34 protein-coding genes and 1 tRNA gene are annotated in these 44,729 nt (G+C 37.5%); 19 read left to right on the top strand and 16 right to left on the bottom strand.

Translation table 11 applies throughout. The features are described from left to right. Window positions 1–159: 159 nt before the first annotated feature. Genes MT390_RS10065 through MT390_RS10055 form a run of 3 tightly spaced genes read right to left on the bottom strand, consistent with a single transcriptional unit; the run spans window position 160 to window position 3,348 of the window. Window positions 160–1,206 (bottom strand): glycosyltransferase family protein, encoded by a 1,047-nt coding sequence (locus tag MT390_RS10065; protein ID WP_499440939.1) that lies wholly within the window; start codon window positions 1,204–1,206, stop codon window positions 160–162. Between the two features lie 5 nt (window positions 1,207–1,211). After that, window positions 1,212–2,081, bottom strand: coding sequence for a phosphotransferase (locus MT390_RS10060; protein ID WP_499440937.1), 870 nt, complete (start codon window positions 2,079–2,081; stop codon window positions 1,212–1,214). A gap of 37 nt (window positions 2,082–2,118) precedes the next feature. Continuing rightward, complete coding sequence (locus MT390_RS10055) at window positions 2,119–3,348, bottom strand: O-antigen ligase family protein (protein WP_499440936.1); 1,230 nt, start codon at window positions 3,346–3,348, stop codon at window positions 2,119–2,121. A 378-nt stretch (window positions 3,349–3,726) separates the two neighbouring features. Between MT390_RS10055 and glpE the strand changes: the two genes are divergently transcribed. From glpE to MT390_RS10035, 4 genes are all read left to right on the top strand, one after another. Continuing rightward, window positions 3,727–4,038, top strand: a complete 312-nt coding sequence (glpE, locus tag MT390_RS10050; protein WP_499440935.1) for a thiosulfate sulfurtransferase GlpE — start codon at window positions 3,727–3,729, stop codon at window positions 4,036–4,038. 133 nt (window positions 4,039–4,171) lie between these two features. Next, a complete protein-coding gene (locus MT390_RS10045) occupies window positions 4,172–4,522 on the top strand; it encodes a DUF6572 domain-containing protein (protein ID WP_166372307.1) in 351 nt (116 codons plus the stop codon). A gap of 208 nt (window positions 4,523–4,730) precedes the next feature. Further along, window positions 4,731–6,719: a transketolase gene (gene tkt, locus MT390_RS10040; protein ID WP_499440933.1), complete on the top strand. Its 1,989-nt coding sequence runs from the start codon at window positions 4,731–4,733 to the stop codon at window positions 6,717–6,719. Between the two features lie 760 nt (window positions 6,720–7,479). After that, window positions 7,480–8,133, top strand: coding sequence for a BUD32 family EKC/KEOPS complex subunit (locus MT390_RS10035; RefSeq protein ID WP_499440932.1), 654 nt, complete (start codon window positions 7,480–7,482; stop codon window positions 8,131–8,133). Window positions 8,134–8,721: 588 nt separating this feature from the next. On the opposite strand, the gene tal is transcribed toward MT390_RS10035, so the two are convergent. After that, on the bottom strand, window positions 8,722–9,681 hold the full coding sequence (gene tal, locus MT390_RS10030) for a transaldolase (RefSeq protein ID WP_499440931.1): 960 nt from the start codon (window positions 9,679–9,681) through the stop codon (window positions 8,722–8,724). A 267-nt stretch (window positions 9,682–9,948) separates the two neighbouring features. Between tal and rbsD the strand changes: the two genes are divergently transcribed. From rbsD to MT390_RS10000, 6 genes are all read left to right on the top strand, one after another. Further along, complete coding sequence (gene rbsD, locus MT390_RS10025) at window positions 9,949–10,365, top strand: D-ribose pyranase (protein ID WP_499440930.1); 417 nt, start codon at window positions 9,949–9,951, stop codon at window positions 10,363–10,365. 14 nt (window positions 10,366–10,379) lie between these two features. After that, window positions 10,380–11,885, top strand: coding sequence for a ribose ABC transporter ATP-binding protein RbsA (rbsA, locus tag MT390_RS10020; protein ID WP_499440928.1), 1,506 nt, complete (start codon window positions 10,380–10,382; stop codon window positions 11,883–11,885). Beyond that, the gene (rbsC, locus tag MT390_RS10015) at window positions 11,882–12,865 is read left to right on the top strand and encodes a ribose ABC transporter permease (RefSeq protein ID WP_499440927.1); all 984 of its coding nucleotides are present in this window, start codon (window positions 11,882–11,884) and stop codon (window positions 12,863–12,865) included. The genes rbsA and rbsC overlap by 4 nt, the downstream gene beginning before the upstream one ends. A gap of 130 nt (window positions 12,866–12,995) precedes the next feature. Further along, window positions 12,996–13,874, top strand: coding sequence for a ribose ABC transporter substrate-binding protein RbsB (gene rbsB / locus MT390_RS10010; protein WP_499440926.1), 879 nt, complete (start codon window positions 12,996–12,998; stop codon window positions 13,872–13,874). Between the two features lie 140 nt (window positions 13,875–14,014). Continuing rightward, complete coding sequence (gene rbsK, locus MT390_RS10005) at window positions 14,015–14,935, top strand: ribokinase (protein ID WP_499440925.1); 921 nt, start codon at window positions 14,015–14,017, stop codon at window positions 14,933–14,935. A 36-nt stretch (window positions 14,936–14,971) separates the two neighbouring features. Beyond that, window positions 14,972–15,985 carry a substrate-binding domain-containing protein gene (locus MT390_RS10000; protein WP_499440923.1) on the top strand — a complete coding sequence of 338 codons (1,014 nt, stop codon included), beginning with the start codon at window positions 14,972–14,974 and terminating at the stop codon, window positions 15,983–15,985. 159 nt (window positions 15,986–16,144) lie between these two features. Here the strand turns inward: MT390_RS10000 and ilvD are convergent, their stop codons facing one another. The 3 genes from ilvD to ilvG all read right to left on the bottom strand — a co-directional run bounded on the left by ilvD (window position 16,145) and on the right by ilvG (window position 19,986). Then, complete coding sequence (gene ilvD / locus MT390_RS09995; RefSeq protein ID WP_499440922.1) at window positions 16,145–17,983, bottom strand: dihydroxy-acid dehydratase; 1,839 nt, start codon at window positions 17,981–17,983, stop codon at window positions 16,145–16,147. Between the two features lie 102 nt (window positions 17,984–18,085). Beyond that, window positions 18,086–18,343: an acetolactate synthase 2 small subunit gene (gene ilvM / locus MT390_RS09990; protein ID WP_166372703.1), complete on the bottom strand. Its 258-nt coding sequence runs from the start codon at window positions 18,341–18,343 to the stop codon at window positions 18,086–18,088. Continuing rightward, entirely contained in the window at window positions 18,340–19,986 is a 1,647-nt protein-coding gene (gene ilvG, locus MT390_RS09985; protein ID WP_499440921.1) for an acetolactate synthase 2 catalytic subunit, read from the bottom strand. The genes ilvM and ilvG overlap by 4 nt, the downstream gene beginning before the upstream one ends. A 359-nt stretch (window positions 19,987–20,345) precedes the next feature. Here ilvG and MT390_RS09980 point away from each other — a divergent pair, with 359 nt between their 5' ends. The 3 genes from MT390_RS09980 to MT390_RS09970 all read left to right on the top strand — a co-directional run bounded on the left by MT390_RS09980 (window position 20,346) and on the right by MT390_RS09970 (window position 23,481). Beyond that, window positions 20,346–21,866, top strand: a complete 1,521-nt coding sequence (locus MT390_RS09980; protein ID WP_499440919.1) for a YifB family Mg chelatase-like AAA ATPase — start codon at window positions 20,346–20,348, stop codon at window positions 21,864–21,866. A 153-nt stretch (window positions 21,867–22,019) separates the two neighbouring features. Then, entirely contained in the window at window positions 22,020–22,457 is a 438-nt protein-coding gene (locus MT390_RS09975; protein ID WP_028869018.1) for a universal stress protein, read from the top strand. A gap of 121 nt (window positions 22,458–22,578) precedes the next feature. Beyond that, complete coding sequence (locus tag MT390_RS09970; protein WP_499440917.1) at window positions 22,579–23,481, top strand: LysR substrate-binding domain-containing protein; 903 nt, start codon at window positions 22,579–22,581, stop codon at window positions 23,479–23,481. A gap of 211 nt (window positions 23,482–23,692) precedes the next feature. Here MT390_RS09970 and MT390_RS09965 read toward each other — a convergent pair whose 3' ends face one another. From MT390_RS09965 to pepA, 8 genes are all read right to left on the bottom strand, one after another. Next, on the bottom strand, window positions 23,693–24,550 hold the full coding sequence (locus MT390_RS09965) for a beta-keto acid cleavage family enzyme (RefSeq protein WP_499440916.1): 858 nt from the start codon (window positions 24,548–24,550) through the stop codon (window positions 23,693–23,695). Continuing rightward, window positions 24,541–25,872, bottom strand: coding sequence for an aspartate aminotransferase family protein (locus MT390_RS09960; RefSeq protein ID WP_499440915.1), 1,332 nt, complete (start codon window positions 25,870–25,872; stop codon window positions 24,541–24,543). Before MT390_RS09960 ends, MT390_RS09965 begins: the two co-directional genes overlap by 10 nt. Window positions 25,873–26,540: 668 nt before the next feature. After that, window positions 26,541–29,381, bottom strand: a complete 2,841-nt coding sequence (locus MT390_RS09955) for a TRAP transporter permease (protein WP_499440913.1) — start codon at window positions 29,379–29,381, stop codon at window positions 26,541–26,543. A 205-nt stretch (window positions 29,382–29,586) separates the two neighbouring features. Further along, window positions 29,587–30,552 (bottom strand): TAXI family TRAP transporter solute-binding subunit, encoded by a 966-nt coding sequence (locus MT390_RS09950; RefSeq protein WP_299661982.1) that lies wholly within the window; start codon window positions 30,550–30,552, stop codon window positions 29,587–29,589. A gap of 681 nt (window positions 30,553–31,233) precedes the next feature. After that, window positions 31,234–32,121 (bottom strand): transporter substrate-binding domain-containing protein, encoded by an 888-nt coding sequence (locus tag MT390_RS09945; protein WP_499440911.1) that lies wholly within the window; start codon window positions 32,119–32,121, stop codon window positions 31,234–31,236. 355 nt (window positions 32,122–32,476) lie between these two features. After that, on the bottom strand, window positions 32,477–35,335 hold the full coding sequence (locus MT390_RS09940) for a valine--tRNA ligase (RefSeq protein ID WP_499440947.1): 2,859 nt from the start codon (window positions 35,333–35,335) through the stop codon (window positions 32,477–32,479). After that, window positions 35,335–35,823, bottom strand: a complete 489-nt coding sequence (locus MT390_RS09935; protein ID WP_166372712.1) for a DNA polymerase III subunit chi — start codon at window positions 35,821–35,823, stop codon at window positions 35,335–35,337. Before MT390_RS09935 ends, MT390_RS09940 begins: the two co-directional genes overlap by 1 nt. Window positions 35,824–35,855: 32 nt before the next feature. Then, window positions 35,856–37,370: a leucyl aminopeptidase gene (gene pepA / locus MT390_RS09930; RefSeq protein WP_166372713.1), complete on the bottom strand. Its 1,515-nt coding sequence runs from the start codon at window positions 37,368–37,370 to the stop codon at window positions 35,856–35,858. A gap of 186 nt (window positions 37,371–37,556) precedes the next feature. Between pepA and lptF the strand changes: the two genes are divergently transcribed. Together lptF and lptG are read left to right on the top strand one after the other, a co-directional pair. Continuing rightward, a complete protein-coding gene (gene lptF / locus MT390_RS09925) occupies window positions 37,557–38,669 on the top strand; it encodes an LPS export ABC transporter permease LptF (RefSeq protein WP_499440909.1) in 1,113 nt (370 codons plus the stop codon). Next, entirely contained in the window at window positions 38,670–39,734 is a 1,065-nt protein-coding gene (gene lptG / locus MT390_RS09920) for an LPS export ABC transporter permease LptG (protein WP_499440908.1), read from the top strand. It begins immediately after the preceding gene. 430 nt (window positions 39,735–40,164) lie between these two features. Here lptG and MT390_RS09915 read toward each other — a convergent pair whose 3' ends face one another. Then, a complete protein-coding gene (locus MT390_RS09915) occupies window positions 40,165–40,725 on the bottom strand; it encodes an RDD family protein (RefSeq protein WP_166372716.1) in 561 nt (186 codons plus the stop codon). Window positions 40,726–41,083: 358 nt separating this feature from the next. Between MT390_RS09915 and MT390_RS09910 the strand changes: the two genes are divergently transcribed. The 4 genes from MT390_RS09910 to MT390_RS09895 all read left to right on the top strand — a co-directional run bounded on the left by MT390_RS09910 (window position 41,084) and on the right by MT390_RS09895 (window position 44,152). Continuing rightward, window positions 41,084–41,168: transfer RNA gene (locus MT390_RS09910), tRNA-Leu, on the top strand. Between the two features lie 111 nt (window positions 41,169–41,279). Next, window positions 41,280–41,981 (top strand): tyrosine-type recombinase/integrase, encoded by a 702-nt coding sequence (locus MT390_RS09905; RefSeq protein WP_499440907.1) that lies wholly within the window; start codon window positions 41,280–41,282, stop codon window positions 41,979–41,981. A gap of 245 nt (window positions 41,982–42,226) precedes the next feature. Further along, entirely contained in the window at window positions 42,227–42,784 is a 558-nt protein-coding gene (locus MT390_RS09900) for a hypothetical protein (RefSeq protein WP_499440906.1), read from the top strand. A 771-nt stretch (window positions 42,785–43,555) separates the two neighbouring features. Continuing rightward, on the top strand, window positions 43,556–44,152 hold the full coding sequence (locus MT390_RS09895; protein WP_499440905.1) for a PEP-CTERM sorting domain-containing protein: 597 nt from the start codon (window positions 43,556–43,558) through the stop codon (window positions 44,150–44,152). The last annotated feature ends 577 nt before the right edge of the window (window positions 44,153–44,729 follow it).

Genomic DNA, 44,729 nt, shown 5'->3' with positions numbered 1-44,729 from the left:
CCTCTTGCCGGAGAAAAAGCGATAAGCATATATTCAGCTGGCCGCTTTTTCTACCAATTCAAGTTATGCACTTATAATCTGAATCCAAGAGGTTTTTAAAAATAGGAAAACCAAGTCTGTCATTATCAATAAACTTGGTTTTTTGTAATTCATGATCTGTTAATCATCAAACATTGCATCTAGCACCTCACTATCTCTTTCAATATTTATTGAAACAGCAGATGGATAAGGATTTGTTGGTGAGTAGTCATTAATTAAATAGCGACGTGTATGGGGCAAGCCAAATAAACAGCGATCGGTTCTAACACCATGTTTTTTTAATTCATTTATCGTATATTCTTGTTCATTTTCTGGACGTGAAGAAGTTAATATAAGGTACAAATAGCCTTCGCTTTGTAGTTTTGAAATTTTAGTTAAATTTTTCGCGATACCTTCAGTTTTCCACCCATTTTTGGCAAACTTACTACCATTCTTTAATAGCACCCCATCAACGTCACAAAATAATGTAAAGTGCTGTTTACAATAATGTCTGTATTCCCGTAATGTTCCCCAATCAATATAAGAATGTGCGCTTATTAATTTAAATTCTGCTTCATTTAACAGCATTTTATATATGATATGAGAAATATAAACTTCCTCGTCAGAATTTATGCTTTCATAGGTTGAGCAAAATTCTGTCGCACTTTCAAAGCTATAGCCACCACAACAAAAGAAGTTACTAATAATATCTTTTTCAACTATATTTGAAATAATACCAAGTGAATCTACTTCGACATAACTTTTATTTTTTGCATCAATTAACTCTACATTATTAAGATCAATTGTACTTACCGCATTAATTGGCTTAGCATTACAAGCAAACACGTTGTCACAGTCTTTAATAAAAATAGCTCCTTCAACTGATGCTTTATTAATTGCATTGTAAATTGTTTCTGACTGAGATGACGTTGGCTCATCTAAAATCGCTAGATCTGGTTTAACTCCCGTGCTTGAGATAAAACTGTTGATAACATTTTCTTCGCTAGTATATTTATCTAAATGTTCTTTCAAACAAACAATTACAATTCGATCAAACAATGTTAAATCTAACCCTTGGATCGATTTTTCAATCATCAGCTGACCATCAGGCATGGTTAATAACCATTTAGGCCTCATTCCAGGAAATCTAGATGAGCGCCCTGCTACAGGTAGTAATAGAGTAAACATAATTTTTAACCTTTTAGTCTTTTTAAACTTTTGCAGAGTGAAGTATTGAACCATTTAATTGTAACATCATCAGAACCATCAATATATGGAGCGATTCTTAATAGCATCATTATCTCCAATATTTTCATCTCTCGAGGATATAATTTCTCTAATGTATTGATAAAATTAGGATAAGCAGACTCACAAAATAATTTTCCTTTAAGCCTTAAGCTGCCTTTTTCTTTTCTAAAGCTCCAACCATAAACCATATCTTGAATAATTTTTACTGCATCTTGTAGAGGGCTTTCTATAAAACAATCTAAAAAATCAAAAATATAAAGTTGATTTTCTTGTGTAATCTTCATATTTGACAACGTAAAATCACCATGGCAAGGTCCAATTGGCAGAGTTAAATCTGTGGCGCTATTTTTTCTCACTATAGAAATAGCTTCAGAGAAAGATGGAAAATGATGGATATTGGTAAGAGTTTTTTCTTCTATTTCTTCTAGCTTTTTTAATATGACTTTATTGCTAATTATTTTAACTTCAGAGTTTGCTAGAGTATTTATAAGGTATGTATTTAAAGCTATTTTTATATTGTTTGCAGTGACTTTGTTACCCTTATTAGAGATCGCATCACCACCAATACCTTCAATATAAGGCATTTTAATTACTAAGTTATCGACCTCTTCAGATATTGAATCTACTGGAATTGCTAGGATATCATAGCTACTGGTCATCAGTTTTATAAAGTTTTGTTGTTTTTTTATCGCAAGTTTATTGCGATTTATAGTGGTATGAATTGTTTTTTTTACAATAAAGCGCTCATTAATCTTCAACACTTCTAGAGTGGCCCCTGAATGTGAGGCTGTTTGAATTTTATTATTTATGTCCATTCTATTTTTCTCATAAAGTCTTGGTGATAAGTGTTTTTCATTTTATAGTTTGTGCTTTAGTAGATGAGTTTTCTTTGTTGGTTAGAGCAAAAAGTAATAAAACAAAAACAAATAAGCTTTGCCCATGATTAAATGGGGCATCAGTCATTGCAGCTAAAGAAAATAATAATACGATACCAATAATGGTATGACGATTCGCCATGGAAACATGTTTGGATTCTAGTATTGGTATGAGTAAAAGTAACAAAAATAAAATTAAACCTATCAACCCGTTTTTAATTAATTTGTCAGCGTACTGGTTATGGTAGTGAGGGGGGTGGGAACGATAAAGGCTTTCTCTGACTTTTCCTTGCTTATATAACATCGCTAATTTATCTGATTGCCCGTTCCCTGTACCGATCCATAAATCACCTTTTACCATATCAGGAGTGACGGCTAACATTTGCAAGCGAAGGCCAATGGAGCTCCCTAAGTTTCCAGCACTAATTTTTTTAACTTCCGATTGCGTTTGCATTAAACGCTTCTCTATTTTGGGGTAAGAAGCGACAGCGATTATTGAAAATAATATGAAACTTGTTAACAATATTTTATAGTTAAAGTTTATTTTGTTTTCTTTTACAGTTAGAAATATAAGTATTATCGCGGTAATAGTAAATGCAACCCAGACTCCCCTTGTCTGACTGATCAATACCGATACAATTGTTAAGAGTAATGCGAGTATTAAGAGTGTTTTCTGAAAGTTAGATTTTTTGGCTGTTAAAAGTCCTATTGCTAATAAGGAAAATGTTGCTGCAATTGTAGAGAAAGGAATTGCATTAATAGGCCAATGTGCTCTGTTTACTTCTTCTATAATCGAATAATAAATCGCGGAACTAAAGCAAGAAACTGATCCAACAATTGTTAATATAATCAATAAGTCTTTAGTAAATAATGCTCTAGGAAAAAATGGTAAAAAAATGGATAATGCAACAAAGGCTCTAATTTCTCTTGAGCTTAAACCGTGATAATAATAAGAAAACAATGCATAAGCTGTAATAATAAATATTATCCACAGCATTTTACTATTCGTTATATTTTCTTTAACCACCTTCAAACCTTTGTGGCTAATCGATGCGATGACTGAAATCATCATCATGATAACCATCCCCTTATCACTGTCCTTATAAAGGAATAACCCAGTTACAAGCCACAAATACGGTAGTAAGATTATAAGCTTATGAAGCTGTTCTTTTTTTATGATGCTAATTTTTTTATTGAATGTTGCCATGTGGTTTGCTATGCCTTTAAAACACGAGATTAATTTTTCTATTCATTTATCATTTTTATAAATGGCTCTCTAAATTAGTATAACTAAATTACTTTCATTCAGCTTCGATGTATTGCTTTATTAATATATAAAATAACTTTATTACATTTGATATTGCTGGCCAAAATACCAAGCCGCTAAGGGGGATAGGTTTATTTTATTTGAAATAATGAAGCCTGTATCAGCTGCGGGTAGATGCATGATAGAATTCTATATTTATTACAGTTACTAGATTAGGCTATTTTAGAGCATGATACCCATAGTTAAAAGAGATATCATTATTTTATCTGTAATCTAATAAAAATAAAGTATTTTGCGTTCAAATTATAAGGAAAAAGTATGCCTACATTCAAGTTAATAGAAATAGCTGAAACGAAGCAGCGGTTACAAAATGAAGAAGCTATTCTTGTGGATACTCGTGACCTTCAATCTTATGCTGCAGATCATGTTGAAGGTGCGTTCAATTTAAACAATGACACACTGAAAGCATTTTTCGATAAAGTTGAGTTTGATACGCCGGTTTTTGTGGTTTGTTACCATGGTAATAGTAGTAAAGGCGTGGCTCAATATTTAGCTGAACAAGGTTATGAAGATACTTACAGTGTCGAAGGGGGGATGGCTATGTGGCGTCAACTATTCCCAATAAACTAAAGGCTTAATAGCATGGTATAATGACATAAGTTGATGGAATAGAACAATCGTGTAGATATATAAAATAGATTATTCGTATTCCTAATGATCCAGTTAAATAGAAAATATAAAAATATAAAAATATAGGTTATTTATGAGTGTAGTAGATACAGATAGCATTGATGCAATTGGTATGGAGAAAGAAGCCAAAAGAGTCTTTTTAAGTATTATTGATTCATTAGTGTGGGACCATGACGACGTTCATCTGTTTACGTTACAAGAAAAAATTAATACGTATCTGTATTTCATTGAATCAGGTGAATTAGTTAATGCTTTTCCAGATGCTGAAGGATTTGATATAGCTATTGAATTAATTCTCAAGCATATGCCTACAGATCAAGCGATTACTTTTTTTGATAAAACCACTCAAATTCTTTTAGACAAAGGCATTATCTTTGTTTTTGGTCCGAATAAAAATGCAGGCTACGCGGAACAACATAGTTAAGCTTGCTCTATACCAGATAAGATGCCTTAGTTTATCCTTATCTGGAATTCATTCCCTTCAGGTTCTCCTCCTTAGATTGATCTTTATTTTGTTTAAATATGTGATCAAATTTTAACTTTACCATTGCCCCTGCGCTGGGTATTTGGGATAATCCGCGCCTCATATGTCCGCACTTTTCATTAATTCAAAATGTAATCAGGAGAAACAGATGCCTTCTCGTCAAGAGTTAGCTAACGCAATACGCGCCCTTAGTATGGATGCTGTCCAAAAAGCCAATTCAGGTCACCCAGGCGCACCAATGGGTATGGCTGATATTGCGCAAGTTTTATGGACTGACTTTTTAAAGCATAACCCGACTAACCCAAACTGGGCTGATCGCGACCGCTTTATTTTGTCTAACGGCCATGGTTCAATGCTTATCTATTCTCTATTGCATTTAACAGGTTACGACCTTTCAATTGAAGATCTTAAAAACTTCCGTCAATTACATTCAAAAACACCGGGTCATCCAGAATATGGTTACGCACCAGGTGTCGAAACAACAACCGGTCCATTAGGCCAAGGTATTACTAATGCCGTTGGTATGGCGATTGCTGAACGCTCTTTAGCGGCTTCTTTTAACAAAGAAGGCCACGATATTGTTGACCACCATACTTACACTTTCTTAGGCGATGGTTGTTTAATGGAAGGTATTTCGCACGAAGCTTGTTCTTTAGCGGGTACGTTAGGTCTAGGTAAACTGATAGCATTCTGGGATGACAACGGCATTTCAATCGATGGTGATGTTGAAGGTTGGTTTACTGACGATACACCTAAGCGTTTTGAGTCTTACGGATGGCAAGTGATTTCTGTTGATGGGCATAACCCTGAAGAAATCAAAGCCGCTATCATCTCTGCAAAAGCAGAAACGACTAAACCAACCATGATTTGTTGTAAAACTATTATTGGTTTTGGTTCTCCTGCTAAGCAAGGTACACACGATTGTCACGGTGCGCCATTAGGCCATGATGAAATCGCTGCAACACGTAAAGCACTTGGCTGGTCACATGCACCTTTTGAAATTCCTGCTGACGTTTATGCGGGTTGGGATAACAAAACACAAGGTCAAGCAGCAGAGCAATCTTGGGATGAGAAATTCGCAGCCTACGCCGCGGCTTACCCTGAGCTAGCAGCTGAATACAAACGTCGTGTTAACAACAAATTACCTGCTGAATGGGAAGCTAAATCTTCTGCTTACATTGCTGATTTACAAGCTAACCAAGGTAATATTGCAACACGTAAAGCCTCACAAAACTGTATCGAAGCATTTGGCGCAATGTTACCAGAGCTATTAGGTGGTTCTGCTGATTTAGCGCCATCTAACTTAACCATGTGGTCCGGTACAAAAGCGATTACGGCTGATGACGCTACGGGTAACTACTTACATTACGGTGTACGTGAGTTTGCAATGGCTGCCATTATCAACGGTATCGCATTACATAAAGGTTTTGTCCCTTACGGCGCAACATTCTTAATGTTCATGGAATACGCACGTAACGCATTACGTATGTCTGCAATAATGAAGCAACGTTCTATTCAAGTGTTTACGCATGACTCAATTGGTTTAGGTGAAGATGGTCCAACACACCAACCTGTGGAGCAAATTGCAAGTTTACGTTTAACACCAAACATGAACACATGGCGTCCATGTGACAGCGTTGAATCTGCTGTTGCCTGGAAATTTGCGATTGAATCTGTTGATGCACCGTCATCACTTATCTTTAGCCGTCAAAACCTGAAACCACAGGCACGTGATGCACAGCAATTAGCTGATGTGGCAAAAGGTGGTTACGTATTGCTTGACTCTGAAACACCTGCTGAAATCATCTTAATTGCGACAGGCTCTGAGGTTGAGTTAGCAATGCAAGGTGCTGCAGAATTAACTGCTCAAGGTAAAGCGGTACGTGTTGTATCAATTCCTTGTACTGAGCAGTTTGAATTACAATCTGCAGAATACAAAGAATCTGTATTACCGGCAGCTGTAACTAAACGTGTAGCAATTGAAGCAGGTATTGCTGATTACTGGTACAAATACGTTGGCTTAAACGGTGCGGTGATTGGTATGACCACGTTTGGTGAGTCAGCGCCAGCAGATCAACTATTTGAAATGTTTGGTTTTACTGTTAAAAACGTAGTAGATACAGCTAATTCATTATAATTAGTTAATTTATTTAGTTTTTAAAGTTTAAAAAGCCGCGCTTAACTAGATGATAGTTAGCCGCGGCTTTTTTGTGTCTGAAATTCGAGCTTACCAGATATTTTGCTAGAGAATGCCAAAGTTGATTAAAACGAAGGCAGAACTCAAAGGAAAATTAACCATGAAGGCACGAAGATAAAAGAAGGGTAGGTCAAAAGCTGAAACTAAGGCCTAGTTTACTGCTAAGGCAAAAAGCATAATAAGAATATCTTTAAATATCTTAATGGTTCCCTTCATACTATTCGTGCAGCGTTTCTTGGTTGATGCTATTTTTTGTTTTAAAAAATCAAAAGCGATTTATCTATGAAGACACAAAAGCTGGAGAAGTGTTAGGTCATAATGTGTACGGCTAATACATTTTAACTACAGACTTTAAGTGGGATATTCATGGACTATCCCTGTTATTTTTCTTCCTATGCTCGCTTTCTTCGTTTTATCTTGTTTAAATAGCGCGATTGTTATTTTTCTCACTTTTAAAGCGCTAATTCAAAATAATAGTAAGCAAAAGCCCGAAAGGCTATCGAGTAAATTATGCATTTTACAATTTTTAATGCGAGAAGCTGAGATAGAATTAAAGTGTTCTAGAAAAGTAACATCTATATTAAATTATTCAATAGATGATTATTATTGCTCAGTTGACTACATACTCAAAATGTTCAACTTATAATGATTTTGCCGTGGGCTGTGGAATAATTTTTCTTTATTAATAGGCTCTCAATTTATGCATTTACAAGAAATAGAAAATAAAATGGCTAGTATGGATGTAAAATCAGAATTTACATCAAAACAAGGTGCTCGTATAACAACTATATTTGAGAATTCATATGTTTTTAAAAAATTCTCTCCAAATAAAAGTCATAAAAATGAGTGGGTTATAGAGTACGATGTTATAAGTCATTTAAAACATAATAGTATTTTTGCACCTAGTTGTTACGGGTATAGAGTCGATAATACTGGTGCTTATTTATTTAAGGAATATGTTCCTGGGAAACCGTTAAAAAATTACACTAAAGAGACGGCACTTCAATTAGCGCTTATGTTTTCTAAATTCCACGCCGCAGGGGTTGTAACATGTGATGCTCATAATGATAATGTCATCCAGACTCTTGATGGTGAGCTTCTTTTTATTGATTTCGGTAAAGCAACCATTTTCAAAAATAAAAATTTATTATTCTATTTTACAGCGGCTAGAGAAATTTTCTTTATAAAAACAAAGATAATAAAAGATAACGTAGTATATAAAGATTTTTTTGAATCTTATATGGCGTTGCAACCTCATAAGCAAAGAAGGATATTAAGGACTTTCTTTTCTGGATGTAATCGTATCTTACATTTACGCGAAAATTTTCGACAAAAATATAAAAAAAGTAAATAAATCAAGCCCAATTACTATTGATAACCCCTTTTTTGATTACCTTTAACTATTTCCTTATTTTCATTAACACTTTTTGTGAGGTGCTTAGTGCTGTTTTTAAAATCAAAAGCAAATTAACTACGAAGGCACTAAGGTAAAAGAAGGTTAAGTAAAAGCTAAAACCTGATTTTCTGCTAGTGAGGAAAAGTAAAAGGTAAAAGGCAAAAGATAAATGAAGAATAATTTTAACTGTTTTATAGGTTTTCTTTGTGTTCTTCGTGAAGCGTAGCGCTTCGTGGTTAATGCTATTTTTAAAATTAAAAGCAAATTAACTACGAAGGCACTAAGGTAAAAGAAGGGAAGCGTAGCGATTCGTGGTTAGTGCTGTTTTTAAAATCAAAAGCAAATTAACCACGAAGGCACGAAGATAAAAGAAGAATAGCTTTAACTGTTTTATTGGTTTCCTTCGTATTCTCCGTTACGGTTAAGCGAAGCTCTCCTCTCTTGATGGTTGGTGTGTCATTTTTTCATAAAAAAAGAGAGCCTCAGTGATACTAAGGCTCTCTTTTAATTATTATTTGAATCTAAGTTTAAATAACTTTTATGCTATTAAGCTTGTAGCAAATCAGCTAACTGTTTATCTAGTTTTATTTGGTCTAGTGTGAAATTACGAATACCTTCTGATAACTTTTCTGTCGCCATTGCATCTTCATTCAGTGACCATCTAAACTGACTTTCCGTTAAAGGAGTAACATCTTCTTTAGTCGATTTGTTATCACTTAGCATTTGTTGTATTGGCTCGTTTCTACTTTGCAATACTGCCATTAGATCTGGACTAATGGTTAAACGATCACAGCCTGCTAGTGCTAATACTTCTTCAACACTTCTAAAGCTTGCGCCCATTACCACTGTGTCGTAACCCTGTTGTTTATAATAATTATAAATTTCAGTAACGGAAATAACACCAGGATCTTCATCTGCTGGATAAGACTCTTTACCTGTTTGCTTTTTATACCAGTCCAGAATACGGCCTACAAAAGGAGAGATTAGGTATACGCCAGCTTCCGCACAGGCTTGCGCTTGAGCAAAACTAAATAATAAAGTTAGGTTACAATTAATTCCCTCTTTTTCAAGTATTTCAGCGGCTTTTATACCTTCCCAAGTGGCTGCTAATTTAATTAGAATACGATCGTTTTGAATACCTGCTTGGTTATATAAAGCAATTAATTTACGGGCTTTTAAAATCGATGCTTCTGTATCAAATGAAAGGCGAGAATCCACTTCTGTAGAGATTCTTCCTGGAATAATTTTAAGCACTTCTAAACCGATTAAAACCGATAATTTATCGCTAGCATCAATCGTCTGTTGTTGGATATCTTGTGATTGTTGTTTAGCCCATTCTGTTGCTTGTTGTAATAAACCTTGATATTGGCTTAGTGAAGCTGCTTTTAATAATAAAGATGGGTTAGTGGTTGCATCTTGTGGCTGATATTCTTTAATCGCTTGAACATCACCTGTATCAGCGACTACAGTCGACATTTCTTTGAGTTGTAATAATTGGTTAGTCATAAATTTTCCCGTTAATGTTGGTGACCGTTTTATTAATATCAATCTTCCTATTGTTAAGCAAGCATCATTTCTGTTTATTTTTGTGATGTTCATTCTCAAAAAAAATATCGTGAAGCGGCTCTCTTTTTTTGCCATCAATACGTGCAATTTATTTAATAACGTTTAAATTTCACTCATCGAAACGATTGCGCAAACGTTTCGTTGGTAAATTAAGTTATATTCATTGCGTGTTTTTAAAACAAATATTAATTGTCTTGAGGTTCTAAAATGAAAAAATCAGCACTGTTAAATGCAAAATTATCTTATTGCATTGCCTCATTAGGGCATTTTGATGAAATAACAATATGCGATGCAGGTTTACCTATTCCAAACCAACCAGAGCGTATTGATCTTGCTTTAACGCATGGCGTCCCTGCATTTATCGATACCGTTGCTGTTGTGCTCAGCGAGATGCAAATAACAGGTGCTATATTGGCTGAAGAATTAAAACAAGTGAGTCCAGAATTGCATCTGCAATTGTTAGATTTAATTAAAAAAGAGCAAGTATCTGGACATCACATCGATATTACCTATATCAGTCACCAAGCATTTAAAGATCGCACTATTGAAAGCAAAGCAGTGGTACGTACTGGAGAATGTACGCCTTATGCCAATGTTATTTTTCAATCCGGTGTAGTTTTTTAGTCGTGAGGATAAAAATGAAACAGCCAATATTACAACTTAATAATATCAATAAGTCCTTCCCGGGTGTGAAAGCGTTGGATGGGGCTTGCCTAAATGTTTATCCCGGACAAGTAATGGCTTTGTTGGGCGAAAATGGGGCGGGAAAATCGACCTTGATGAAAGTGATCACTGGGATTTATTCATTGGATGAAGGTGAAATTCGCTATCAAGATAAAGTGGTTAGTTTTAATGGGCCTAGAGAGTCACAAAAGGCTGGTATTAGTATCATTCATCAAGAGTTAAATCTGTTACCTGAATTGACAATTGCAGAAAATATATTTTTAGGGCGTGAAGTAACTAATCGCTTTGGGGCAATTAACTGGTCACTTATGTTTGAGCAAGCAGATCTACTACTGAAGCGCTTAAAGGTAAAACACAAATCATCTACTCCTCTTAATGAGTTAAGTTTAGGTGAGCAGCAAATGGTCGAAATTGCTAAGGCTTTATCCTTTGAATCTAAAGTAATCATTATGGATGAGCCTACTGATGCGTTGACGGACAGTGAAGTTGATTCATTATTTGTGGTGATCAATGAACTGCGTGATGAAGGTTATGGCATTGTTTATATCTCTCACCGTTTGAAAGAAATTTTTGAAGTTTGTGATGACATTACCGTGTTACGCGATGGAAAGTTTATTGCGGAAAAAACAGTTTCGTCGATGGATGAAGATACCTTAATTGAATTAATGGTAGGGCGCCGATTAGATGAGCAATATCCTCGTATTGCAAGTACTCACGGTACTGTTTGTTTAGAAGTGAAAGAGTTATATGCGAAAGCCACACATGGCGTCAGTTTTACTTTAAACCATGGTGAAATTTTAGGTGTATCTGGATTGATGGGGGCAGGTCGTACTGAATTAATGAAAGTAATTTATGGCGCACTCACTCGCGAATCAGGGGATATCATTCTGAATGGCCAAGTGATTAATCCTAGTTCTTCATTGCAAGCATTGAATCATGGCATTGCTTATATTTCAGAAGATCGCAAAGGTGATGGATTGGTTTTAGGGTTGTCCGTTAAAGATAATATGTCTTTATGTGCACTCAAAGATTTATCTAAAGGCTGGCAATTAGATCATCAAGCGGAAGCAACATCGGTTAATGATTTTATTCGTTTATTCAACATTAAAACGCCTTCAATGAATCAAATTATTGGTAATTTGTCCGGTGGTAATCAGCAAAAAGTTGCGATTGCTAAAGGATTGATGACTAAGCCTAAAGTATTGATTTTAGATGAACCGACACGTGGTGTTGATGTGGGTGCCAAAAAAGAGATTTACCAACTGATTAATAAATTTAAAGCGGAAGGCATGAGCATCATTCTCGTGTCATCTGAAATGCCTGAAGTACTAGGGATGAGTGACCGCATTTTAGTGATGCATCAAGGTCAAATAAGTGGTGAATTTAGCGCCAAAGAAGCCGATCAAGAAAAACTAATGGCTTGTGCCGTTGGTAAAAATAACAACGAGGTAGCAGCATGAGTTCAAATATTACAAGTTCTGAAACAGGAACATCGAAAAGGCACTTTCTGAGTAAAGAGTGGTTGATCGAGCAAAAGTCACTGATTGCATTAATCGTATTAATAGCCGTTGTTTCAGTGCTCAATGAATACTTTTTTACGATTGATAATATTCTTAATATTTTACGTCAAACTTCAGTTATTGCTATTTTAGCGGCAGGAATGACCTTGGTTATTTTAACCGCAGGCATTGACCTAAGTGTAGGCTCTATCCTAGCGCTATGTGGCGCCTTTGCGGCTAGTATGATCAGCTTAGAGATTCCTGTGCTGATTGCAGTACCTGTCTCTTTATTAGGTGGCGCAGTATTAGGCTCTATGGCTGGTCTTATTATTTCTAAGGGTAAAGTTCAAGCTTTTATTGCTACGTTGGTAATGATGACATTATTACGTGGTGTCACCATGGTTTATACCGATGGTCGTCCAATTTCAACGGGATTCACCGATGTTGCAGATAGCTTTGCATGGTTTGGTACTGGCTACATGTTTGGCATTCCTGTACCAGTTTGGTTAATGATTTTTGTTTTTGCAGGGATTTGGTATCTATTAAATCACACGCGTTTTGGACGTTATGTTTATGCTTTGGGTGGTAATGAGTCAGCGACAAAATTATCGGGCATTAACGTTGACCGCATCAAGATCGGTGTGTACTCCATCTGCGGTTTATTATCGGCACTTGCAGGCATTATTATCACTTCTCGTTTGTCATCGGCACAGCCAACCGCGGGCATGGGCTATGAATTAGATGCGATTGCTGCCGTTGTGGTAGGTGGAACAAGTCTAGCCGGCGGTAGAGGTTACATCATGGGCACTTTGATCGGTGCATTGATTATTGGTGTTTTAAATAATGCCTTAAATCTATTAGATGTGTCTTCATACTTCCAAATGATAGTAAAAGCAGCCGTTATTTTGTTAGCCGTATTAGTCGATAACAAAAATAAATAAACACTCAACAGTGACAGGTAATAAATAACAAACAATCAATAAATAACAATTGATAAACAATCACTAATAGATAACAAGTTATGTAAATTTACATTAATTTATTTTTTAAAACCAAGAAAAGGAATGTTCAATGAAAAAGTTAACTACATTAATTTCAGCCGCTGTTATTTCAGCTACTTTTAATGCTAGCGCAGCAGCACAAGATACGATTGCGATGGTGGTTTCAACACTTAATAATCCATTCTTTGTGACCATGAAAGAAGGTGCAGAGAAAAAAGCAAAAGAGCTAGATTACAAATTGATTGTGCTTGATTCACAAAATGATCCAAGTAAAGAGCTAGCAAATGTTGAAGATTTATTAGTACGTGGTGTAAAAGCGATTCTAATCAATCCAACGGATTCTGATGCTGTATCTAATGCAGTACGTATGGCGAATAAAGCCAATACACCTGTGTTTACCTTAGATAGAGCGGCAAATAACGGTGAAGTCGTTAGCCATATCGCTTCTGATAATGTTGCCGGTGGTGAGATGGCGGGTAAATATATCAGTGAAAAAATTGGTAAAGATGCAAAAATTGTTCAACTTGAAGGTATTGCCGGTACCTCTGCTGCACGTGAACGTGGTGAAGGCTTTATGAAAGCAGTTAAGAGTGAAAATATGCAATTATTGGCGAGTCAACCAGCTGATTTTGACCGTACTAAAGGGTTAAATGTAATGGAAAACTTACTTTCGTCACAACCACAAACTCAAGCCGTATTTGCGCAAAATGATGAAATGGCATTAGGTGCATTCCGCGCTGTACAAGCTTCAGGTAAAGACATCTTAATCGTTGGTTTTGATGGCACTGAAGATGGTATCGCAGCCGTTAAGCGTGGTCTTTTAGGTGCAACAATTGCACAACAACCATCGCTAATTGGTGAAATCGGTGTTGAATCAGCTGTTGCAGTTTTAACGGGCAAAACCGTTGCTAAAAGCATTCCTGTACCATTAATGATGATTGTAAAATAATTTATAGAGAGGTTACGTAAAGTGACCTCTCTTGTTTACACTTATTTAGAATTTAAATTTATTAGTCTCTATTTATTAATATGTTATGTATATTGGCTTAGTAGGCTAATTTTATGTAACCCATCTCAAAAGGTATTCTTATGCGTCAACTAACAGTACTAGGCAGTGTTAATGCAGATCATGTTCTGAGGGTTGGTAGCTTTCCCCGTCCAGGCGAAACATTACATGGGCAAGGTTATTCTGTTATTGCCGGTGGTAAAGGAGCAAACCAAGCGGTTGCTGCTGCTCGTCTAGGGGCAAATGTTAGCTTTATTGCCTGTGTAGGAGATGATAGTTTTGGTCTTAATATCCGACAAGAGTTCGAAAAAGACGGTATTAATATTGATGCAGTCATGATTGAAAAGGATACGCCAACTGGAATCGCTATGATTCAGGTTGCAGCTACGGGAGAAAACAGTATTTGTATTTCTGCTGAAGCAAATGCATGTTTAACACCACAGCGTATTGCTGCGCATACTCGCATTATCGAACAGGCTGATATGTTGTTATTACAACTAGAAGTACCAATGGAAAGCATCGAATATGCCGCTGAAATTGCAAATAAATCCGGTACTACTGTTATTCTTAATCCTGCGCCAGCTCAACACCTCAGTGATAAACTATTAAAACTGATTGATATTATTACACCGAATGAAACAGAAGCTGAAATACTGACAGGTATTAAGGTGTTTGATGCACAATCCGCGCAACTAGCTGCAGATGCGCTGCACAAAAAACAGATTAAAACCGTATTGATTACTTTAGGTAGTCAAGGGGTGTGGTTAAGTAAAGAAGGTGAAGGTTCACAGATTATGGGTTATAAAGTTGATGCGGTTGATACAACAGCGGCAGGAGACACCTTTAATGGTGCTTTTTTAACGGCATTATTAGAAGATAAGTCTTTAAACGAAGCGGTACAATTTGCCCATGCAGCCGCTGCCATTACTGTGACCGGTCAAGGTGCTCAATCCTCTATTCCATATCGTCAAGATGTAACTGAGTTCTTAACTAAAAGAGCATAGCTGCAAGAGCATAACAGCAAGGAAATAAATAAAACAATGGCCACTATTAAAGATGTAGCAAAGCATGCCCAAGTTTCTACTTCCACTGTGAGTCATGTATTAAATAAGACTCGTTATGTTAGTGAAGCTGTTACCGAAAAAGTGTTAACCGCCGTTGAGGCATTAAATTACGCTCCCTCTGCGCTCGCTCGTAGCCTAAAGTTAAAAAACACGCATACTTTTGGTATGTTAGTGACGACTTCAATCAACCCTTTTTTTGCTGAAGTAGTAAAGGGGGTGGAACGTCGTTGTTATGAGCAGGGGTACAATTTATTGTTATGTAATACCGAAGGAGATTTTGACCGGCTGCGATTTAATATTGATATGTTACTGCAAAAAAGAGTAGATGGATTATTGCTAATGAGTGATGAATTAGTGAACCAAAATATAGATATTTTTGCGCGACATAAGCCCGTACCCACAGTCGTTATGGACTCAGGTGAAACACACTTCCCCGCCGATAAAATTCAAGACAACTCCTACCGTGGTGGTTATATTGCAACTCAATACCTGATTAAGCAAGGCCATACTGATATTGGCTGTATCCATGGTCCGCTAGATAAACCTACGGCAAAGAAACGTTACGCTGGTTTTAAACAGGCAATGCTGGATGCAAACCTAATTATTAATGATCACTGGATTGTACCGGCAAACTTTGAGTGTGAAGGTGGTGCGGTTGCTTTTAAAGCTTTATATGCGCAAGGAACTCTGCCAACGGCATTATTTGTATGTAACGATATGATGGCAATGGGGGTGATTAATATGGCTAACGAGTTAGGATTATCAATTCCTGATGATTTGTCTATTATTGGATACGATGATATTAAAATAGCGCGCTATATGAGCCCCTCGCTCACCACCATCCATCAGTCTAAGTTTCATCTTGGCCAGCAAGCATTTGATACTTTATTAGATAAAATACAAACTCAACGAGATACTGATTTAGAGATCCAGCTTGAACCCACTTTAGTTGAAAGATCCAGCGTGATACCTAATAGAAAAAATAGCTGATATTATTTTTTACCAAAGTAATCTAGCGTTATCACATATAAATGATAAACAATAAAAAAGCCCATTATGATTTATAATCAGAATGGGCTTTTTCTTTATCTATTTTATTTAAATAGTTATTTTAGTTTATTCAATACCTAGATTTAAGGCTGTTAAAGGCTATTTAAGTTTAGATAAATCGCGTACAGCGCCTTTATCTGCTGATGTTGCCATCATCGCATACACTTTTAATGCTGCAGAAATAGGGCGAATACGATCAACAGGTTTCCAGCCAATAACATCTTGTTTCGCACGACGTTCAGCAAGTACTTCTTCAGAGACTTTTAAGTCCATTGCACGAGTTGGAATGTTGATATCGATGATGTCACCGTTTTCAATTAAACCAATCACACCACCTGCTGCTGCTTCTGGTGAAACGTGGCCAATTGACAGGCCAGAAGTGCCACCAGAGAACCGACCGTCGGTAATCAATGCACACTGCTTGCCTAGTCCCATTGATTTAAGGTAAGACGTTGGGTAAAGCATTTCTTGCATACCCGGGCCACCTTGTGGACCTTCGTAACGAATAACAACTACATCACCCGCAACCACTTTGCCACCTAGAATTGCTTCAACAGCATCATCTTGGCTTTCGTATATCTTCGCTGGGCCAGTAAATGTTAGGTTATCGTCATCAACACCCGCAGTTTTAACTACCGCGCCATCAACTGCCATATTACCGAATAATACTGCTAAACCACCTTCGGTACTGAAGGCATTCTCAAGTGAGCGAACACAACCGTTTTTACGGTCATTATCTACGGTATCCCAACGACAAGATTGACTAAATGCTTTTACGGTACGGATACCAGCAGGGCCAGCACGATAGAAGTCGATAATCGCTTGGTCTTTAGTTTGCATGATATCGTAATGAGCAAGCTGCTCTTTCATGGTCGGGCTTAGAATAGTAGGAATGTCACTATTTAATAAACCTGCTCTATCTAACTCGCCTAAGATTGCCATTACACCACCGGCGCGATGTACATCTTCCATATGGTATTCAGGTGTAGAAGGTGCAACTTTACAAAGCTGTGGAATACGACGAGACATCTTATCCATATCTGCAACGGTGAAGTCTAATTCCGCTTCTTGTGCACAGGCTAATAAATGCAGAATAGTATTAGTTGAACCACCCATCGCAATATCTAGTGCCATTGCATTTTCAAAAGCAGGGCGACCAGCGATAGAACGTGGTAATACAGAGTAGTCATCTTCTTGGTAGTGACGTTTCGCAATATCAACAATACGACGACCAGCTTCTAAAAATAAGTTTTCACGGTCAGCGTGTGTCGCTAGCATTGAGCCATTACCCGGTAGTGATAAACCTAACGCTTCAGTTAAACAGTTCATTGAGTTCGCGGTAAACATACCAGAACAAGAACCACAAGTAGGACAAGCACTACGCTCTACTTTTTCTAAATCTTCATCAGAGACGTTTTTATCAGGTCCCATTACCATTGCATCAACAAGGTCTAGTTTGATGATTTGATCAGAAAGCTTAGTTTTACCTGCTTCCATTGGGCCGCCAGATACAAAAATAACCGGAATGTTTAAGCGTAATGCCGCCATTAACATTCCCGGAGTTATTTTGTCACAGTTAGAGATACAAACAATCGCATCTGCACAGTGAGCGTTGACCATATATTCAATTGAATCAGCGATCAAATCACGTGAAGGCAGGCTGTATAACATACCTGAGTGACCCATTGCGATACCATCATCAATAGCAATGGTATTAAATTCTTTGGCGATACCACCGGCTTTTTCAATTTCACGAGCAACCAATTGGCCCATATCTTTTAAGTGAACGTGTCCCGGTACAAACTGTGTAAATGAGTTTGCGATAGCAATGATCGGTTTTCCGAAGTCATCATCTTTTACACCAGTTGCGCGCCATAATGCACGAGCACCTGCCATGTTACGACCGTGTGTTGATGTTTTTGAACGATAAACTGGCATGTTAATTTCCTTAAACTGCTTGCTGGCCAAACTACTTGGCGCTGATATAAATAAGTGTTAATAGCAGTAAAACAGATATCCTGTTACGGCACAATCTGCAATTTACGCTGTTGCTTTGATATTTTTTTCTTGTCGTAGGGTTGCCACTTGCTTGACCCCTATAATTTTTTCAATTTGCTTAGTCAATAAGCTAATGTTTCGCTCACTGACCACGGTAATAGTAATGTGTAAGGTTTGTTGCGAATTACCCGTCTCAGCATTGATGTTGGTGGTAGTAAATCCTCGATGACGACAAACGCGCAATAACCGCTCTAAAAACTCTGGGCTATTTTTAGCTTCAATAATTAATAAAGACTTCATTCGATACTCTCCATCATTTTGTCATTAGGTGCACCAGGTGGCACTAGCGGCCAAACATTCTCTGCTTCTGAGATTGAAACATGTAACAAATAAGGCCCTTCACTTGTCAATAAACGTTGTAATGCTTGGCTTATTTGCGACTTAGTTTCAATGGTTTCACCTGGGATATCAAAAGCACTCGCTAAGGTCACAAAATCAGGATTATCTGTTAAAATTGTTTCGCTATAACGACCGTTAAAAAATAGCTCTTGCCATTGTCTCACCATGCCTAAACGTTGGTTATCAATCAATAGGATTTTAATCGGTAATTTTTTACGTTTAATGGTACCTAATTCTTGTACGTTCATCATAAATGAACCATCACCGGAAATCGCAATAACCATATCATTAGGGCGAGCAACTTGAGCGCCAACAGCGGCTGGGATACCAAATCCCATAGTCCCTAAACCTGAACTGGTGATGTGGTTTTCTGGGCGATCTACAAACATATGCTGTGCAACCCACATTTGATGTTGCCCTACATCGCTACAAATTACCGTATCACCGGGAATCGACTGAGCAAGCTGACGCAATAATGCAGGTGCAAAAATAGGCTCACCTGGATGATCATATCGACTCACATGCTTTGCTTTCATTGTCGCAATATGTTTTTTCCAGGGAGTAATATTAGGTTTAATAGTGATCGCGGGCAAAACCTGTTTCAAGTCGTCAGTCATTGAAAGCGTTACTTGGCGTAATTTATCTATTTCAGCGGCATCAACATCTAAATGGATCACCTTTGCATTAGGTGCAAACTCATCCAACTTTCCTGTCACTCGATCATCGAAACGGGCTCCAATAGCAATTAGTAAATCACATTCTTGAATCGCTAAATTAGATGCTTTACTACCGTGCATACCGACCATTCCCATAAAGTAGGGGGAGTGATGAGGAATACAGCCGATTGCTTTCAAGGTACAAACACTAGGTATTCTGGTTTGTTCAATAAAATCTCGCAATTCACTTACTGCATTGGCCATACCAACACCGCCACCAACATACAGTAGTGGTTTATTTGAGGACTCAATCATCAGTTTCGCTTGTGCAATCAGTCGGTTGTCTAAATAATTATTACTATGAACTAATTTCGCAAGAGTATGCGCAACACTGGGACCGATTTGAATATCTTTAGGTAAATCAATCAGTACTGGACCTGGGCGGCCAGTGGTAGCGATTTCAAAGGCTTGTTCAATGATAGGCCCTAGCTGGTCTGCGCTTTGAACCATAAAACTATGTTTGGTACAGGCTAATGATAAACCAAATACATCAATTTCTTGGAAGGCATCGGTACCAATTAAATTGGTTGGTACTTGTCCGGTGATAGCGATAATAGGAATTGAATCTAATAATGCATCAGCTAAACCTGTGATCAAATTGGTTGCACCCGGGCCTGACGTAGCTATACATACGCCTACTTTACCCGTGGCTCTAGCATACCCGATTGCAGCCATCGCAGCACCTTGCTCATGGCGACAAAGTAAGTGTTCAACACCTCCATCATATAGCGCATCGTAGAGCGGCATAATAGCACCGCCAGGGTAGCCAAATACCTGTGTTACGTTTTGTTCTTTTAAAGCGTGTACAACAAAGTTTGCACCATTCATGCGCTCTTCCTGAATTTAATGAAGGTAATCAAAGGGCATTCAAAAACTGCCAATTTGAATTTAAAAAAGGGTGCTCTTTATAGCAAAAAAGCGCTTATCAAACAACATTTGTCACATTTTTAAGCAAATTATTGATAGAACAATCACTTGTTCGCGTTTTGTAGCGCAACCTATTCGATACTGTAAATTAATAGGCGACTTAGTTTTAGTGGATCATCGATCTTGATGGATGACTAGTTTTAACTAATGACTAGTTTGATGGCTCACTTAGTTTTAATGCTAACAAAGCTTTAATGATAACCAAGTTTTAATGGTAAGCAGGTTTAGATGATAACTATTGTTTAAAAAAGGAGAACAACATGGCGTTAGCAAGGTTAGTTTGCCGAGCTATTTCAGGCGTAGATGCACCGGAAGTTGAGGTGGAAGTTCATCTAGGTACTGGTTTGCCTGGTTTTTCGCTGGTTGGTTTACCTGAAACCTCGGTAAAAGAAGCAAAGGATAGAGTACGAAGCGCCATTCTCAATAGCCATTATAAGTTTCCCAGTAAAAGAATTACTGTTAATTTAGCGCCCGCTAATTTACCTAAAGAAGGAGGGCGTTTCGACTTGGCGATCGCGTTAGGTATTTTAATCGCTTCTGAGCAAATTCAATGTCCCGATATTTTGAACTATGAATGTTATGGTGAATTATCCTTGTCCGGTGAGTTACGCAGTGTTGATGGCATTATTCCCTGTGCCCTAGCCGCAAAAAAACAACAGCGACAAGTTATAGTTTGTGCCGATAATCAGCATGAATGTGCCTTAACAGGAGCACAAGGTTTTGTTGCTCCTCATCTATTAGATGTGTGTGCTTTTTTACAGCAACAAACAACGTTACAGGCGGCACAACAAAGCGCAGCGCCAGTGAGTAAAGAGAGTGAGGTTGATTTTTCAGATGTATTAGGTCAAGAACAAGCAAAAAGAGTGTTGGAAGTGGCGGCGGCGGGATCTCATAATTTATTGTTAATCGGCCCTCCAGGAACCGGGAAAAGTATGCTTGCTGAGCGTTTTATGACACTTTTACCTAATTTAGAAGAGGAACAAGCTTTACAAACCGCTGCGGTTTATTCCGTCTGTGGCAAACGACGTGACGATTGGTTTTTGCCTCCATATCGCGCGCCACATCATAGCGCATCTTCTGTTGCGTTAGTTGGAGGCGGGGGTAAGCCTAAGCCGGGAGAAATTTCGTTATCACACCATGGTGTATTATTCCTCGATGAACTACCTGAATTCCCGAGGCAAGTGTTAGATAGTTTGCGCCAGCCAATGGAAACACATGACGTCACTATTTCAAGAGCGGCTAACCAAGTAACCTTTCCGGCACATTTTCAATTAATTGCAGCCATGAACCCAAGCCCCTGCGGGCATATATCTGGAAATTTAAGACGCAGTACGCCAGACCAAATATTACGTTACCTGAATCGTTTGTCTGGCCCTTTTTTAGATCGATTCTCTCTGTCGCTAATGGTGCCCTTATTACCTAAAGGTATGTTGGCTGAATCTCAACAAGGCGCGAAAAACTTAACTGAAAAGAGCTGTGATGTAAAAGAAAGAGTGTTAAAAGCAAGAAAAATTCAGCTACAGCGTCAGGGCAAGTTAAACCACTATTTGTCTAGCCAGGAAATCAATAACTTTTGTATATTAAGCCAACAAGATGCCTTGTTTCTGGAACAAGCAATTGAAAAAATGGGGTTGTCGATTCGTGCTTGGCATAGCCTGTTAAAAGTGGCAAGAAGCATTGCCGATCTTCAAGGTCAAACTGATATTTCAAAAACCCACTTATGCGAAGCGTTAACATATAGAGCGATGGATCGCCTATTAAAAAGCGTGGCACACGAATAATTAAGCGAAATTTATATTTTTCAATTTTAACAGTAAAAGCTAGTTCAAATTAAACACTTTAGAATCTAACTTTCCCTTTCTATATGACAGTATTGTTCATATACTTGTTACGTAAAATTCAGATTCTGCTACTCCAAAATAAGAGTAAAAATTATGTATAAAAATATCCTTGTTCCTATCGATTTAAATGAAAAAGGCTTTTCAGATAAAGCTGTGCAACTCGCTATTTGGTATGGTAAAAATACCGATGCCCATATACATCTTTTAACCGTTTTACCAGGCGTGCATATGTCGATGGTTGCGACTTACTTTCCTAAAGATGCAGCACAAAAAATGAAAGCCGATATAAAAACACAGTTGGCTAAATTTGCTGAATCACAAATGAAAGAAAAAATTGATTACACAACCTATGTTGCAGAAGGTAAAGCATATAAAACGATCATCAAATATGCAGAAAAATTAAAAGTAGATCTGATCATTATGCCTAGCCATAAACGTTCAAAAGTAGATAAGGTTATGTTAGGTTCTGTTGCGAGTAAAGTGGTACAAAACTCACCTGTGCATGTGTTAGTTGTAAAACCACAAGGTTAATTTCTATTGCAATAATGAGGTCGTTTATCTTTAATCAGATAGATGAGCGGCTAAATTTTAATGCTATTGCTTCTTTGTTAATTCCTCTGCCTAACATTACTTGTTCGTATGGTGAAACGTGATGCTTAATGAAGCTAACTTACCCTCAATAAAAGCTTTACGAACCTTTGTTGCCGTAGCTAATAACTTGAGTTTTTCAAAAGCGGCAAAAGAGTTGTTTGTTACTCAAGGTGCTGTGAGCAAACAAATATCGGTGTTAGAGCAACAATTACAACAACCTCTATTCAGTCGACACCTTAATGGTATTAAATTATCTTCGGCGGGTGAGAGTTATCTTCCTAAAATCATTGAAGCCCTCGAAATAATTCAATATGCAACCACGAGTTTGAGCACAAAAGATCATGCTCAAGAAGTACTGACATTAAATGTAACGCCTTCATTTGCAAGCTTATGGTTAGTTCCTCGTATTGAAGCGTTCCATCATTTAAACAACAAAATCCAAGTCAGCATTAAAACCGGTGATGGTCTAATCAATCAAACTAACGGCGATAGCGACCTTTCTATTCGTTGCCTGCCTATCTCACAACATTATGAAAATGCGACTTTGTTACGACGTGAGCGCCTTGTATTAGTCGCTTCTGCCAAGTTAATGATGAATAATCCAATAACTTGTATTGAAGATATTAAAAAGCAAACCTTGATCCCGCATATCACTCGTCCTCACCTCTGGGAGCAATTTAAAAAATACAAAGGGTTAGTTTATAACAGTCAATATAGTGCCACTGGGTTTGAGCATTTTTATATGTCTTTAGAAGCGGCAAAAGATGGTTTAGGCCTTGCTCTCCTACCCGATTTTATGGTCGAAGGATCGTTACAAAGTGGCGATTTAGTTAATCCTCTTAATTTATCGATGCAAACCAGTTATGGTTATTATGTCTTTATACCTAGCTATAGGCTCTCTTCCAGAAAAATTTATGAATTTAGTCGTTGGTTAAACCATTGTTTGGGCAAAGATTGTAATTAAAGCAGCTAGGCTAGGTGAAGAAAAAAACAATGAAAAGGCTGTATTAAAAAGTTAAATAAAAAAGTGCTGAACATCAATATAAGCATCAACACTTTCTTTTTCGACTTGAAGGTTGTGATTTTGGCGTTTTTAAGAGTTAAGTTCATTTAGCTTAATCTTACTCGGCTTAACTTAATTCAACTCAGTTTAACCTAACTCAACCTAAGCTAGCTTAACTCAATAAAGCTTTACGAAAGCTGTGTGCGTCATGAAGGTCTATATTCAGTAAACTTGTTAATGCTTTAATATCCGTTACTTGTTGTGCATTGCTATGTGCTTTTGCGCCATGGCTATTATGTAGGTTATTTTCAAACCCTACTCGAATATCCCCGCCCATTAGCATGGCACTTGTTAAGCACTTTTGCTCACTAGGCCCAAAGGCACAAGCAGCCCAACGTTTATCACCACTTTCCATTAATTGCTTAAAATCAGGTTGCTTTAAAAATGGCAATAAGTCCCTAGGTGAAGATAATAAATCTTTATGGTATCGGCCTAAAACAAATAATAAATGATGGTTTTTATTAGGCAAGATTCCCTGTTTAATTAAACTAAAATAACGTGTTAAATCTTCTGCCGAATACAAAATATATTGTGCAATCATGCCGCTATCAGCAACCCAGTTGAAAAATTTTTCTGCCTCAGGTAAATAAGAGTCATCGGGAATAAGCTCATTGAGCCCAAACGAAGCTGCTTCAGGTGTTGTTTCTTTAATTAGCTGCATTTGCTGTTGCGGTGTGTATTGGCCAATAGCTTCAGTGGTTAGTTGCACTATAACACTGTCACCAACCGCGGTTTTGAGTGCTTCTTGAGTTAATAGGTTATCGTCAATAGCCAAAGAATGTAGGCCATTTTTATCCCTTGCGTGTAAATGCACCATGGCTGCGCCTGCATCTCGACATGCAATCACGTCAGCAACGATCTCTGCGGTTGTTATTGGCAAAGCAGGATGATCTTGTTTTGTTTTTCTTGCGCCATTAGGAGCAACAATAATCGCTGCTTTATTATCAATATATTGCATATTTATCCCCATGCCTTAGCTGCTTCAATTAAAGCAGAGGTTAGTTTACTGACTAATTCATCTAGTTGTTCATCATTAATGATAAAAGGAGGAGCAATTAAAATATGATGACCTTGTTTTCCGTCTATAGTCCCTGCCATTGGATAACACATTAAGCCATGTTGCATTGCAATATTTTTTACTTTTTTATTCGCTTCAGTACTGCTTGCTAGCGGCGTTTTTGTTAATTTATCTGCTACTAATTCAACACCTAAAAAGAGTCCTCGTCCTCTTATATCACCGACATAAGGCAAAGGCTGAAGTGCTACTTCAAGTTTATTTTTTAGCTTTTCGCCTTGTTCGGTCACTTTATCTAATAAATGTTCATTTAGAATCGTATTGATGGTTGCTAAGGCCGATGCACATGCCATCGGGTGAGCCATAAAGGTATGGCCATGTTGAAAAAATCCACTGCCATTAGCGATAGCATCATAAATTTTACTGCTAGCAACCACTGCACCGATAGGTTGGTAACCTGCACCTAGTCCTTTGGCGATAGTTACTAAGTCAGGAATTATTTTATCTTGTTCAAATGCATAAAAAGTCCCGGTGCGGCCAATACCACACATCACTTCATCAAGAATTAAAAGTACATCATATTGGTCACAAATTTCACGTATACGTTTAAAGTAGCCTTCCGTTGCAGGCACCGCTCCCGTGGTTGCTCCGACTACTGGCTCAGCCACAAATGCCATCACATTGTCTGCACCAACTTCAAGTATCTTTGTTTCTAGCTCATTGGCGACGCGCATTGAATAATCTAACTCTGTCTCATTGTCACCTTGGTCACGATAGGCGTAACAAGGCGAGATATGATGAACAGAGGAAAGTAAGGGTCTAAAAGGTTCCTTGCGCCATTCATTACCACCAACAGCTAGTGCTCCTAATGTATTACCATGATAACTTTGTCGTCTTGCAATGAACTGTGTTTTTTGTGGCTTTCCTATTTCAACAAAATACTGTCGAGCCATTTTTAATGCAGACTCTACAGCTTCTGAACCGCCGCTAACAAAATAAACATGATTAAGAGGATCGGGGGCTAAGTCAGTTAATAACGTAGCCAGATCTTCACTAACTTGGTTAGTAAAAAAGCCTGTATGCGCAAATGGTATAGCATCGAGCTGTTGTTTAATCGCATCTTTAACAGCGGTGTGGTTATGTCCTAAATTAGATACAGCAGCACCTCCGCAACCATCTAAATATTGCTTACCTTCAGTATCAAATAAATAAACCCCTTCGCCCGAAGCAATAGAAGGAAGTTTGGCATGGCAGTGGCGATGAAATACATGTGTCATTAGCGGATAACCCTTGTTGTATATACCCAATTACTTGAACAAGTAAGTACCCGCAAGTCGCTTGGTTATAGAAGAAAGTAATCCCGATTTTGTTCTATTTTTACTGAACAGACAAAGTAATTAAAGTGAAGGGGTATGAGCAATTGGAATAGTAAGCAGGAGAAGCTGCTATCTGGGAAAATAACTGTTAGCGATGCTTAAATTGACTCGTCTATCACGATAGTTCAAAAACTATAGGCTTCCAACCAGAGCATCTGAGACGAGATTAAACTGTAATAATACATATTGCATTCAACCACAATAAATCAATAACTCAATGTTGATGTAAAACCTCAGCTTGGATCAGAAAACGATTCGGTGTCAGTCTCTTTTCCTCCTTTCTTTTCTGATAAGAGAAAGGCGTACCACCGACAGGGGGAAATCACGGCTAATAATGAGAAAACGCCACTACGAGCGAAGACGAGTTAAAACTTCAAGCGAGCTCATCAGTACAAAAATATGCATTCCCAAGCAGAGTACGTGAAACGAGAGTGCACTAATTTTATGATTACAAACTAATGTAGTCAGGTTGACTTAACTAAAACAAAAAAGCCTCGATTAGCATGCTAATCAAGGCTTAGATTCAAGTGCAAGTAGTCAGAAAATAGGTCATAAAAATGACCTATTACTTATACATTAATACTCTTTTTTTCAGGTGCTTTATCCGCTTCTAGATCTCGACGTCTACGTTGTATAACAACAATAAACCATAATAAAAGCAGTGCAGGAATATAGAACCACTCTTTGCTTGGGCGCTCAGCCGGAATACCTACATCAACAATAATTTGGTCAAAATCGAAGCCAGCTTTTTCAGCAGTACTATCAAATCCAACACCATCAACCATTATTGAACCATCATCTTGAGCGAGTAACTCTAATCCATAGTCCTCAATACGATCTTCGCCTGTTTCACCTTCACCTACGATCATTAACATCGTTAATGTCACTGGATCTCCGACGTCATTTTGGCCGTCAACTAAAATACGAAGCTCTGTGCCGGGGGCGACCTCTGCCATCGCAGATACTAACTCACTACCTGCACGCTCTTCGTATGGTGGCACAACATAATCCATCCAGAAGCCTGGGCGGAATAATGTGAACGCAATGATAATTAGCGCAAAAGATTCCCATAATTTAGACTTCGACATGAAGTAACCTTGCGTACCCGCAGTAAATATCAACATCGCCATGGTGGCGGTAATAAATATAAATATGCCCTGTGTAAAGTTAATATCGATTAACAATAAATCAGTATTAAAAATAAACAGGAAAGGTAACAACGCAGTACGCAGTGAATAGAAGAAGGCAATAAAGCCGGTCTTCATTGGATCCCCCCCTGACACCGCAGCAGCAGCAAAGGATGCGAGCCCTACGGGGGGAGTTACGTCGGCCATAATACCAAAGTAAAATACAAACATATGTACCGCAATTAACGGAACAATGAGTCCATTTTGTTGGCCAAGGCTAACAATAACTGGAGCAAGTAATGACGATACGACAATGTAGTTTGCTGTGGTTGGTAAGCCCATGCCTAAGATTAAACTCAGCACGGCTGTCCAAAGCAACATTAGCATAATATGGCCCATAGAGAGGTACTCTACTAGCGCTGCTAATTTTAAACCAACACCGGTTTGCGATACGGCTCCAACGATAATACCCGCTGCTGCTGTCGCAATCGCAATACCAATCATGTTTCGCGCGCCCATGATCAAACCATCAGTTAACTCATTAAAACCAAGTTTAAATTTATTGCTTGTGTCCGCTTTACGATAGAAGGCAAACAGGAAACGTTGCGTTAGAAGAATAAATATCATTAAGGCTGTTGCATAATATGCAGAAAGCCCTGGCGATTTACGCTCGATCATTAAACACCAGATCAACACAACAACTGGCAATAAAAAGTGTAATCCAGATTTCACCGTAGGACCTGTTTCAGGCAATGTTAATACCGGTGAGTTCGGGTCATCCATTACTAGGTCAGGATAAGCGGAACTAATTTTTGTAAGTATAAGGTAGGCAACAAGTACTAAAACAGAGACAACCCAAACCATCATTTCTGAGTCAACATTCTCTTTTAATGTGTTAATTAAAAAGAACAGTGCAAAAGCACCAATCACTATATTACCTAATACAATCGCTCCGGTTGAAATCGTTTTGGCAATTTTTTCTTCGCTGACTTTTGCTTTGACAGTTTTTAAAACACCATACTGTATTGCGATCACTGCAATCACTGCCGCAAGACGAGCTTGAGGAGTTGCGAGTAAGTGATAAAGCTCAGATAAGTAATAAGCTCCACCGGCTAATGCAATAATTGGTAGTAGTGTCATTGCCCAAGATATCAACACATCTTTAACTGACTTACCGCTATCTTCTCGAGTCAAACCTTGCATGTTTAATTTCATCGCTTCTAAATGAACGATATAAACTAAAGCAATATAAGAAATAATTGCTGGTAAAAAGGCATGTTTAACCACATCAAAATACGGAATATTGACATATTCCACCATTAAGAAGGCAGCCGCCCCCATTACTGGTGGCATTATTTGACCGTTTACAGAGGAGGCGACTTCAATCGCTCCAGCTTTTTCTGAAGAGAAACCTACTCGCTTCATCATTGGAATTGTAAAGGTACCTGTTGTTACCACGTTCGCAATTGATGAGCCTGATATCAGTCCGGTCATACCAGATGCTACAACTGCAGCTTTTGCTGGTCCACCACGAAGGTGTCCCATTAATGAAAAAGCAACTTTAATGAAGTAGTTACCTGCACCAGCACGATCTAATAAAGCGCCGAATAATACAAATAGGAATACAAGGTCGGTGGATACACCTAAAGCAATACCAAAAACACCTTCAGAGAATAACCACTGATGATCCATTATTCCGCCAAAAGTAGACCCTTTCCAAGCAATAAGCTCAGGCGCGTAAGGACCTAAAAAGGTATAACAAAGGAAGACCATTGCAACCACCATCAGTGGTGGACCGAGGGCACGCCTTGTTGCTTCTAGTAATATCAACATTCCGACTATCGCAACGGCAATATCGAAAGGTTTCGGTGCACTAGGACGGTTACTTAAACGCATACCGAATAGACTCTCCGCTAACGAAGAGTCTGCTAAAAATGGATAAAGCGCACATAAACAACCTAAACCTGCCAACAACCAGTCAGCCATTGGAATATGGTCACGAGGGGAGTTTTTAAAGGCTGGGTAAGCTAAGAAGCCAAGAAATAAAGCAAAGCCTAAATGAATAGAACGTGCCTCACTACTTGAGAAAACACCCCATCCAATAGTGAAGGGAAGTGGTGATGCTATCCAAATTTGAAATAGTGACCAGACGAGTGCAACGCCAGCCATTAGCTTTAATACGTTATTGTTAGTCGGATTTCGTCCGCCTGTATCGTTAGAAGCAACAAGATCTTGTAAATCTTCATCACTCATTTGTGTGTCACTGGGACTGTGTTGATTCATAGTGAATGTCCTATCTAAAATACAGTGTAATGTTTGATGGTATTGTTTGTTGTTATTGTCTTTATTTATACCCAAACAACATTCATTTTATTGTTTGATTAAGCTTTTTGATTAAATGAAAATGGCTTGGGTATATTCGCTTTTAAAACGAACAAAGCAGAAGTAACAAACTTCTGCTTTGAGGTTACTTTATTAACTTAACGGATTACATCCAACCACGTTCTTTGTAGTAACGAACAGCGCCATCATGTAAAGGTGCTGATAAGTTTTTGCTGATCATGTCACTCTCTTTTAAGTGAGCAAAAGCAGGGTGCATTTTCTTAAAGCGTTTAAAGTTTTCAAATACAGCTTTTACCATTTGGTAAATGGTTTCAGAGTCTGTTTTTGTTGAACTTACAAATGTTGCAGCAACACCAAATGTTGTTGTATCTGTATCAGTTCCTTTATACATGCCACCTGGAATAGATGTCATTGCATAGTATGGATTATCAGCAGCTAGTTTTTGTGCTTCTGCATTATCAACAGGGATTAAGATTGCATCACAAGAAGTAGTTGCTTCTTTGATTGAACCGTTTGGATGACCCGCTGTAAAGATAATTGCATCAACTTTACTATCACATAAAGCTGCAGCTTGTTCTGATGATTTAAGCTCTGAAGCAACAGCGAAATCGTCCATTGTCCAGCCCATTTTTCCCATTAATACTTCCATTGTGCCTCGTTGGCCAGAACCTGGATTACCAACATTTACTTTTTTACCTTTTAGGTCTGCAAATGTTTTGATACCAGAGTCTGCTCGAGCAACAACCGTGAACGGTTCCGGATGTACTGAGAATACTGCACGTAACTCTTTAAAAGCACCGTTAGGGAATTGCTCTGGCGCTGTACCATTGTAACCATGGTATTGCCAATCTGATTGCGCAACACCCATATCTAAGTCACCAGAACGAAGACCATTGATATTTGTTACAGAACCACCTGTTTTATGCGTACAGTTGATTTCGTGCTCAGCAGATCCTTTATTTACTAAGCGACAAATTGCACCACCTACTTGATAATAAACGCCTGTTTGGCCGCCGGTGCCAATTACAACATGTTTAGTTTCAGCGATTGCTGATGTGGCCATTAGAGTTGCGCCAGCGATTGCTGTAAGCGCTATTTTTTTAATAAACATATATAAGTTCCTTTGTTTAATTTATTTTAATACTTTGTTTAAGCTTGTTATGTATACAGTAAATTTATCAGTAAAACGAAACTAATACTTTAATGTGCGATCTACTTAGAAAACATCTATTTTTAATTAGAAGCAATACCATTAAAGACTGAATTTCTACAATAAAATTAACATCGTTCACTTGATTCCCAAAATACTCTTTCTATTAACTAATAAATAAGTTGAAGCATAAATCGCTTAATATTTACGCTATTAAGTAGTTTATCTCGCTGTTAGCTTCTTATTTATAATTGTTTGTAATTTACTCAATTAATCAATAGGTTGGAAAGGTCGCTATAGTAGCCTAGGTTGCTTAAAGATCATAAATAAAAATTAAGCATAATTTGAGCCATTAAAGTAAATATATTTTAAAACAGTTAGATAGAAAGAATTCCACTATATGATAGTTATTTTTTTATCGATAATGAAGAAATTAGGTGCATTAACTTGATATGGCGCACTTTTATGGTGCATTGCAAGCGGATAAATTAGCCAATAAATAGGATCTTAAGTTCTACCATTAAGTACAATCCAATTTTATTGCTATTACTCTCTGTAGTGTTTTTACTATTGAAGATGTTGTACTGGTTACAATTGTTACCGATATTGTAGGGATAATCACCATTACTTATATAAGAGTAGTTATAACCAAGGTATGACTGTCATTGATTGTAATGATTGCTCCGATAACAGGCTATTATTAAGGTAGATAATTTTACGGCTGTATAAATGTAGCTTGTCAAGGCGATCCTTGTAGTAATAATCTAACAGTTTGGCTAATGTGCCATTTTCTTGTAAGCGTGTTAACCCTATTGTCAGCCTTTCAGCCAATTCAGGACGTTGTTCATTGACGAAGAAAAAGGTCAAATAGGGATAGTGTATTAATAAGCTATTTTCAATTGCAAAGCGTGCATTCGAATGCTGAATATATTCGTCATTGATCTCATTGACGCCACGTAAGAAACAATCAAAACGTTGTTTATTTAATTGCTCAAACAATAAAGAATATTTGTGTGTAGTACTTACTTTTAACCCATTGTTTCTTAATATTGTACTGTCTGGCCAGTCTTGATGTTGTCCTATACTTAAACCTTGGTCAATAAAGTCTTGTATGTCATTAATATTAGAAAACTTATATTGGTTATTTTCTTTAATCAAACATAATCGATATCCCATTAACCCGCCAAGTAGAGGAATGCGAATAGGAATTGCATGTTCCTCTCGCTCTTTAGTCGTAGGGAAATAGGCTATATCTAGTTTGCCTTTATATTCCTTGGATAATCTTTTAACGGCTCGCCCTTGTTCCATTTGCATGGAGGGAATAATTTCATAGTCGCCATATTCATCACGGGTAATATCAAGTGCTCTTGTTAATGTGTCCATGATGATCGCAGAAGGATTATCGATGGTATGACGCCAAACAATAATTTTTTCAGGAGGGAGTTGATGTCGTTGATCTTGGGCGTTAACTGATGAAGGAAAAGTTCCCAATAACAATATCAACAGCATAAAGTGTTTTAGGTTGTGCATAATAATATCATTAAAATTCTAGTTGAGGTGGTCAAGGAAGAAGCAGTGTAGGGGAGTTTTTATGGTTGAGCTTTATATATTTAATGGTTTGTTAAATAAATGCTAAGGTTTTGATTGGGCTGCTTTTATTTGTTATTTTGATGATGAATATTATGTTTTTATGGTGCTGTATAGATCAGCTCAACCATAAAGTTACAAGATAATTTAAAATTCTAAATAGATAAAATTTTTGAAATAAAGAACTGCATAAATAAGGATTGCTATTAAAAATAGCGGTATAAAAAAGGGAGCTTATTTCAAGCTCCCTTTTTATTATTTATGTTGAACCAATATCATAGGATGATAGCGATTAGTATTACAATGCTTTAATTATCTCAATTTGTGCATTCAACTTGTCACAGGTTGTTTGGTATTCAGCCTGCTTTGCTTTTTCTTTAATAATAACCGCTTCAGGTGCATTACTAACAAAACGCTCGTTACTGAGTTTGCCTGATACTTTATCTAACTCTTTTTTCGCTTTTTCGAGCTGCTTCGCTAGACGTGCTAGCTCAGCTTCAGCATCAATCAAACCAGCCATCGGGATCAATAATTCTAATTCACCCACTAGTGCAGTAACGGAAGCTGGTGTTTCTTTGCCTTCCGCAACAAAGGTAACGGTTTCTAATTTTGCTAATGCACCCAAGAAAGCTTCGTTATCAGCAAAGCGACGCGTATCTTCTGCACTTGCATTTTTCACTAACACGTTAAGTGGCACTTTCGGGCTAATATCCATTTCACCACGAATGTTACGAACCGCATCAATCACTTTCTTAACCCATTCAAGGTCAGCAACAGCTTGTTCATCAACCTGTGCAGCATCATATTCTGGGTAAGCTTCAAGCATGATGGTATCACCACCTTGACCTGTGATTGCTTTAACACGTTGCCAAATCTCTTCCGTCATAAACGGTAGCATTGGGTGTGCAACACGTAATAACGTTTCTAATACATTGATTAATGTATTACGTGTACCACGCTGCTCCTCTTCACTTCCTTTGAATAAAACAGGTTTGGTTAATTCTAAATACCAACCACAGAATTCATTCCAGATAAAATCGTATAAAATATTGGCTGCGATATCGAAACGGTAGGTATCTAATGCTTGACGGAATTCTTTGATCATATTTTGTAATTGACCTTGGATCCAACGATCTGCAAGGCTAAATTGCATTGCTTTGTTATCACCAAAACCAAAGTCTTGCTCTTCTGCATCCATTAATACATAACGGCTTGCATTCCATAACTTGTTACAGAAATTACGGTAACCTTCAAGACGATTCATATCCCAGTTGATATCACGACCCGTTGATGCCATTGCTGCTAGTGTGAAACGTAGTGCATCGGTACCGTGTGCCTCAATACCATTAGCGAAGGTTTTACGAGTGTCTTTTTCGATTTTCTTTGCAAGTTGTGGTTGCATCATGTTACCAGTACGTTTAGTCACTAAGCTTTCAAGATCTAACCCATCAATCATATCTAAAGGATCTAATACATTACCTTTAGATTTAGACATTTTATCGCCATTTTCATCACGGATAAGCCCGGTCACATAAACGGTTTTGAATGGTACCTGTGGCGTACCATCTTCATTCTTCATAAAGTGCATGGTCATCATGATCATACGCGCAACCCAGAAGAAAATAATATCAAAACCCGTTACCAATACATCAGTAGAGTGGAAGGTTTTGAGATCCATGGTTTGGTTTGGCCAACCTAGTGTAGAGAACGTCCATAAACCAGAAGAGAACCAAGTATCTAACACATCGTCATCTTGGCTTAATACAACGCTATCATCTAAATTATGTTCTGCACGAACTGCTGCTTCATCATGTCCAACGTAAACTTTACCTGCTTCATCGTACCAAGCTGGAATGCGGTGACCCCACCATAGTTGACGAGAGATACACCAGTCATTAAGGTCATTCATCCATGAGTTGTACATATTCTCATATTGTTGTGGAACAAATTTAATATCACCGTTTGCTACTGCTTCAGTAGCTGTTTTAGCCAGCGGAGCAACACGTACATACCATTGATCTGTTAACATTGGTTCAATCACTACACCGCCACGGTCGCCGTAAGGTACTGTTAAATCGTGATCTTTAACTTCTTCTAATAAACCTAATGCATCTAACTCACTAACGACTAATTTACGGGCAGCTTCACGGGTTAAACCTTGGAATTGTGCTGGTAAATCACTTGGGTAATCATCACTCTTTTCACCGTTGGTATTAAATACTTCAGCGCTTTCACGAATACATGCATCAAAGGTCAATACGTTGATCATAGGTAGTTTGTTACGTTTACCCACTTCATAGTCATTAAAGTCATGTGCAGGTGTAATTTTTACACAGCCTGTACCTTTATCCATATCGGCATGTTCATCGCCTAGAATTGGAATTTCACGGTTAACAAAAGGTAATAGAATCGTTTTACCAATGAGATTTTTGTAACGAGGATCTTCTGGATTAACGGCAACACCGGTATCACCTAATACTGTTTCAGGACGAGTAGTCGCCACAACAATGTAATCTTTACCATCTGCTGTTTTTACACCGTTTGCTAATGGATAACGGAAATGCCACATAAAACCTTTAACATCTTTGTTTTCTACTTCTAGATCAGAAATCGCAGTATGTAATTTAGGATCCCAGTTAACTAAGCGCTTACCACGGTAGATCAAATCGTCATTGTATAAATCAACAAAGGTTTTTTTAACCGCTTCAGAAAGGCCATCATCCATGGTAAAACGTTCACGGTCCCAATCCACAGAAGTTCCTAAACGGCGCATTTGACGCGAAATATTGCCACCTGACTCTGCTTTCCAATCCCAGATTTTATCGATAAATGTTTCACGACCTAACTCTTTGCGTGTTTGGCCTGTTTCTGCAAAAAGTTTACGCTCAACGACCATTTGCGTCGCAATACCTGCGTGGTCCGTTCCCATTTGCCAAAGTGTATTTTTACCTTGCATACGTTGGTAACGGATCAATGTGTCCATGATCGTATCTTGGAAAGCATGTCCCATGTGTAAACTACCCGTAACATTTGGGGGCGGGATCATGATACAGAAACTCTCTTTATCAGTATCACCATGTGGTTTGAAATAACCTTTTTCTTCCCATGTTTGGTAATTTTTTTGCTCAATCGCACTCGGGTTGTATGTCTTTTCCATCATTTATCTTCTGTCTGGTTAGTGGACTCTTGAGATGTGTTTAACACATCTTGAGTAGATAGGGTGTGGCCTAATTTTTTATAAGCACTATAGCGCACTCGCGCATTAATTTTTAACTGCTCTTGTGCTGGCACAAAATCAATAATTTGTTGGAAGTTTAGATTAAACTCCGGAATGTTTTGGCTGAGATTAATCAATACAGCACGCGGGTGCTGTGGTGCCAGCCAACTAATTTCGACAGGTGAACCATAACGTGGTCCTTCACCTATCAAATTATGTGGCACAAAACTATCGCCATCAAATTGCCACAAATATTCATCAACAGTAAATGCATCCTGCTGGTTTTCAGTATAAATAAATACTTTTTTATTTTGCTGATAATAATAAGCCGCGAGCTGGCAAGCTTGCGCAAAATGTGCTGGCAAACTTGCATCAGTTATCGCCGTCGGGCCATCTTCTGCATGTATATAAAAGAGGACTTGGCTCATTATAGACCCATGCTTTTTTTTATCATGTGCATTTACGCGTCGAGTTCCGCTGATTCTTGTTCACTACGATTGATCACAAACTGCGTAAGTAATGAAACAGGACGACCGGTAGCCCCTTTGTTCGCACCTGAACGCCACGCTGTACCAGCGATATCTAAATGTGCCCAAGTGTAAGCCTTAGTAAAGCGTGATAAGAAACAAGCGGCAGTAATTGAACCAGCAGGACGACCACCAATATTAGCCATATCTGCAAATGGACTATCTAACTGCTTTTGGTACTCATCATCCATTGGTAGTTGCCAAGCTTTATCGGCAGATTGGTTGGAAGCACTTAATATCTCATGCACCAAGCCTTTATGAGGGCTCATTAATGCACTGATGTTATGACCTAAGGCCATGATACATGCACCAGTTAAGGTCGCAATATCCACAACACATTCAGGATTAAAGCGTTCAACATAGGTTAATGCATCACACAATACTAAACGGCCTTCGGCATCGGTATTTAATACTTCAACAGTTTGTCCCGACATGGTGGTTAAGATATCACCAGGGCGGTAAGCTTTACTTGATGGCATATTTTCAGCACCAGCAATCACACCAATGACATTAATCGGAAGATCCAACTGTGCGATAGCCTGTAGTGCACCAAATACTGATGCTGCGCCGCCCATATCGTATTTCATTTCATCCATGCCTGCGCCTGGTTTTAATGAAATACCGCCTGAGTCAAAGGTTAACCCTTTACCGACTAAGACAATAGGCTTTTGGTCTGTAGGACCGCCTTGGTAATTAATCACTGACATATAAGCAGGGTTCGCAGAACCTTGTGCTACAGCCAAATAACTATTCATGCCCAACGCTTGCATTTGCTCAGTATCAACAACGTCGGTAGTGATTTTGTCAAAACGTTGATCCAACTCTTGTGCTTGTTGGCTTAAATACAAAGGAGTACAAATATTAGGAGGCATGTTAGCTAAATCTTTACATAGCTTCATACCAGCAGCAACGGCCATTCCATGTTGTAATGCAAGTTCGGCACGTGCTAATTCTTTGCGACTTGGAATATTAAAGGTCAGTTTACGTAATGGACGACGCGCGCTATCTTTAGTCGTTTTGAATTGGTCAAAGCTGTATAAACTATCTTGTGTTGCTTCTACTGCTTGACGAACCGCCCAATAGCTATCGCGGCCTTTAATATGTAACTCTGATAAGAAACAAACCGCTTCTAATGCACCTGTATCATTTAAAGTAGTGATGGTTTTTTCTATAATTTGCTTGTATTGCGTTTCAGTTAGCTCTCGTTCTTTGCCACAGCCAACTAATAAAACGCGCTCACTTAATACATTAGGGACATGGTGTAAAAATAACACTTGTCCTACTTTACCTTCGATGTCACCACGGCGTAATAATGCACTTAAATAACCTTCGCTGATTTCATCTAATACTTCAGCAGCGTGTGATAAACGACGAGGTTCGAAGACACCAACAACAATGCATGCACTGCGTTGTTTTTCTGGGCTACCACTTTTAACTAGAAATTCCATATGTATCCTTAAAACGATTATATTGAGATTAACTGTGCTATTTTCGTAAAAATGCAGTTATCATAAGCCATTGTGGATCTTGAAACGTAATATAAACTTACTAAAATAGCAATTTTACCGAAATTGATTGCTTAATCCACTATTTTACCGTCTTTTGTAGCATCTTATTTTACACTGGAGATCAGCTTGATAATTCTTCGTTATTTAATGTTAGAAACATTTAAAAGCCAAGTTGGCGTCCTCTTTGTTTTAATCTTAATATTCGTCAGTCAAAAATTTATTACTATTCTCGCTCAAGCCATCAATGGCGTGATCCCGGCAGACTTAGTTTTAACTGTTTTATATTTGAATTTACCCACGTTAGGCACTTTGATGTTGCCGATCAGCTTTTATCTCGCGATCCTATTTGCACATGGCCGCTTACACAGCGAAAGTGAAATGGTAGCGCTAACTTCTTGCGGATATAGTCCTAACAAAGTGCTCAAAGCAACATTAGCCTTATCATTGTTAACCTTCGTTTTTGCAAGTTTCAATAGCTTATATTTAGCACCCACAGCTGAAGATAAAATGATGACAGTGATCGAAGAAGCTGAGTCTAATGCTGGCACTGCAACCTTAATCGAAGGGCGTTTTCATAAATCGTCTGGTAACGGTGGTGTTGTGTATGTTGAAAAATATGCAGAAGGTAAAAATTTAATTAATGTGTTTGCTGCCCACTGGCCAAAAGAAAACGACATATCGCCATCTGTGATCACTGCCAAAACAGGGCAAGTGGAAGATAAAAAAGACGGCACTTGGTTAACCTTAAAAAATGGTCAGCGTTATGCCGGCATTGTTGGCGATAACGAATTTGAAAATACACAATTCTCAACTTACCAAGTACATATTGTGAATGCAGAAGTTGAAAGTAAAAAACGTGGTGTAGAAGCGTTACCTACTAGTCAACTAATTGGTATGAAAGATGCGCGCTCACAAGCAGAATTGCAATGGCGTATCGCAATTCCAGTGTCTATATTGCTTATTACTTTTATGGCTGTGCCGATGGCAAAGGTTAATCCTCGCCAAGGGCGTTATGCAAAACTATTGCCAGCATTAGCATTATATTTAACCTTTTTCTTATTATTAAGTGCAGCAAAAAGTATGATCGAAGAAGGTACTATCCCTTACTTTGGAATATGGGCCGTACAAATTCTGTTCTTCGCTATTGGGGTTGTGTTGCATTTGCAAACAATAGGTAAATTCAATATTAAGCCTAAAAAAACGAAAGCGATTAAGTTAACACAGCAGGCGGATAAATAAATGGGCATTTTAGATAGATACATTGGTCGCACTATTTTTGCAGCAACATTTTTAAGCTTATTTGTATTAATTGGTTTAAGTAGCATCATCAAATTTGTTGAGCAGATGAAAAGCGTCGGCAAAGGTGATTACGATGTCCTTTCTGCAGCTTATTTTGTGTTACTAAAAATGCCAGTAGAAATTGCCCTATTTTTCCCAATGGCAGCATTAATTGGCGCCTTAATTGGTTTAGGCTCTTTGGCTAGTAGTAGTGAGCTGGTAGTTATGCAAGCTGCGGGTATGTCTAAGTTTAGAATCGCATCATCGGTATTAAAAACTGCAATCCCAATGGTTATTGCTGTCATGCTCTTGGGAGAGTTTGTCGCGCCTAAAACCGATAAAGAAGCTTATTTTATGCGCGATCAGTTAAGAAATGGCACCGAGCGAGTAGAAAATAAATATGGCATCTGGGCGAAAGATGCAGACTCATTTGTCAGTATTGGACGAATGAATAGCAAAGCTGAGTTATACAACGTACAACTTTATTTTTTCACTAAAGATTTAACTCTCGATTATGCCATTTTGGCTAACAGAGCATTTTATCAACAGGGATCTTGGTTATTGCAAGGCGTCAGTAAAACTAACTTTTTTGACGATAAAACAACAGTTGAAAAATTGGTCGCTTATATTTGGAAAACAGACTTAACACCTAAAAAATTAGAGGTGATTATTAGTGAGCCCGATAAAATGTCGATGCAAGATATCTATAGTTATATCAATTATCTAGAAACCAATGAGCAAGATGCAAGCCGCTACTGGCTTACTTTTTGGCGTAAAGCTGTATTACCATTTACCGTCGTGGTGATGATGTTATTGTCAGTCTCGTTTATTTTTGGTGGGTTAAGAACAGTTGCTATGGGGACTCGTTTAATATTTGGCATTGCCAGCGGCTTTGCATTCCATGTTTCCGGCGAGTTATTTGGACCCGCTAGCTTAGTATTTGGCCTGCCACCTATTCTAGGCGCGCTGTTACCTAGTATATTAGTATTAACCATTGCGATGTATTTATTACGAAAACAAAGTTAACCATTAATGTAAGCGCTCTTTTATCGCCTATGCCTATGATCTGTATCTATGAGCTATAAGTGAAAATATTTTTAGAACTATGATTTTTATTTGAACCTAAGGTTTAAGTTATCGAACTAATATAGGTGTAGTTATAGGCTTCGCGCTCAATATAGGGGGAGGGTTAAAAGGAGCGTGTTATGAAAATAGTAATAGCAACTTTTACACTTTTTCAATGACAATCAAACTCTGTTTTAAGTCGCTATTTTTTTAAGTATTGTTTGTTAATGCAATAGCCGGTTAAAAGGTTTTGAGCTCCGTTTTATACTTTGGTACTCTCTTTACCCTTGCTGGTTAGCTACTTGTTTTTTTGAATAGTATTGCAGATACGAACTTTAAATAAACATGTTGTTTAACTAAAGTTCGTTGTAATCGAGGTGGTTTAGAAAAGCTATTTTGACTCTTCTTTCTCATCCATAAAGGCCATGCCTTTAAAACCTTTCCAATTATTTAATTCTTTACTAAGTGTGACTACTTCACATTCTGCCCATAAGTCTTGGAAAGCATTACGATCTTTTAGCAATGCCATGATATTGCCTAAACCAAAAGCAGAAGTAGATAATCTGATCACAGATTGCGTGAAACTGATATTGCTACCGTCACTATTTTGAACTCGTAAACGCCAAGCTTTCATGCCAATGGTTTGACCAGCCTGACTCCAAAAATAACAATAAAATCCGATAATAACCGCACTCAAATAAGCCAGAAAAATCATGCTATGACCTAAATAATCAGCCGTATCTTGATATAAACTTAAATCAATCAATGCTAATTTATTAGCGACTACTACAGCTAGCAGTGCTATCACCGTCGCTAACATTAATACTGCAGCAAGTGCAAAAAGATCATAAAGGTAAGCACCAAAACGTTTAAAGAACGATGCGCGTTCACAAGCTTGATATTGCTCGGCTAAACTCAACTGCGGTGACTTTTTATGATTACCCTTGGCCATGATGTTCTCCTTAACGATGTGAAAAAAGAGTGTATCAAATGACTCATCGCTTGGCATTTTATTTATTTAACCTGCTTAGTGTTGAAATAACGTAATGCACTTTAATATCAGTAAGTTAAAGTATCAGGTCCTTTTTGCAACTTTGGAAACACCTCAATTGAAGCGGTAAATGTGGATGAATGCGAATCTGATTGGAATTAGGGTTTATTTTTAGACATTGACGGAGATTAGAAGAGGTTATTTGAATCTATCCTAAGGTATTTAGCATTGAATTGATTGGTTTTTGAGCGCTTGCACCTTTTGTGAATGAAAATGCTTGTTTGTGGATAATGCATAGGTATAATCCTTTCTCAACTCAGCCCGAGTGGTGAAATTGGTAGACGCGACGGATTCAAAATCCGTTTCCGAGAGGAGTGACGGTTCAAGTCCGTCCTCGGGCACCATATTTTTTCCTAGTCTAGTCAACTAGTTAAAGGTAAGTTACAAGTCAACATAGTTTTGTTTCCTGATATTCAGTTACGTTTTTGGCGTAATTTGGCGTAAAAGGAAATACAATGGCAACTCTTCAAGCTCGTAAGGGCAAAAAAAATACAACTTATCGCGTAGAGTTTATGCGAGAAGGTAAACGTATATCTAAATCATTCAAAATAACAAAAGATGCTCAAAAATTTGAAGCGTTATTGCTGGTGGATAATGATCTAGCAAATAGTTTAACAAATCATATTTTAACCACTTTAATTTTTTCTGAAGCTGTTACAAAACTCCTAGATCAAGATACCGGAAAAGACCCAAGTAAACAGCAACGTTTAAAGTATTGGACTTCTATATTTGGTGACAAGCCTGTTGGTAAAGTTACACGCCAACAAATTAAAGAAGAGCTAAAGGCTTTATCTAATGAGAAGGCTCCTGCAACATTGAATAGATATAAAGCTGCGATAGGCTCTTTGTATGCCTATTTGTCTGATGAATTTGATATAGATTACAATCCCGTAAAAGGCATTCGTCAATACACTGAAAATAATGCTAGAACTCGGTTTTTGAATGATGGTGAACTATCAAGCTTATTTTCCTGTGCAAAAAAATCAAATTGGGACCAATTATACCTTTTAATTTTAATGGCTATCACAACGGGTGCCAGACGTTCTGAAATGCTGACGTTGAAATGGAGAGATATAAATTTCAAAGCTAAAACTGCTCACTTGCCTAATACTAAGAATGGCGAGCAGCGAATATTGACGTTAACATTACTGAACTAATGAAATTTAGAAATATAGACGGTTATATTTTTCCCCACCCAAACATTCCAAATAACTATTTTCGGAACTTTGATATTCATTGGCAAAGTGCACTTATAATCTGAATCCAAGAAGTATTTGGCATACCTGTATTAGAAACAAAATATTCAAAGACTAAAAGTGGTCGAGATGGATTATATGAATTAGAGTTTAATAAATTAACTTCAAAATTAATTGTTGAATTTGAAACTAATAGTAAAAGTGAATTGAATTTATTAAAAAGAATTGCAGCAGAAATGCCCGAACTATTAAATCATTACAGTGATACTTCACCAATGAACATGATCGCTATTCAATTAGATAAGTTTAATATTGATGGTAATATTTTTAATTTATATGAATATCAAGGCCATAAGTATTCCATTGGAACTTATCTTAAAGTAAGAGGTACTACCGAAGGGAATATGGAGCTAATAATAACTTCTCAGCTAGTATTTATCGCGTTAGCTATATTTGCACACCGCTTAGAAAATGATTTTGAGAAAGCGTTACTCGCTTCTCAGATGCTGTTTGGGTGTGGATTGTTAATGGGAGAAGCTTACTTTGAAAATTATATTATGGCTGGCGCGTCCTCAACTAGTGAGGCTACTGAGCACAAAATAGCAATTAAAGAAGAAAGGGTAAAAGCGACTAAAGAGAAAGCTAAAAAATTAAGAGCAAAGTTTCCTCGAATATCAAAAAATGCTATTGCAGAAATGATTTTTGATGAGATAGGGGTATCAGAGAGTACTGTTAGAGATTATCTCAAAAAAATCAAATTGTAATAGTATTTTAATAATTATAGGGGCTTTGGGAACAACTATAAGTGATTTTATTTATAAGTCGTTATAGCCCCCTTTTTCGCTTTAAAAACTTAACTCGTAAACTCTCCCATACGACTTAGAAAAATTCAATATACAACTCTCTACCGTTTTAAAAATGTAATTAATGTCAGTGTTTTTTACAATATAGTAACAGTTTTAGTTCGACAAAATATAATTACATTTTTGATAATTAGTATTTTATTAATGTTTTATTAACACCATTTTAACATTTTTATGGTGTTTTATTGGCTTTTTAGTTGCGTCAAATGTCTTTGCTTTCTCAATTAAAACTAAGAAAATCGTCAATATGTCGATTTTTTTTGCATTATTTTCATTTTTTATCTTTTTTTTGAAAAAAACACTTAAAATTTTCCTGAGCAATTCATTTATAGAAATTAAAAAATAGTTTTCTAAAGTTGAGATAAATTCAACTTACTGTTTAAAAAAAGAAATTAAAAAAAACAAATTTTAGCCAATACCTCTAATGAGTAAATAGCTCCTCGATTAAATACTTTATCGTTTTAATTGGTATGTTTAATGCAAATTTGATCAGAGGGCGCCTATGTTAAGTGCCTTAGGTTAAGAGTTAAAACACTTAACCTAAGTAAAGTTTAATGATGCCTTTAAAAGTCAAATAATCCAGTTCAAATCCATCTGTCAAATTAAAAAGTACTCATGATAAAAACGATGTAGATATTGGATGTAGATATTAAATAAAAGGGAGTAATTATTATGAAATTTAAAATTATTTTAGCAGGATTAATATTAGCTACTTACAGCTTAACTAACATTGCAAATGCACATCTTATTGCATTTGGTTGGAAAGATTTAGGTGATGGCACTATATCGATGTATGGCCAACATTGGCATAGTAACCAGGCAACTGCATATTCAGATAATGGTGGTGTACGCATTGGGGTTTGGGATAATACCCTTTCAGCAGCATCTCAGAACACAGCCTCTTGGCAGTTATTTCAATGGACAAATGTAATCAATGATATGGGCGGTAACACTACTCAGAATGATGCACTTGTAACTGCAGGAATATTGGATGGATATGCTATAGATACCAATCATTGGTCGAATAACAGCAGTGAAAATGATTGGTTTTCTACGGGCCCTCTTGTTCTAGGGAATGGCTCATGGGGATTATTTACAGGTACCGGTTGTTGTGTTGACACTATGAGTGAGGCTGGTTTATTTGATATTACAGGGATCTCAAGTGTACCTGATGGTACAGGCCCAGGAGCAAATATTCCAGAACCATCAACAATGGCTATTTTTGCATTAGGGCTATTTTGTCTAATATCACGTAAATTTAAAAAATAAATTATTTTTATTGAGCTATCAAAGTATGAATAACTTTTGATGTTAATATCAGTCTTTTAAGAAAAAATATTGATTTTTAATTATATGTGATGAAAATCCGATGTTCACACAACATCGGTTTTTTTATGCCTTTAGTTTACGACTTTCACTATTTTGAAGCCTTCACTTCTAAATATTCAATTCATTATCTGATTTAGGAAACAGAGGTGGCAATCTCATTTATCGCTTATAAGGGCTTTATAACCCTTCTCGCCTTAATATGCTTACTCTATCGTTACGCGAAGTATTGTTTTATTCACAACCCCGCAGAGCGAAGCTGTTATTGTTCTTTTGAATATCAGCAATATATTTTTCACGTTTACATTACCATGCACTAACAGGATACGTTTTATCCCAAGCGTTCATTAACTGCTTTTGAGACTTACTCTTGTTATATCTTGAATATTATAATCCATATACAGATATGCTCTAGCAATTCGACCACGAGCCTCTATTGGTGCCTCAGGCTTTCTATTGTCTATTTTCATAGCGCAACTACCAAAGTCGTTATCTATATCTGGTTGCATCTGAAAATTAT

This window comes from Vibrio sp. 2-Bac 85 (assembly GCF_037546705.1).
In the GTDB taxonomy this organism is placed as follows: Bacteria; Pseudomonadota; Gammaproteobacteria; order Enterobacterales; family Psychromonadaceae; genus Psychromonas.
The sequence above is the reverse complement of the archived record's forward strand: the minus strand, read 5'-3'. Positions and strand labels throughout refer to the sequence as shown.

Bases quoted from the DNA above. Each gene is read 5' to 3' on its own strand.
- MT390_RS09935 (WP_166372712.1), bottom strand. From the start codon at position 35,823: ATGAGCCAAGTCCTCTTTTATATACATGCAGAAGATGGCCCGACGGCG.
- MT390_RS09980 (WP_499440919.1), top strand. From the start codon at position 20,346: ATGGCGTTAGCAAGGTTAGTTTGCCGAGCTATTTCAGGCGTAGATGCA.
- MT390_RS10055 (WP_499440936.1), bottom strand. From the start codon at position 3,348: ATGGCAACATTCAATAAAAAAATTAGCATCATAAAAAAAGAACAGCTT.
- MT390_RS09945 (WP_499440911.1), bottom strand. From the start codon at position 32,121: ATGCACAACCTAAAACACTTTATGCTGTTGATATTGTTATTGGGAACT.
- MT390_RS09975 (WP_028869018.1), top strand. From the start codon at position 22,020: ATGTATAAAAATATCCTTGTTCCTATCGATTTAAATGAAAAAGGCTTT.
- MT390_RS09895 (WP_499440905.1), top strand. From the start codon at position 43,556: ATGAAATTTAAAATTATTTTAGCAGGATTAATATTAGCTACTTACAGC.
- ilvG (WP_499440921.1), bottom strand. From the start codon at position 19,986: ATGAATGGTGCAAACTTTGTTGTACACGCTTTAAAAGAACAAAACGTA.
- rbsD (WP_499440930.1), top strand. From the start codon at position 9,949: ATGAAAAAATCAGCACTGTTAAATGCAAAATTATCTTATTGCATTGCC.
- MT390_RS10045 (WP_166372307.1), top strand. From the start codon at position 4,172: ATGAGTGTAGTAGATACAGATAGCATTGATGCAATTGGTATGGAGAAA.
- MT390_RS09970 (WP_499440917.1), top strand. From the start codon at position 22,579: ATGCTTAATGAAGCTAACTTACCCTCAATAAAAGCTTTACGAACCTTT.
- MT390_RS09905 (WP_499440907.1), top strand. From the start codon at position 41,280: ATGGCAACTCTTCAAGCTCGTAAGGGCAAAAAAAATACAACTTATCGC.
- rbsK (WP_499440925.1), top strand. From the start codon at position 14,015: ATGCGTCAACTAACAGTACTAGGCAGTGTTAATGCAGATCATGTTCTG.
- MT390_RS10000 (WP_499440923.1), top strand. From the start codon at position 14,972: ATGGCCACTATTAAAGATGTAGCAAAGCATGCCCAAGTTTCTACTTCC.
- MT390_RS09960 (WP_499440915.1), bottom strand. From the start codon at position 25,872: ATGACACATGTATTTCATCGCCACTGCCATGCCAAACTTCCTTCTATT.
- rbsB (WP_499440926.1), top strand. From the start codon at position 12,996: ATGAAAAAGTTAACTACATTAATTTCAGCCGCTGTTATTTCAGCTACT.
- rbsA (WP_499440928.1), top strand. From the start codon at position 10,380: ATGAAACAGCCAATATTACAACTTAATAATATCAATAAGTCCTTCCCG.
- rbsC (WP_499440927.1), top strand. From the start codon at position 11,882: ATGAGTTCAAATATTACAAGTTCTGAAACAGGAACATCGAAAAGGCAC.
- pepA (WP_166372713.1), bottom strand. From the start codon at position 37,370: ATGGAATTTCTAGTTAAAAGTGGTAGCCCAGAAAAACAACGCAGTGCA.
- MT390_RS10065 (WP_499440939.1), bottom strand. From the start codon at position 1,206: ATGTTTACTCTATTACTACCTGTAGCAGGGCGCTCATCTAGATTTCCT.
- MT390_RS09965 (WP_499440916.1), bottom strand. From the start codon at position 24,550: ATGGGGATAAATATGCAATATATTGATAATAAAGCAGCGATTATTGTT.
- MT390_RS09915 (WP_166372716.1), bottom strand. From the start codon at position 40,725: ATGGCCAAGGGTAATCATAAAAAGTCACCGCAGTTGAGTTTAGCCGAG.
- tal (WP_499440931.1), bottom strand. From the start codon at position 9,681: ATGACTAACCAATTATTACAACTCAAAGAAATGTCGACTGTAGTCGCT.
- MT390_RS09950 (WP_299661982.1), bottom strand. From the start codon at position 30,552: ATGTTTATTAAAAAAATAGCGCTTACAGCAATCGCTGGCGCAACTCTA.
- MT390_RS10035 (WP_499440932.1), top strand. From the start codon at position 7,480: ATGCATTTACAAGAAATAGAAAATAAAATGGCTAGTATGGATGTAAAA.
- tkt (WP_499440933.1), top strand. From the start codon at position 4,731: ATGCCTTCTCGTCAAGAGTTAGCTAACGCAATACGCGCCCTTAGTATG.
- ilvD (WP_499440922.1), bottom strand. From the start codon at position 17,983: ATGCCAGTTTATCGTTCAAAAACATCAACACACGGTCGTAACATGGCA.
- MT390_RS10060 (WP_499440937.1), bottom strand. From the start codon at position 2,081: ATGGACATAAATAATAAAATTCAAACAGCCTCACATTCAGGGGCCACT.
- glpE (WP_499440935.1), top strand. From the start codon at position 3,727: ATGCCTACATTCAAGTTAATAGAAATAGCTGAAACGAAGCAGCGGTTA.
- ilvM (WP_166372703.1), bottom strand. From the start codon at position 18,343: ATGAAGTCTTTATTAATTATTGAAGCTAAAAATAGCCCAGAGTTTTTA.
- MT390_RS09940 (WP_499440947.1), bottom strand. From the start codon at position 35,335: ATGGAAAAGACATACAACCCGAGTGCGATTGAGCAAAAAAATTACCAA.
- MT390_RS09955 (WP_499440913.1), bottom strand. From the start codon at position 29,381: ATGAATCAACACAGTCCCAGTGACACACAAATGAGTGATGAAGATTTA.
- lptG (WP_499440908.1), top strand. From the start codon at position 38,670: ATGGGCATTTTAGATAGATACATTGGTCGCACTATTTTTGCAGCAACA.